The sequence below is a fragment of the Streptomyces sp. NPDC018029 genome (genome assembly GCF_044327655.1).
GTDB lineage: Bacteria > Actinomycetota > Actinomycetes > Streptomycetales > Streptomycetaceae > Streptomyces.
On record NZ_JBIRFV010000011.1, the window covers coordinates 57,672 to 114,869 of the forward strand.

The 57,198-nt window shown below is 72.3% G+C and carries 44 protein-coding genes and 1 pseudogene (2 of these 45 running past the window's edge); 18 read left to right on the forward strand and 27 right to left on the reverse strand.

The window, feature by feature from the left end; all coding sequences use genetic code 11:
• Positions 1-475, forward strand: partial view of a ferritin-like domain-containing protein gene (locus tag ACH4D5_RS30335; RefSeq protein WP_398308567.1) — the 3' portion only. 8 nt of this gene lie to the left of the window's left edge; only the last 475 of its 483 coding nucleotides appear in the window; its start codon lies beyond the left edge, outside the window; the stop codon is at positions 473-475.
• Between the two features lie 27 nt (positions 476-502).
• A complete protein-coding gene (locus ACH4D5_RS30340) occupies positions 503-1,411 on the forward strand; it encodes an aminoglycoside phosphotransferase family protein (RefSeq protein WP_398308569.1) in 909 nt (302 codons plus the stop codon).
• A gap of 57 nt (positions 1,412-1,468) precedes the next feature.
• On the opposite strand, the gene ACH4D5_RS30345 is transcribed toward ACH4D5_RS30340, so the two are convergent.
• The 6 genes from ACH4D5_RS30345 to dxr form a co-directional block, all read right to left on the reverse strand.
• Entirely contained in the window at positions 1,469-3,163 is a 1,695-nt protein-coding gene (locus ACH4D5_RS30345) for a proline--tRNA ligase (RefSeq protein ID WP_398308571.1), read from the reverse strand.
• A gap of 86 nt (positions 3,164-3,249) precedes the next feature.
• Positions 3,250-3,792 carry a GNAT family N-acetyltransferase gene (locus ACH4D5_RS30350; RefSeq protein ID WP_398308573.1) on the reverse strand — a complete coding sequence of 181 codons (543 nt, stop codon included), beginning with the start codon at positions 3,790-3,792 and terminating at the stop codon, positions 3,250-3,252.
• A 93-nt stretch (positions 3,793-3,885) separates the two neighbouring features.
• Positions 3,886-4,734 (reverse strand): GNAT family N-acetyltransferase, encoded by an 849-nt coding sequence (locus tag ACH4D5_RS30355; RefSeq protein ID WP_362994109.1) that lies wholly within the window; start codon positions 4,732-4,734, stop codon positions 3,886-3,888.
• Between the two features lie 1,055 nt (positions 4,735-5,789).
• Positions 5,790-6,947: a flavodoxin-dependent (E)-4-hydroxy-3-methylbut-2-enyl-diphosphate synthase gene (gene ispG / locus ACH4D5_RS30360; protein ID WP_362994111.1), complete on the reverse strand. Its 1,158-nt coding sequence runs from the start codon at positions 6,945-6,947 to the stop codon at positions 5,790-5,792.
• A 204-nt stretch (positions 6,948-7,151) separates the two neighbouring features.
• On the reverse strand, positions 7,152-8,453 hold the full coding sequence (locus tag ACH4D5_RS30365) for a M50 family metallopeptidase (RefSeq protein WP_398308575.1): 1,302 nt from the start codon (positions 8,451-8,453) through the stop codon (positions 7,152-7,154).
• Positions 8,450-9,727: a 1-deoxy-D-xylulose-5-phosphate reductoisomerase gene (dxr, locus tag ACH4D5_RS30370; RefSeq protein ID WP_398308577.1), complete on the reverse strand. Its 1,278-nt coding sequence runs from the start codon at positions 9,725-9,727 to the stop codon at positions 8,450-8,452. The genes ACH4D5_RS30365 and dxr overlap by 4 nt, the downstream gene beginning before the upstream one ends.
• 169 nt (positions 9,728-9,896) lie before the next feature.
• Here dxr and ACH4D5_RS30375 point away from each other — a divergent pair, with 169 nt between their 5' ends.
• A complete protein-coding gene (locus ACH4D5_RS30375; RefSeq protein WP_398308579.1) occupies positions 9,897-10,793 on the forward strand; it encodes an alpha/beta hydrolase in 897 nt (298 codons plus the stop codon).
• Positions 10,794-10,805: 12 nt separating this feature from the next.
• Here ACH4D5_RS30375 and ACH4D5_RS30380 read toward each other — a convergent pair whose 3' ends face one another.
• The 4 genes from ACH4D5_RS30380 to ACH4D5_RS30395 all read right to left on the reverse strand — a co-directional run bounded on the left by ACH4D5_RS30380 (position 10,806) and on the right by ACH4D5_RS30395 (position 19,163).
• Complete coding sequence (locus tag ACH4D5_RS30380; RefSeq protein WP_398308581.1) at positions 10,806-12,749, reverse strand: acyl-CoA dehydrogenase family protein; 1,944 nt, start codon at positions 12,747-12,749, stop codon at positions 10,806-10,808.
• 225 nt (positions 12,750-12,974) lie between these two features.
• Positions 12,975-14,420: an aldehyde dehydrogenase family protein gene (locus tag ACH4D5_RS30385; protein ID WP_398308583.1), complete on the reverse strand. Its 1,446-nt coding sequence runs from the start codon at positions 14,418-14,420 to the stop codon at positions 12,975-12,977.
• Positions 14,421-14,757: 337 nt separating this feature from the next.
• Positions 14,758-16,464 (reverse strand): PucR family transcriptional regulator, encoded by a 1,707-nt coding sequence (locus ACH4D5_RS30390; protein WP_398308585.1) that lies wholly within the window; start codon positions 16,462-16,464, stop codon positions 14,758-14,760.
• A gap of 212 nt (positions 16,465-16,676) precedes the next feature.
• A complete protein-coding gene (locus ACH4D5_RS30395) occupies positions 16,677-19,163 on the reverse strand; it encodes an ATP/GTP-binding protein (protein WP_398308587.1) in 2,487 nt (828 codons plus the stop codon).
• A 332-nt stretch (positions 19,164-19,495) separates the two neighbouring features.
• Between ACH4D5_RS30395 and gabT the strand changes: the two genes are divergently transcribed.
• On the forward strand, positions 19,496-20,830 hold the full coding sequence (gene gabT, locus ACH4D5_RS30400) for a 4-aminobutyrate--2-oxoglutarate transaminase (RefSeq protein WP_398308589.1): 1,335 nt from the start codon (positions 19,496-19,498) through the stop codon (positions 20,828-20,830).
• A gap of 430 nt (positions 20,831-21,260) precedes the next feature.
• On the opposite strand, the gene ACH4D5_RS30405 is transcribed toward gabT, so the two are convergent.
• Entirely contained in the window at positions 21,261-22,373 is a 1,113-nt protein-coding gene (locus ACH4D5_RS30405) for an Lrp/AsnC family transcriptional regulator (protein WP_398308591.1), read from the reverse strand.
• Between the two features lie 159 nt (positions 22,374-22,532).
• On the opposite strand from ACH4D5_RS30405, the gene ACH4D5_RS30410 reads away from it, so the two are divergent.
• On the forward strand, positions 22,533-25,706 hold the full coding sequence (locus ACH4D5_RS30410; protein WP_398308593.1) for an amidohydrolase family protein: 3,174 nt from the start codon (positions 22,533-22,535) through the stop codon (positions 25,704-25,706).
• A gap of 113 nt (positions 25,707-25,819) precedes the next feature.
• Positions 25,820-26,482: a phosphatase PAP2 family protein gene (locus ACH4D5_RS30415; protein ID WP_398308595.1), complete on the forward strand. Its 663-nt coding sequence runs from the start codon at positions 25,820-25,822 to the stop codon at positions 26,480-26,482.
• A 16-nt stretch (positions 26,483-26,498) separates the two neighbouring features.
• On the opposite strand, the gene ACH4D5_RS30420 is transcribed toward ACH4D5_RS30415, so the two are convergent.
• The 7 genes from ACH4D5_RS30420 to ACH4D5_RS30450 all read right to left on the reverse strand — a co-directional run bounded on the left by ACH4D5_RS30420 (position 26,499) and on the right by ACH4D5_RS30450 (position 34,488).
• Positions 26,499-26,978 carry a hypothetical protein gene (locus ACH4D5_RS30420; protein ID WP_398308597.1) on the reverse strand — a complete coding sequence of 160 codons (480 nt, stop codon included), beginning with the start codon at positions 26,976-26,978 and terminating at the stop codon, positions 26,499-26,501.
• A gap of 206 nt (positions 26,979-27,184) precedes the next feature.
• Complete coding sequence (locus ACH4D5_RS30425) at positions 27,185-28,603, reverse strand: NAD(P)/FAD-dependent oxidoreductase (protein ID WP_398308599.1); 1,419 nt, start codon at positions 28,601-28,603, stop codon at positions 27,185-27,187.
• Between the two features lie 49 nt (positions 28,604-28,652).
• Positions 28,653-29,456, reverse strand: coding sequence for an ABC transporter permease (locus ACH4D5_RS30430; RefSeq protein ID WP_398308601.1), 804 nt, complete (start codon positions 29,454-29,456; stop codon positions 28,653-28,655).
• Positions 29,456-30,391: an ABC transporter permease gene (locus ACH4D5_RS30435; RefSeq protein WP_398308603.1), complete on the reverse strand. Its 936-nt coding sequence runs from the start codon at positions 30,389-30,391 to the stop codon at positions 29,456-29,458. Before ACH4D5_RS30435 ends, ACH4D5_RS30430 begins: the two co-directional genes overlap by 1 nt.
• Positions 30,388-31,548, reverse strand: a complete 1,161-nt coding sequence (locus ACH4D5_RS30440) for an ABC transporter ATP-binding protein (RefSeq protein WP_398308605.1) — start codon at positions 31,546-31,548, stop codon at positions 30,388-30,390. Before ACH4D5_RS30440 ends, ACH4D5_RS30435 begins: the two co-directional genes overlap by 4 nt.
• Before the next feature lie 118 nt (positions 31,549-31,666).
• The gene (locus tag ACH4D5_RS30445; protein ID WP_398308606.1) at positions 31,667-32,917 is read right to left on the reverse strand and encodes a spermidine/putrescine ABC transporter substrate-binding protein; all 1,251 of its coding nucleotides are present in this window, start codon (positions 32,915-32,917) and stop codon (positions 31,667-31,669) included.
• Positions 32,918-32,985: 68 nt separating this feature from the next.
• The gene (locus ACH4D5_RS30450; protein ID WP_398308608.1) at positions 32,986-34,488 is read right to left on the reverse strand and encodes a gamma-aminobutyraldehyde dehydrogenase; all 1,503 of its coding nucleotides are present in this window, start codon (positions 34,486-34,488) and stop codon (positions 32,986-32,988) included.
• A 207-nt stretch (positions 34,489-34,695) separates the two neighbouring features.
• On the opposite strand from ACH4D5_RS30450, the gene ACH4D5_RS30455 reads away from it, so the two are divergent.
• Positions 34,696-35,253, forward strand: coding sequence for an NADAR family protein (locus ACH4D5_RS30455; protein WP_398308610.1), 558 nt, complete (start codon positions 34,696-34,698; stop codon positions 35,251-35,253).
• A gap of 13 nt (positions 35,254-35,266) precedes the next feature.
• Here ACH4D5_RS30455 and ACH4D5_RS30460 read toward each other — a convergent pair whose 3' ends face one another.
• The gene (locus tag ACH4D5_RS30460; protein ID WP_398308612.1) at positions 35,267-36,589 is read right to left on the reverse strand and encodes an MFS transporter; all 1,323 of its coding nucleotides are present in this window, start codon (positions 36,587-36,589) and stop codon (positions 35,267-35,269) included.
• Positions 36,590-36,666: 77 nt separating this feature from the next.
• Between ACH4D5_RS30460 and ACH4D5_RS30465 the strand changes: the two genes are divergently transcribed.
• The gene (locus tag ACH4D5_RS30465) at positions 36,667-37,986 is read left to right on the forward strand and encodes an aminotransferase class I/II-fold pyridoxal phosphate-dependent enzyme (protein WP_398308614.1); all 1,320 of its coding nucleotides are present in this window, start codon (positions 36,667-36,669) and stop codon (positions 37,984-37,986) included.
• 374 nt (positions 37,987-38,360) lie between these two features.
• Here ACH4D5_RS30465 and ACH4D5_RS30470 read toward each other — a convergent pair whose 3' ends face one another.
• Positions 38,361-39,062 carry a DUF4190 domain-containing protein gene (locus ACH4D5_RS30470; protein WP_398308616.1) on the reverse strand — a complete coding sequence of 234 codons (702 nt, stop codon included), beginning with the start codon at positions 39,060-39,062 and terminating at the stop codon, positions 38,361-38,363.
• A gap of 150 nt (positions 39,063-39,212) precedes the next feature.
• On the opposite strand from ACH4D5_RS30470, the gene ACH4D5_RS30475 reads away from it, so the two are divergent.
• Together ACH4D5_RS30475 and ACH4D5_RS30480 are read left to right on the forward strand one after the other, a co-directional pair.
• A complete protein-coding gene (locus ACH4D5_RS30475; RefSeq protein ID WP_398308618.1) occupies positions 39,213-40,289 on the forward strand; it encodes an adenosine deaminase in 1,077 nt (358 codons plus the stop codon).
• Between the two features lie 21 nt (positions 40,290-40,310).
• On the forward strand, positions 40,311-40,994 hold the full coding sequence (locus ACH4D5_RS30480; protein ID WP_398308619.1) for a glycerophosphodiester phosphodiesterase: 684 nt from the start codon (positions 40,311-40,313) through the stop codon (positions 40,992-40,994).
• Between the two features lie 38 nt (positions 40,995-41,032).
• Here ACH4D5_RS30480 and ACH4D5_RS30485 read toward each other — a convergent pair whose 3' ends face one another.
• On the reverse strand, positions 41,033-41,671 hold the full coding sequence (locus ACH4D5_RS30485; RefSeq protein WP_398308621.1) for an NADPH-dependent F420 reductase: 639 nt from the start codon (positions 41,669-41,671) through the stop codon (positions 41,033-41,035).
• Between the two features lie 78 nt (positions 41,672-41,749).
• Here ACH4D5_RS30485 and ACH4D5_RS30490 point away from each other — a divergent pair, with 78 nt between their 5' ends.
• Both ACH4D5_RS30490 and ACH4D5_RS30495 read left to right on the forward strand, forming a co-directional pair.
• Positions 41,750-42,121, forward strand: a complete 372-nt coding sequence (locus tag ACH4D5_RS30490; RefSeq protein WP_398308623.1) for a winged helix-turn-helix transcriptional regulator — start codon at positions 41,750-41,752, stop codon at positions 42,119-42,121.
• A 93-nt stretch (positions 42,122-42,214) separates the two neighbouring features.
• Positions 42,215-42,376 (forward strand): hypothetical protein, encoded by a 162-nt coding sequence (locus tag ACH4D5_RS30495; protein ID WP_398308625.1) that lies wholly within the window; start codon positions 42,215-42,217, stop codon positions 42,374-42,376.
• A 158-nt stretch (positions 42,377-42,534) separates the two neighbouring features.
• Here ACH4D5_RS30495 and ACH4D5_RS30500 read toward each other — a convergent pair whose 3' ends face one another.
• From ACH4D5_RS30500 to ACH4D5_RS30510, 3 genes are all read right to left on the reverse strand, one after another.
• Complete coding sequence (locus ACH4D5_RS30500) at positions 42,535-43,698, reverse strand: spermidine/putrescine ABC transporter substrate-binding protein (RefSeq protein WP_398308627.1); 1,164 nt, start codon at positions 43,696-43,698, stop codon at positions 42,535-42,537.
• A 144-nt stretch (positions 43,699-43,842) separates the two neighbouring features.
• Entirely contained in the window at positions 43,843-46,440 is a 2,598-nt protein-coding gene (locus ACH4D5_RS30505; protein WP_398308629.1) for an MXAN_6230/SCO0854 family RING domain-containing protein, read from the reverse strand.
• Positions 46,441-46,611: 171 nt separating this feature from the next.
• A complete protein-coding gene (locus tag ACH4D5_RS30510; protein WP_398308631.1) occupies positions 46,612-48,051 on the reverse strand; it encodes a gamma-aminobutyraldehyde dehydrogenase in 1,440 nt (479 codons plus the stop codon).
• Positions 48,052-48,216: 165 nt separating this feature from the next.
• On the opposite strand from ACH4D5_RS30510, the gene ACH4D5_RS30515 reads away from it, so the two are divergent.
• The 6 genes and pseudogenes from ACH4D5_RS30515 (at position 48,217) to ACH4D5_RS30540 (ending at position 54,312) form a co-directional block, all read left to right on the forward strand.
• A complete protein-coding gene (locus ACH4D5_RS30515) occupies positions 48,217-48,762 on the forward strand; it encodes an Lrp/AsnC family transcriptional regulator (protein WP_398308633.1) in 546 nt (181 codons plus the stop codon).
• The gene (locus tag ACH4D5_RS30520; RefSeq protein WP_398308635.1) at positions 48,747-50,126 is read left to right on the forward strand and encodes an aspartate aminotransferase family protein; all 1,380 of its coding nucleotides are present in this window, start codon (positions 48,747-48,749) and stop codon (positions 50,124-50,126) included. The genes ACH4D5_RS30515 and ACH4D5_RS30520 overlap by 16 nt, the downstream gene beginning before the upstream one ends.
• 198 nt (positions 50,127-50,324) lie before the next feature.
• Positions 50,325-51,062: pseudogene (locus tag ACH4D5_RS30525) on the forward strand (ABC transporter ATP-binding protein); the annotation flags it as partial.
• A gap of 272 nt (positions 51,063-51,334) precedes the next feature.
• Complete coding sequence (locus tag ACH4D5_RS30530; RefSeq protein ID WP_398308637.1) at positions 51,335-52,555, forward strand: hypothetical protein; 1,221 nt, start codon at positions 51,335-51,337, stop codon at positions 52,553-52,555.
• Positions 52,556-52,687: 132 nt separating this feature from the next.
• Positions 52,688-53,092, forward strand: coding sequence for a VOC family protein (locus ACH4D5_RS30535; RefSeq protein ID WP_398308639.1), 405 nt, complete (start codon positions 52,688-52,690; stop codon positions 53,090-53,092).
• Positions 53,093-53,130: 38 nt separating this feature from the next.
• Positions 53,131-54,312 (forward strand): LOG family protein, encoded by a 1,182-nt coding sequence (locus ACH4D5_RS30540; protein ID WP_398308641.1) that lies wholly within the window; start codon positions 53,131-53,133, stop codon positions 54,310-54,312.
• Between the two features lie 6 nt (positions 54,313-54,318).
• On the opposite strand, the gene ACH4D5_RS30545 is transcribed toward ACH4D5_RS30540, so the two are convergent.
• The 3 genes from ACH4D5_RS30545 to ACH4D5_RS30555 all read right to left on the reverse strand — a co-directional run.
• Positions 54,319-55,110 (reverse strand): maleylpyruvate isomerase family mycothiol-dependent enzyme, encoded by a 792-nt coding sequence (locus ACH4D5_RS30545; protein WP_398308643.1) that lies wholly within the window; start codon positions 55,108-55,110, stop codon positions 54,319-54,321.
• Positions 55,111-55,194: 84 nt separating this feature from the next.
• Positions 55,195-56,223, reverse strand: coding sequence for an ABC transporter ATP-binding protein (locus ACH4D5_RS30550; protein ID WP_398308645.1), 1,029 nt, complete (start codon positions 56,221-56,223; stop codon positions 55,195-55,197).
• Positions 56,223-57,198, reverse strand: the 3' portion of a protein-coding gene (locus ACH4D5_RS30555; RefSeq protein ID WP_398308647.1) for an ABC transporter permease. Its footprint extends 713 nt past the window's final position; the window shows 976 of its 1,689 coding nt (coding positions 714-1,689); the start codon falls outside the window, past its right edge; it ends in the stop codon at positions 56,223-56,225. The genes ACH4D5_RS30550 and ACH4D5_RS30555 overlap by 1 nt, the downstream gene beginning before the upstream one ends.

A 57,198-nucleotide genomic window follows, 5' to 3' on the forward strand; every position in this document is an offset into this window, starting at 1 on the left:
CGCGAAGGACCCCAAGGGGTCGAAGGACGAGGAGCTGAAGGCCCTGCAGGCCGCTCTCGGCGCCGAGCACGCGGCGGTGTACGGCTACGGGGTCGTCGGCGGCCGGATCGGCGACAAGCGCAGGCCCGAGGCGCGCACGGCGTACGACGCGCACCGCGCCCGGCGCGACGAGCTGCAGCGCGCGGTGCGCGACCTGGGCGGCGAGCCGCAGTCCGCGGACGCGGCGTACTCGCTGCCGTTCCCGGTGCCGGACGCCGCGGCGGCCGCCCGGCTCGCCACGGAGCTTGAGGACCGGGTCGCGGGCGTCTACTCCGATCTCGTACGCGCGTCGACGGGCACCCGGCGCGGCACCGCGGCCCGTGCGCTGCGGGAGGCGGCGGTCCGTGCGGCGCGGTGGCGGGCCGGGAGCGTAGCCTTCCCTGGGCTCGCCGAGCGGTCGACACCGTCGTCCGCACCGGCGACTCCCAAGGCGTAACGCGTTCAGGAAGGGAACAACTCGCGCATGGCTCTCGAACCGCCGCAGCGCCTCGTCACAGCTCTCGGCGAGACGGCGCAGGACGGCGACGACTGGCTGGAGAAGCTGCCCGAGGCAGTCGAACAGTCCGTCGCTCTACGCGAGTTGACCGTCGAGCGGACGCACCTTCCCGGTGGCCGCAGCAGCCTCGTGCTGCTGGTGCGGCGGGCCGACGGCACGCCCGCCGTGCTGAAGCTCGTGCCGCCGCGGTCGCGGCCGGAGAGCGAGCGGGCCGCGCTCGCCCACTGGGGCGGACTCGGCGCCGCGCGGCTGCTCGACCCGGAGTTCTCGGACGGTGCGCTGCTCCTGGAGCGGCTGCACCGTGACGTGTCCGTGCGGTCGCTGCCCGAGGCGAAGGCGCTCCTGGAGGCCGCGGGGACGCTGCGGCGGCTGTGGGTGGAACCGCCCGCCGGGCACCGCTTCGAGACGGTCGCCGAGCGGACGGGGCGGCAGGCCGACGCGATGCGCGCCTCGGCGGCCGCCGACGCGGACGTGGCGCCGCTGGTCGACGCGGCGCTCGCGGCCCGCGACGAGCTGCTCGCCGGGGAGTCCGGGGGCGTGGCGCCGCGGCTGCTGCACGGCACCTTCCGGCAGAGCAAGGTGCTCGCCGGGGACCGGCTGCCGTGGCTGGCGGTGGGTCCCGACCCGGTGGTCGGGGATCCGGCCTTCGATCTGGCGCGGCTCGTCCGTGACCGCGTGGAGGACCTGATCGCGTCGCCGTCGGGCGCCTCGATCACGCGGCGGCGCGTGAAGAAGCTCGCCGAGTCCCTGGAGGTCGACCAGGAGCGGCTGCGGGGCTGGACGCTGTTCCGGGCGGTGGAGTCCGGGGTGCGGGCGCTGCGGGTGGGGCGGCCGCAGGACGCGGAGCTGTTGCTGGAGTTCGCGGGCTGGCTGTAGCGGTAGCGGTACGCGAGAGGGCGCACCCCGGTCGGGGTGCGCCCTCTCCGTGTCCCGTCAGGCCGTCAGGCGGGCGATCGCCTCGTCGACCGTGAGCTCCTCGCGCTCGCCGGTGCGGCGGTCCTTGAGCTCGAGGACGCCGTCGGCGGAGCGGCGGCCCGCGACCAGGATCTTCGGCACGCCCATCAGCTCGGAGTCGGTGAACTTCACGCCCGGCGAGACGCCGGGCCGGTCGTCGACGAGGACCCGGACACCGGCCGCGGCCAGCTTGTCGGAGACCTCCAGGGCCAGCTCGGTCTGGAGCGCCTTGCCCGCGGCGACGACGTGGACGTCGGCCGGGGCGATCTCCTCCGGCCAGATCAGGCCCTTGTCGTCGGCGTGCTGCTCGGCGAGGGCGGCGACGGCGCGCGAGACGCCGATGCCGTACGAGCCCATGGTCACGCGGACCGGCTTGCCGTTCTGGCCGAGGACGTCGAGCTGGAAGGCGTCGGCGTACTTGCGGCCGAGCTGGAAGATGTGGCCGATCTCGATGGCGCGGTCCAGCTTGAGGCCGGTGCCGCAGTTCGGGCACGGGTCGCCCTCCTGGACGACCACGACGTCGACGTACGCGTCGACCTCGAAGTCGCGGCCGGCGACGACGTTCTTGGCGTGCACGCCGTCCTTGTTGGCGCCGGTGATCCAGGCGGTGCCGGGGGCCACGCGCGGGTCGGCGACGTACTGGACCTTCTCCAGGCCCTGCGGGCCGACGTAACCGCGTACGAGATCGTCGCGGTCCGCGAAGTCCTCGGCCGTCACCAGCTCCACCGCGGCGGGCGCGAAGTGCGCCTCGACCTTGTCCATGTCGACCTCGCGGTCGCCGGGGACACCGACGGCGACGATCTCGCCGTCGACCTTCACGAGGAGGTTCTTGAGGGTGGCCGACGCAGGGACGCCGAGGTGCGCGGCGAGCGTCTCGATGGTCGGGGTGTCGGGGGTGGGGATGTCCTCGGCGGCGGGCACGCCGGCCGCGTCGACCGGCTTCAGGGCGAAGGAGACGGCCTCGGTGTTGGCCGCGTAGTCGCAGTTCGGGCAGTCGGCGAAGGTGTCCTCGCCGGCCGCGGCCGGGGCGAGGAACTCCTCGGACTTCGAGCCGCCCATGGCGCCGGCGGTGGCGGCGCAGATGCGGTAGTCGAGGCCGAGGCGCTGGAAGATCTTCTGGTACGCGGCGCGGTGCAGCGCGTACGACTGGGCGAGGCCCTCGTCCTCCAGGTCGAAGGAGTAGGAGTCCTTCATGAGGAACTCGCGGCCGCGGAGGATGCCGGCGCGGGGGCGGGCCTCGTCGCGGTACTTGGTCTGGATCTGGTAGAGGATCACGGGCAGGTCCTTGTAGGACGTGCACTGGTCCTTGACCAGGAGGGTGAAGATCTCCTCGTGGGTGGGGCCGAGGAGGTAGTCGCCGCCCTTGCGGTCGTTGAGCCGGAACAGCTCCGCGCCGTACTCGGTCCAGCGGCCCGTCGCCTCGTACGGCTCCTTGGGCAGCAGGGCGGGCAGCGAGACCTCCTGGCCGCCCATGGCGTCCATCTCCTCGCGGACGACGCGCTCGACGTTGGCGAGGACCTTCTTGCCGAGCGGCAGCCAGGACCAGACGCCGGCGGCGGTGCGGCGCACGTAACCGGCGCGGACGAGGAGTTTGTGGCTCAGCACCTCGGCGTCCGCGGGGTCGTCGCGCAGGGTCTTCGCCATCAAACGGGACATGCGCTGGACCTGGGCCATGGAGAACTCCTGCTGCGTACCTGCTGCGTAAGGGTGGTCTCAGGAGGTTAGCCGGGGGCCGGGTGCGGGCGGAAATCGGTTACGGCTCAGACCCGTTTCGGCAGGGGCAGCGGGGCACCCATCACGGCGTACGGCTTGGGGGCGCTGGGGAACAGGACGCGGCGCGCCAGATCGGTGTAACCGAGGGAGCGGTACAGGCCCCGGGCGGGGCTCTCCACGTCGATCGCGGAGAGGATCGAGCGGGGCTCGGAAACGCCTTCGGTGATGGTGGTGATGAGCGCGCGCCCGATGCCGCGGTTCTGGTGGCCGGGGTGCACGTGCAGCTCGGTGATGACGAAGGAGTCGTCCAGCCAGCCGTCCAGGTTCTGGCTGCGCAGGTACGGCTCGACGACCGTCGACCACCAGTGGCCGCGGCTGTTGGGCATGCCGTAGACGAAGCCGACGAGCCGGTCGTCGGGGGTCGTCGCGCCGAACGCGCGGGCGCGGGGATACGTGAGGTGCCGCAGGACGATCTGGCGCCGCACGGCCACCTCGTCCTCGCTCAGTCCGAAGGCGTCGGCCTGGACGCGCAGGGCGTCGTCCACGCGCGCGGCGAGGTCGATCGGAGCGATCACGACATCGTCTGTCATGGGGCCGACCCTACTTTGCGAGGGTCGCGTTCAGAACAGGACGCTCGTGCCGGATCGCGGGGACGCTCGTGCCGGATCGCGCGGACACTGATGTCAGAACAGGACACTCATGAACGCCCCGACCTCCCGGAAGCCCACCCTTCGGTACGCCGACCTGGCGGCGGTGTTGAAGTCGTTCACGTAGAGGCTGGCGACGGGGGCGACGTCCGCGAGGGCGTAGCGCAGGACGGCCGCCATGCCGGGGGCGGCGAGGCCGCGGCCGCGGTACTCGGGGGCCACCCACACGCCCTGGATCTGGCAGGCCTTCGCCGTGGCGGCGCCGATCTCCGCCTTGAAGACGACCTTGCCGTCCCGGTCGAGGCGGGCGAACGAACGGCCCGAGCCGACCAGTTCGGCGACCCGGGCCTGATAGAGGAGCCCGCCGTCGCCCGCCATCGGCGAGACCCCGACCTCCTCGGTGAACATGGCGATGCACGCCGGCATGATCGTGTCCATCTCGTCCTTTCGGACGCGACGGACGTACGGATCGGGGACGACGTCGTCCGGGAGCCGGTCGGTGACCATCAGGGGCTGCTGGGCGCGGACCTCGCGGGCGGGGCCCCAGGACGGCTCCAGGAGCCGCCACAGCTGGGCCGTGGAGGCGGCGGGGCCGACGATGGACGAGCAGCGGCGGCCCGCCCTGCGGGCCCGGTCGGCGAAGCCTCGTACGGCTCGGGGGGTCGCGCAGATGGGGACGAGGTTGGCGCCCGCGTAGCAGAGGGACTCCAGCATGCCGTGCTCGTACCAGCCCCACATCTCGCCGCCGAGACGCCAGGGGTCGAGGCCGGCCACCTGGACGCGAGCGGTCACGAAGGCGTTCGCGACCGGCTCGCGGTCGAGCACGGCGAGCGCGGCGTCGAGGTCACTCGGTTCGAGGACCCGGGTAGTGGTCTGAGTCAACACGTGCGGGGGCCTCACCATACGGTCTGCTGATCTCCGCACTGTACCTGGCGGGGGCGCCTTGTGCGGGGGGTGCCTTTTGTCCCCCACGACTTCCTGCCCGCCGGGCGACTGCCCCTGGGCGGGGCGGGGGCGCTTTCGCCGCTGCGCGGCGGGGGGCCGGGGGGCGGCTCTTGGCTGCCCCGGGTGGGGTGGGGGCGGGCGTTTGCTGGCCGCTTCGCGGCGGGAGACGCACCTTGCCCCCCCCGGGGAGCAGGACGCCTTGCCGCCGCTTCACGACACGGTTCGGCCTATGGCTGCCCCCGAGCGGCGGGCGCCTTCCCGCCGCTTCACGGCGGGGTCGTCCCTCGGCTTCCCCCGGTGGGGCGAGCGCCTTCCCGCCGCTTCGCGGCCGAGGTCGTCCTTCGGCTTCCCCCCGGTGGGGGCGAGCGCCTTCCCGCCGCTTCGCGGCGGGGTCTGCCCACCCGCCCACCCGTTTGCCCCGCGCCGTTCCGTTGCTGTAGGGGCTGGGGAAGAGGGCGGGCGGGTGGGGAAACCGCCGCGCAGCGGCGGGCCGGGGCTGGGCGATGCCGGGGACTGGGCATACCGACGCGGAGCGGGGGCCCGAGGCTGGGCGGGGCCGGGCACCCCGCAAACCGGCGCACATGGCTGACAGGGCGGGTGGGTGGGGAAACCGCCGCGCAGCGGCGGGCCAGGGCTGGGCGATGCCGGGGACTGGGCATACCGACGCGCAGCGGCGGACCCGAGGCGGGCGGCGCCGAGCACCCCGCAAACCGGCGCGCAGCGGCGGGCCCGAGGCGGGCGGTGCCCGACGCCCCGCATACCGGCGGGCCCGAGGCCGGTGGGGCCGGACGCCCCGCATACCGGCGCACAGCGGCGGGGCCGGGCGCCCCCGCTATCGGTGGGCCCGAGGCGGGCGGGGCCAGGCCCCGCGTATCCGTGCAGGGTGGAGGCCGGTGGTGCCGGGGCCCGGCGGGGGTGGGGTGTGCGGGGGCGCACCTGGGGGCCCCGGCGCCGGGGAGTAGTGGGGCGCCGGGTAAGGGAAAGAGGTGCGGGCGTCAGCCTGCGACGGCCACTGTCGGCTCGCCGGAGGCCACCCCGTCCTTCTCCATCTGCTCCGCGATCTTCATCGCCTCGTCGATGAGGGTCTCCACGATCTTCGACTCGGGGACGGTCTTGATGACCTCGCCCTTGACGAAGATCTGGCCCTTGCCGTTGCCGGAGGCGACGCCGAGGTCGGCCTCGCGGGCCTCGCCCGGCCCGTTCACGACGCAGCCCATGACCGCGACGCGCAGCGGGACCTCCATGCCCTCCAGGCCCGCGGTGACCTCTTCGGCGAGCTTGTAGACGTCGACCTGGGCGCGCCCGCAGGACGGGCAGGAGACGATCTCCAGGCGGCGCTGGCGGAGGTTGAGCGATTCGAGGATCTGGATGCCGACCTTGATCTCCTCCGCCGGGGGCGCCGACAGGGAGACGCGGATCGTGTCGCCGATGCCCTCCGAAAGCAGCGCGCCGAAGGCGACCGCCGACTTGATGGTGCCCTGGAAGGCGGGGCCCGCCTCGGTCACACCGAGGTGGAGGGGGTAGTCGCACTGAGCGGCGAGCTGGCGGTAGGCGTTGACCATGACCACCGGGTCGTTGTGCTTCACCGAGATCTTGATGTCCCGGAAGTCGTGCTCCTCGAAGAGGGACGCCTCCCACAGCGCCGACTCGACAAGGGCCTCGGGGGTCGCCTTGCCGTACTTCTTCAGCAGCCGGGCGTCCAGCGAGCCCGCGTTCACGCCGATGCGGATCGGCGTGCCCGCGTCCTTGGCGGCCCGCGCGATCTCCTTGACCTTGTCGTCGAACTGCTTGATGTTGCCCGGGTTGACGCGGACCGCCGCGCAGCCGGCGTCGATCGCCGCGAAGACGTACTTCGGCTGGAAGTGGATGTCGGCGATCACCGGGATCTGCGACTTGCGCGCGATCGTGGCGAGCGCGTCAGCGTCGTCCTGCGTGGGGCAGGCGACGCGCACGATCTGGCAGCCGGAGGCGGTCAGCTCCGCGATCTGCTGCAGCGTGGCGCCGATGTCCGAGGTACGCGTCGTCGTCATGGACTGCACCGAGACCGGGGCGTCGCCGCCCACGGCCACCGTGCCGACCTGGATCTTCCGGCTGACCCTTCGGTCGGCGAGCTTGGTCGGAACGGACGGGATTCCGAGCGATACGGCAGTCATCTGGCGAGCATCCCCAAGAGTGTGGATCACAAGGCGTGGGTCACAAGGTGTGGATCACAAGGTGTGACCGGGTCCCGGCATCGACGGGCTCCGGGCTTCGAGATTACGGCACCCTGCCGGGCCCGGGCACATCCCGTCCGGAAGTCCACTCAATGGTGGGCGGCCCGTCACATAAGGTGCCGGGCCGCCGCAAACTTCTCGTAATCAGGAGATTCTCACCGGATTCACCACGTCCGCGATGAGGACCAGGATCGTGAAGCAGATGAAGATCCCCGCCACCACGTAGGCGACCGGCATCAGCTTCGCGACGTCGAACGGGCCCGGGTCGGGGCGGCGCAGGACCTTCGCCGCGTTGCGGCGCAGGGACTCCCACAGGGCGCCCGCGATGTGCCCGCCGTCGAGCGGGAGCAGCGGCAGCATGTTGAACAGGAACAGGGAGAGGTTGAAGCCCGCGATGAGGAACAGCATCATCGCGATCTGGTTCTCCGGCGGGATGTCCAGGGTGAACACGTCGCCGCCCACCCGGGCCGCGCCGACCACGCCCATCGGGGAGTCCTGCTTGCGCTCGCCGTCGCTGAACGCCGCGTTCCACAGGTCGGGGACCTTGGAGGGCAGGGCGATGATCGACTCGACGCCGTTCTCCATCATGTCGCCCATGCGGTCGACGGAGTCGCCGAAGGACTGCTGCACGATGCCGCTGGCGGGCGTGAAGCCGAGGAAGCCCGCGTAGACGTACTTGCCCTCCACGTAGGCGCCGTCGCCGTCGGTCTTGGTGACCTGGTTCTTGATGAGGTTCGCGTGCAGGTCGATCCGCTTGCCGTCGCGCTCGACCGTGATGGTGGCCGGGCCGATGGTCTCGCGGATCTTCGACTGGAGCGCGGACCACTCGTCGACGGGCTGGCCCTGGAACGCGACGATCTTGTCGCCCGGCTTCAGGCCCGCCGCCTTGGCGGGCGCGGCCTTGTCGCCCTTCTCGCACTTGGCGCGGTTCTCGCTCTGCTGGATGACGCAGTCGGAGACCTTGCCGACCTGGGTCGTCTGGCTGCTGATGCCGAACGTCATCATCACGCCGAGGAAGATCGCCACGGCGAGGATCAGGTTCATGAAGGGACCGGCGAACATCACGATCACGCGCTTCCACGGCTTGCGCGTGTAGAAGAGGCGGGTCTCGTCGCCGGGCTTGAGCTCCTCGAAGGCCGCCGAGCGGGCGTCCTCGATCATGCCGCGCCAGGGGGACGTCGACCGTGCCTCTATGCGGCCGTCGGCGCCCGGCGGGAACATGCCGATCATGCGGATGTAGCCGCCGAGGGGGATGGCCTTGATGCCGTACTCGGTGTCGCCCTTCTTGCGCGAGAAGAGGGTCGGGCCGAAGCCGACCATGTACTGCGGCACGCGGATGCCGAACATCTTGGCGGTCGACAGGTGCCCCAGCTCGTGCCAGGCGATCGAGAAGAGCAGCCCGATCACGAAGACGACTATCCCGAGGATCATCATCAAGGTCGTCATGCACGGGCCTCCGCGGTCGTCTTTGCTGCCAGTTCGCGTGCCCGAGCACGCGCCCAGGTCTCCGCCTCGAGGACGTCGGAGACGGTCAGGGAGGTTCCCGACGCACCGGTGACGGGGACGCCGTGTTCCTCCACGGTCCGGGTCACCGTCTCCATGATGCCGTTGAAGGGCAGCGCGCCCTTCAGGAACGCGTCCACGCACTCCTCGTTGGCGGCATTGAACACCGCCGGGGCCGTGCCCGCGAGCTCCCCGACGTGCCGGGCGAGGCCGACCGACGGGAAAGCGTCGTTGTCGAGGGGGAAGAACTCCCAGCTCGACGCCTTGGTCCAGTCGAAGGCGGGCGCCGCGTCCGGCACGCGTTCGGGCCAGCCGATGCCGATGGCGATCGGGCCCCGCATGTCGGGCGGGGTGGCCTGGGCGAGGGTCGAGCCGTCGGTGAACTCCACCATGGAGTGCACGTACGACTGCGGGTGGACCACGACCTCGATGCGGTCGAAGGGGATGTCGTAGAGGAGGTGCGCCTCGATGACCTCCAGGCCCTTGTTGACCAGCGTCGCGGAGTTGACCGTGATGACCGGGCCCATGGCCCAGGTGGGGTGCGCCAGCGCGTCCTCGGGGGTGACGTGCGCGAGGTCGGCCTTCGTACGCCCCCGGAAGGGGCCTCCGGAGGCGGTGACGACGAGTTTGCGTACGTCCGCGCGCGTGCCCGCGGCCAGCGCCTGGAAGAGGGCCGCGTGCTCGGAGTCGACCGGGATGATCTGGCCGGGCTTGGCGATCGCCTTCACCAGGGGGCCGCCGACGATGAGGGATTCCTTGTTGGCGAGCGCCAGGGTGCGGCCCGCTTCGAGGGCGGCGAGCGTCGGGGCGAGTCCGATGGAGCCGGTGATGCCGTTGAGGACCGTGTGGCAGTCGGAGGCGGCGAGCTGGGTGGCCGCGTCGGGTCCGGCCAGGATCTCGGGGAGCGGCTCCCCCCCTGCGTACTGCCCCCGGAGGGCTTCGCGCAGCGCCGGTACGGCGTCCTCGCGGGCGACCGCGACGGTTCGCACCCGCAGCTGCCGGGCCTGCTCGGCGAGGAGGCCGACACGGCCGCCCGCGGCGGAGAGCGCCGTGACGCGGAAGCGGTCGGGGTTGCGCAGGACGAGGTCGATGGCCTGGGTGCCGATCGAGCCCGTGGAGCCGAGGATCACGATGTCCCGCGGTCCGGCCCCGTCCGCGCTGGAGACGGGGTCGAAGACGAGATGCGGGTCGGCGAGGGGGGATGGGCTGTCGCTCATCCCCCTATTGTGTCCGCAACCCGCTCCCCGCCCGACAGGGCGTGCCCGGTCGGCGCGGATGTGGCGCGGCCGGTCGCCGCCCGGTGGGCGCCGATCGGTGCGCGTTCGGGGTGGGATGTGCGACGGATGGCGGGTGACCCGGCGCGCCGTGCCGATGAGGATGACCGGCATGGATCCCGAACTCGAAGCATTTCTGCCGCTGCTCCCGGAAGCGGACCTGAACGACCCGGTGGCCGCGCGCGCGAGCATCGCCGGATACGCCGCCGCGCGGCCCGTGCCCGACACCTCGGGCATGGTGGTCGAGGACCGCACGGTGCCCGCGGAGCCCGACGTGCCGGTGCGGCTCTACCGCCCGCACCGGGCGCAGGGTGCCGTCGTGTGGCTGCACGGCGGCGGGTTCGTCTTCGGCGGCCTCGACAGCGAGCACATGATGGCCGGGCTGCTCGCCGCCGGGTCGGGGGCCGTGGTGGTCTCGGTGGGCTACCGGCTCTCCCCCGAGCACCGCTTCCCTGCCGCCCTCGACGACGCGTACGCCGTGCTGGAGTGGACGGCCGCGCACGCGGCGGAGCTCGGCGTCGACCCGGCGCGGATCGCGGTCGGCGGTCACAGCGCCGGCGGGAACCTCGCCGCGGCCCTGACGCTGCGGGCCCGCGACGAGCAGGGCCCCGCGATCCGCTTCCAGCTGCTCAACCAGGCCGGGCTCGACGACCGGCAGGAGACGTGGTCGGCGCGGAACTTCACCGACACGCCGTGGATGGACCGCGGCAGGCTCGCCGCCTCGTGGCGGCACTACCTGGGCGGCCAGGCCGCCACGCCGTATGCCGCCCCGGCACGGGCCACCGATCTGTCCGGCCTGCCGCCCGCCCACATCGCCACCGCCGAGTTCGACCCGAACCGCGACGAGGACATCGCCTACGCGCTGCGCCTGCTGCAGGCGGGCGTCTCCGTGGAACTGCACCAGTGGCCCGGCACGTTCCACGGCTCGCAGGCGATCCTGTCCGCCGATGTGTCGCAGCGGCAGGTCGCCGAACTGGGCGCGGTCCTGCGCCGCGCCCTGTCCGGGTGAGCCCCGCCGCGGTCAGCCCTCCTTGATCACCCGCCGTACGTCCGGGCGTGGCGTCTCGGGGAGCTTCGTGTCCGCGATCCACGGCCCGTCGCCGGACGGGTCGACCACGCCGGATTCGAGCCAGGTGTACGTCCCCGAGAGGACGCCCTTGACCACCTTGCGGTCCAGCTCGTCGGTGTTGGTCCACAGCCGGTCGAAGAGTTCGTCGGCCCGGATGCGGGCCTGGCGGCAGAAGACGTCGGCCAGTTGGTACGCCTCGCGGCCGTGGTCCTCTGTGGTGCGCAGGAGCTCGGCGCGGACACAGGCCGCGCTCATCGCGAAGAGCTCGGCCCCGATGTCGACGACGCGGCCGAGGAAGCCCTGCTTGGTCTCCATCTTCCCCTGCCAGCGGGACATGGCGTAGAAGGTGGAGCGGGCCAGCTTGCGGGCGCCGCGCTCCACATAGCGCAGGTGGCCGGAGAGGTCGGCGTGGCCCGCCGGGTGGAACTCCGCGTACGAGCGCGGGAGTTGGCCAGGTCCCGCGACCAGCTTCGGCAGCCAGCGGGCGTAGAAGCCGCCCGCCCGCGCGCCCGCCTTCGCCTTGTCCGACAGGGTCTTGTCGGGGTCGATGAGGTCGCCCGCGACCTTCAGGTGGGCGTCGACGGCCTCGCGGGCGATCAGCAGGTGCATGATCTCGGTGGAGCCCTCGAAGATGCGGTTGATGCGCAGGTCACGCAGGACCTGCTCGGCGGGGACGGCGCGCTCGCCGCGGGCCGCCAGGGACTCGGCCGTCTCGAAGCCGCGGCCGCCGCGGATCTGGACGAGCTCGTCGGCCATCAGCCAGGCCATCTCGGAGCCGTACAGCTTGGCGAGGGCGGCCTCGATGCGGATGTCGTTGCGGTCCTCGTCGGCCATCTGCGAGGAGAGGTCCAGGACGGCTTCCAGCGCGAAGGTCGTCGCCGCGATGAAGGAGATCTTCGAGCCGACGGCCTCGTGGAACGCGACGGGCTTGCCCCACTGCTCCCGCGCGGCCGACCACTCGCGGGCGATCTTCAGGCACCACTTCCCCGCGCCGACGCACATCGCGGGCAGCGACAGCCGGCCGGTGTTGAGGGTGGTGAGGGCGATCTTCAGGCCCGCGCCCTCCTGGCCGATGCGGTTGGCGGCCGGGACGCGGACCCGGTGGAAGCGGGTCACGCCGTTCTCCAGGCCGCGCAGGCCCATGAACGCGTTGCGGTTCTCGACGGTGACGCCCTCGGACGCGGCCTCGACGACGAACGCCGTGATGCCGCCCTTGTGCCCCTCCGACTTCGGCACCCGCGCCATGACGACGAGCAGGTCGGCGACGACGCCGTTGGTCGTCCACAGCTTCACGCCGTCGAGGATGTAGTCGTCGCCGTCGGGCACCGCCAGGGTGGCGAGCCGCGCCGGGTCGGAGCCGACGTCCGGCTCGGTGAGCAGGAACGCGGTGATGTCGGTGCGGGCGCACCGCGGCAGGAAGGCGTCCTTCTGCTCCTGCGTGCCGAAGATCTTCAGGGGCTGCGGCACGCCGATCGACTGGTGCGCGGAGAGCAGCGCGCCGATCGCGGGGTTCGCGGAGCCGGCCAGGGCCAGGGCCTTGTTGTAGTAGACCTGCGTGAGGCCGAGCCCGCCGTACTTCGTGTCGATCTTCATGCCGAGCGCGCCGAGCTCCTTGAGGCCGTTGAGCACCTCGTCGGGGATCTTCGCCTCGCGCTCGATGCGGGCCGAGTCGATCTTCGTCTCGCAGAAGTCGCGCAGCTTGGCCAGGAACTCCTCGCCGCGCTGCGCGTCCTCGTCGGGCGGCATGGGGTGCGGGTGGATCAGGTCGAGCCGGAAGCGGCCGAGGAAGAGTTCCTTGGCGAAACTGGGCTTGCGCCAGTCCTGCTCACGGGCGGCCTCGGCGACCTGCCGGGCCTCGCGTTCACTCACTGACGGTTTGGGGGTTGGTGCGGACATGAGGAGCTCACCTCGCCGCGAAGCGGGGCGGCCGGGCCGCTCGGCCCGGACCTGCCCGGTCGGTTACTGACTGGTGCTACTGGATCGTCGGTACCCATCGTTGGTACCCGATTCATCCCGACCCCACCAGTCCTCGCGCGTCGTTCGGCGCATACCGTCGCGTACGAGAACGGCCGGAGCCCCCGCACAGTGGGCTCCGGCCGTTGTCCTTTGCGGGACGTGGTCCTACAGGGCGAGGCCCGTCAGGACCATGACGCGCTCGTAGGTGTAGTCGTCCATCGCGAAGCGGACGCCCTCGCGGCCCACGCCGGACTGCTTGACGCCGCCGTACGGCATCTGGTCGGCGCGGTAGGACGGGGCGTCGCCGATGACGACGCCGCCGACCTCGAGGGCGCGGTGGGCACGGAAGGCGGTCTGCAGGTCGTGCGTGAAGACGCCCGCCTGGAGGCCGTACTTGGAGTCGTTCACGGCGGCGAACGCCTCCTCCTCGCCGTTCACCTTGCGGAGCGTGAGGACCGGGCCGAAGACCTCCTCGCAGGCGATCGTGACGTCGGCCGGTACGTCGGCGAGCACGGTCGGGGCGTAGGTGGCGCCGTCGCGCTTGCCGCCGGTGAGCACCTTGGCGCCCGCCTTGGCCGCCTCGTCGACCCAGGACTCCACGCGCTTGGCGGCGTCCTCGTTGACCAGCGGGCCGACCTCGGTGGCCGGGTCGGACGGGTCGCCGGTGACCTGGGCCTCGACGGCCTTGACCACGCGCTGCACCAGGCGGTCGTACACGGACGCGTCCGCGATGACCCGCTGCACCGAGATGCAGGACTGGCCGCCCTGGTAGTTGGAGAACGTCGCGATGCGCGAGGCGGCCCAGTCGAGGTCCTCGTCGGAGGAGTAGTCGGCGAGGACGACGGCCGCGCCGTTGCCGCCGAGCTCCAGGGTGCAGTGCTTGCGCGGCACCGAGTCCATGATCGCGTAACCGACCTTGTCGGAGCCGGTGAAGGAGATCACCGGCATCCGCTCGTCCTGGACGAGGGCGGGCATCTTGTCGTTGGCGACCGGCAGGACCGACCAGGAGCCGGCGGGCAGCTCGGTCTCGGCGAGCAGCTCGCCGAGGATCAGGCCGGAGAGCGGCGTCGCGGGGGCCGGCTTCAGGATGATCGGCGCGCCGACGGCGATGGCCGGGGCGATCTTGTGCGCGCAGAGGTTCAGCGGGAAGTTGAACGGCGCGATGCCGAGGACGACGCCCTTGGGGAAGCGGCGGGTGAGCGCGAGGCGGCCCTGGCCGCCGGCGTCGGTGTCCAGGCGCTGGGCCTCGCCGCCGTTGAAGCGGCGGGCCTCCTCCGCGGCGAACCGGAAGACCGAGACCGCGCGGCCGACCTCGCCGCGGGCCCACTTGATGGGCTTGCCGTTCTCGCCGGAGATCAGCTGGGCGATCTCCTCGGTGCGCTCGACGAGCCTGCGGCTCACGTGGTCGAGGGCGGCGGCGCGGACGTGGGCCGGGGTCGCGGCGAACTCGTCGCGCACGGCGTAGGCGGCGGCGACGGCCTCCTCGACCTGGGCGTCGGTCGGGACGGCGGCCTTGCCGACGAGCCGTCCGTCCCAGGGCGAGGTGACGTCGAGGGTGGTCTCGCCGGTGGTCTGGCGACCGGCGAGCCAGAAGGCGTGGATGGAAGTCATGTCGATTCCCGGCCCTTCCGCGGTGGTGTGTCTGGGGGTACGTCCCTCACCGTAGGGGCAGGGGAACGCGCTGACGTTTGTCCGGCGCGGAGTACTGGCCGGGGGGCCTGCACCGGTTTGTACGGGGCGGGGTCTTCGGCCGTCCGTTCTCCCGCGCGGGCGCGTTGTGGCTGGTCGCGCAGTTCCCCGCGCCCCTAGGCCATCCGGCGGGCCCGGCGACGTTCTCGTGCCCCGCTCGGAGTCTCGGCTGTTACGTGCGGGTGCGTTGTGGCTGGGCGCGCAGTTCCCCGCGCCCCTGAGGCCATCCGGCGGGCTCGGCGACGTTCACGTAACCCGGTCAGTCCGAGCCCATTGATGTTGCCTTGAGGGAGAGCCACAGCTCCATGCGGACGTCCGGGTCGTCGAGGGAGCGGCCGAGGATTTCTTCGACTCTGCGCATGCGGTAGCGGAGGGTGTGGCGGTGGACGCCGAGGTCGGCGGCTGCCGCGTCCCACTGGCCGTGGCGGGAGAGCCAGGCCCGGAGCGAGGCGACGAGGTCGCCGCGGCCGGTCGCGTCGTGTTCGTGCAGCGCCCGCAGCAGGCCGTCCGCGAAGGCCCGCACCGCGTCGTCCGCGAGGAGGGGGAGGACGGATCCGGCGGCCAGTTCCTCGTGCTCGACGAGTGCGCGGCCGCGCCGCCGCGCGACGGAGAGTGCCTGCTCGGACTGCTTGTAGGCGGTGGCCGCGGCGATCGGCCCTGCCGGTGCGGACAGGCCCATCACCAGCTCGGCCTCCTCGCCGGAAGCGCCGGAAGCGGCGGCCTCGCGCCCCGCGGCGCCCCGGCCCGCCTCCAGCGCGGCCGCGTACTCCGCGCAGGCCCGCGCTCCCGCGCCGCCGTCCCGCACGAGCAGCACGAGCCGTTCCCCGTACGGGACGACGAGCAGCGCCTCGCCGGAGCGCGCGGCCGCGGCCTCGACGACGTCGACGAGTCCGGCGAGCGGGTCGCCGCCGCCCGAGGCGTCGGCCACCGCCGCGAGGACGGCGGCGGAGGCGGTGCCCGGCGCGACCTCCGTGCCGCCGCCGTCGGCGGCCTCCGCGGCGCCCGCCCGCACCCGGGCCGCCGACGCGGACGCCACCTCCGCGACGACGAGGCGGAACGGCGCGTCCAGGAGCCCGCCGTACAGGTCGCCCGCGACGGTCCGCGCGTGGTCGGGCTCCCCGGCGAGCAGCATGCGCAGCACGGCCGCGCCGATCCGCTGCTCGGCGGCGTGCAGGGAGCGGGACCGCTCCGTGGTGAGGGTGAGCAGCGCGATGGCGGAGTGCACCGCGTACCGCTCGGCGGTGCCGAGGGTCGACGCCGTGCCGACGGCGAGCGCGGCGCGCGGCCTGCGCCCCGTGCCGAGCGAGTGCAGCTCGATGCGGTCGTCGGCGCCCGCGACGACGGAGCTGGCGGGCGCCGGGCGCTCCCGGAGGCGTTCCACGTCGGCGGTGAGCCGGGCGGCCCGGCGCGCGGCCCACTCGGGTGCGGCGGCGACGACGGCGCCGGACGCGTCGTACAGCGCGGCCCAGCCGTCGACCTGCCCGGCGAGCGAGAGGAGCAGCCCTTCGGGGCCGTCGCTCAGCGCCTGCCTGGTCAGCTCGCGCTGGGCGGCGAAGCCCGCCGTCACGGCGCGGTACTGCTCGGCGGCGATGGCCGCGGAGACGGCCTTGCTGATGGCGATGAAGGGGGTGCGCCGCGGCACCTCGATGAGGGGGAGCCCGGCGTCGGTCGCGGCGTCGACGAGCGCCTTGGGGATGTCGGGGTAGTGCACGCCGACGGCGAAGCCGAGGCCGACGACGCCCGCGCCCGCGAGCCGCTTCACATAGCGCCGCATGGCCTCCGGGTCCTCGGCGTCCAGTTTCAGCGCGGTGATCAGGAGGAGCTCGCCGCCCTCCATGTAGGGCACCGGGTCGGCGAGTTCGCTGGCGTGCGCCCAGCGCACCGGGGCGTCCAGGCGTTCCTCGCCCGCGCGCACGGTCAGCTTGAGCGCGGAGTGGTGGACGAGCGAGGCGAGCGTGGGCGGCATGGGACCTTCAGGTCTGCGGCAGGGATGTGGATCTTTTGGCCGGTCCGTATGAACGACCTGTGTCGATTCTGCCTCACTGTACGGTGCGGTCGAGACCGAACACTCCGTACGCGCGGGTCCGCCTGGGGTCGCCGGGGCCGGGCTCTCCGGGTGCCCCGTCCAGGCCCTTTCAGGCCCGCCCCGCACGGGCTCCGGGCCCCCTGCCCGCCGCCTCAGGACCGCAGGTCCACCAGGAGCGGGGGCGCGTACTCACCGCGTACGTCGGTCAGGGAGAGCACCGCGTGTCCCGGTGGCACCCCGTGCGCCAGCTCGGACGCCGACCAGCGCTCGCGCTCGACCTGGCGGACGGTGACGGCGTCCCTCGTCACCGCCTTGCCGGTCACGAGTTTGCGCAGGGCGTGCAGCGCGCGGGTCATCGGCTGGTCCGCGAAGACCGCGTGCTCGGCGACCTCGCGCGTCTCGACCCACTGCTTGCCCCAGGCCTCCGCAAAGCGTCTGCCGTCCCAGGTCGATACGCCCGAGAACGCCATACGGCAACCGACGGTCGCGTACAGCGGCCCCTGCAGCGCCTCCGGTACGTCACTGACGGTGCGCAGCGCGAGCACCACCCCCGCGTTCGCCGACCGCAGGCGCTGGACGCCGCGGATCGTCTCGTTGGTCACGGTGCGCGTGGCGTCGTCGAGGACCAGACAGATGAAGTGCTCCCGGTCGTCGCGGGCGTGCGCCACGGCGTTGAACTGGGCGAGGACGAGGCGCGCGATCAGCCGCGACGCCTCCGCGTGGCCCCGCTCGGGCAGGTCGACGCGGACCCGCATGGGGTGGTGCACGACGGCGCGCAGCGAGAAGGGGCTTTCGGTGCCCGCGCCGAAGAAACCGGCGAACGCGGGCCGGTCGAGGAGGGCGAGCCGGTCGGCGAGGGCCGGGCCGGGGTCGGCGGGGCTGCCCTGCTGGCGGACGCGCGCGTCGAGTTCGCGCCGCATCACAGCGTGCTCGTCCGCGGCGAGGGCGGTGCGCAGCTCCGACACCGCCGAGGGCACGCCTTCGAGCAGCTCGCGCAGGACGGGCACGGCGGGGAAGCGGCCGTACGCGGTCCAGTAGGGGCCGAGCACCTGGGCCAGCGTCGTGGCGGCGCGCCGGCTGTCCACCGTTTCGAGGTCGCCGACGAGCCCTTCGGCCAGGAAGGACGCGGCTTCGTCGGGGTCCGTGGCGCCCGCGTAGAGGTCGAAGTCGTGCGTCGAGGAGGGGTCGCCGAGCTTGACGACGACGTCGTACCCGTCGTCGGCGCCGAGCGGCGCGCCCGCGGGGCACACCGCGACGACCGCGCAGCGGCCGGTGAGTGCCTGGAGGGCCAGGGACTCCACCACGGGGCGGACCAGCCGTTCGGTCTTGCCCGCCCCCGACGGGCCGACCGCCAGGAGCGAGGTGCCGAGCACCGCTGTCTCCAGGGCGATGCCCGCGCCGCGGGCCGCCCACGGGTTGCGGTCCTCGGGCACGCACCGGCCGATGCGCACCTGCCCGACGAGCAGGTCGTGCGGTGCGGTGCGGGACGGGAGGTCACGGGCCCCCGAAGGGTGCGTCCAGGCGGCCGCGCCCCGCCGCAGCACGGTCTCGGTGAACGAGGAGAGCAGCGCGGGATTCCGCTGCGCCTCGCGCCAGGCCCGGCGCACCCGGACGCAGTCGACGTCGTTCATCCGCCCGGCAAGGACCTCGGCGGAGAGCACGTCGGCCGCCTGGTCCTGCCCGGCCCCTCGCAGCTCGGGCCACTGGGAGCGGGGCGCCACCGGGGCGGGCCCCGCCGGACGCGGCGGCACGTGCGGGTTCCGCTTCGGCCGGGCCGACCAGTCGCGCACGAAGCCCCACCAGTCGCCGAGCCGCGCGAAGGGCCAGAGGACCGCCGCGGTGATCACCGCGTACAGGCCGTAGGTGACGATCTCGGCCTCGAAGATCTCGTAACCGCCCGTGCAGAGCGCGGTCAGGGACATCACGGGGGTGGCGACCGGCAGCGCGTCCCAGGAGACGCCGGGAAAGGCGTCGGGCCAGACGAACATCAGCGCGATCAGGGCGCCGAGCACCGAGCGGATCAGCCGGACGGGCTGTTCCCTGCGGGCGATGAGATGTCTGAACGCCTCGGTCCAGTTGCCGAGGCGGCCGATGCCGTACACGACGAGGCCGAAGAACACCCCGTCGACGACGGTCAGGTACTCGTCGCCCTGCCAGTGCTGCTCCTTGGGGTGGAGGGTCCCCGCGTAGAACCACTCGTCCGGGATGAACAGCTTGATGATCGTCGCCTGGTAGGGGAGGGCTCCCCGCCGCCACACGGACCAGACGAACAGGCCGAGCACGAGCGAGATCATCAGACCGGCCACCAGGGCCCGGTCCATCCGCCGGCCGTCCTGGCCTTCCGGCGGCGGCGGAACGTGCCGGAACCGCCAGATGCCGAGGTCGGCCTTGGGGCGCGGCGCGCTCAGCCAGTCAGCGATGTCGGAGAGATGCGAGGGCGGACGGCGCGGCACCGGGGGCTGGGCGGGGGCCGGTGGGCGGCCCGGGGCCGGCGCCTGGACCTGAGCGGGTGGCTGGACCGGAGCGGGTGGCGGCGGCGCGGCAGGCGGCCCCGCGGGCAGGCGCGGCGAGCTCTCCGCCGGGCGCGGCACGGGAGTGGCATGCGTGCCCCGCGCGTCCTGCGTGCCGTCGGAATCCATGATTCTTGCCCCCTGGCCTGCCGCTCTCCTGGTTCGCGGGCCAATCTAGTGCCCGTACAAGGGGAGTTCATCGGATACGCGCCCGGGATCGCCGGGAACGCGGCAGCTCAGGGCGGCCCGCGGGCGACGCGGGCCGAAACCGCCCGCTATGTCCACCACGGCCCGCCGGTATGTCCGCCACGGCCCGCCGCCTATGTCCACCGCGGACAACCGCCGCGCCGAACGACTCCCGTGTGGAGCATGCCCGCCCCCTTGCGCCGCCCCTAACCTGCGAAGAAAGCAGTAGAGCGTCCGTATCGTCGCCCCACCCCCGTCAGCAACAGGAGCCCCTCATGACCGCCCTTCCGCAGGAGCGCCGCGTCGTCACCGCCATCCCCGGTCCGAAGTCGCAGGAGCTGCAGGCCCGCCGTACCGCCGTGGTCGCCGGTGGCGTGGGCTCCGTGCTGCCCGTCTTCGCCGCGCGCGCGGGCGGCGGCATCATCGAGGACGTCGACGGCAACCGTCTGATCGACTTCGGTTCCGGCATCGCCGTGACGTCCGTGGGCGCCTCCGCCGAGGCCGTCGTGCGCCGGGCGTCCGCGCAGCTGGCGGACTTCACCCACACCTGTTTCATGGTCACGCCGTACGAGGGCTACGTCGCCGTCGCCGAGGCGCTCGCGGAGCTCACGCCGGGTGACCACGAGAAGAAGTCGGCGCTGTTCAACTCCGGCGCCGAGGCCGTCGAGAACGCCGTCAAGATCGCCCGTGCGCACACCAAGCGCCAGGCCGTCGTCGTCTTCGACCACGGTTACCACGGCCGCACCAACCTCACGATGGCGCTGACCGCCAAGAACATGCCGTACAAGCACGGCTTCGGTCCGTTCGCCCCCGAGGTCTACCGCGTCCCTGTCGCCTACGGCTACCGCTGGCCGACCGGTGCCGAGAACGCCGGTCCCGAGGCCGCCAAGCAGGCCATCGACATGATCAACAAGCAGGTCGGCGCCGACAACGTCGCCGCCATCATCATCGAGCCGGTGCTCGGCGAGGGCGGCTTCATCGAGCCCGCGAAGGGCTTCCTGCCGGAGATCGTGAAGTTCGCCAACGACAACGGCATCGTCTTCGTCGCGGACGAGATCCAGTCCGGCTTCTGCCGCACCGGCCAGTGGTTCGCCTGCGAGGACGAGGGCATCGTCCCCGACCTGATCACCACCGCCAAGGGCATCGCGGGCGGCCTGCCGCTCGCCGCCGTCACGGGCCGCGCCGAGATCATGGACGCCGCGCACGCGGGCGGCCTCGGCGGCACCTACGGCGGCAACCCGGTGGCCTGCGCCGGTGCGCTCGGCGCCATCGAGACGATGAAGGAGCTCGACCTCAACGCCAAGGCGAAGAACATCGAGTCGGTCATGAAGGGCCGGCTCTCCGCCATGGCCGAGAAGTTCGACATCATCGGCGACATCCGCGGCCGCGGCGCGATGATCGCCATCGAGCTCGTCAAGGACCGTACGACCAAGGAGCCGAACCCCGAGGCGACCGCCGCCCTGGCCAAGGCCTGCCACGCGGAGGGCCTCCTCGTGCTGACCTGCGGCACGTACGGCAACGTCCTGCGCTTCCTGCCGCCGCTGGTCATCGGCGACGACCTGCTGAACGAGGGTCTGGACATCATCGAGGGCGCGTTCGCCCGCGTCTGAGCGTCCCGGTACGCGGCGTGACCTTCGGGCCCCGACCGTCGGGGCGTGTGAAGAAGGTGTGCGGGCCCCATGACGGGTTGCCGAACCTCCTGTCGGCCCGCAACCGCCTGCCGTACGGTTTCTGCAGTTGAGAGAGACACCCGCCCACAGGGGACTGTGGGCGACACCACGGCGGAGCCTCCCCAGCCCCGCCCTGGTCGTGCCCAGCGCACACCCCGGAGCCATCGGCTCCGGAACTCCTCACCGATCGGACGGCCGCTCGCCCCACACCCCCCGGGGCGCGCGGACCACCGATCCGGTGGCCGTCTCGGAGACTCCCCCCGACGGGCCCGCGTGAGCAGGCCCCCTCGGACCGTCCGGGCCGGCCGACCGACCGAAGGGCCGGCGCACTCCCCCCCTTGCGCCGGCCCTTCGGCATGTCCTCGCTTCGTCAGCCGGGACCGCGGCCGGTTCTGCGCCCCTGCGCGTCGAGCAGGACCCCCGCACGCTTCACCGTCCGCAGCGTGACGCAGCGGTCCGCGATCCGCACGCCCTCCAGGCCGTCCTCGATCCGCGCCTCCAGCCGCGTGACGTCGGCCAGCTCCCGCGTCCAGACACACACCGCCAGGTTGTACGTGCCGACGACGGAGACCACCAGCCGCGCCTCCTCCAGGCGCGCCAGCCGCGCGGTGACGCCCGCGAGCCGCCGGGCCGGCACCCGCAGGAAGAACCAGGCCTGCACGGAGCGTCCCGACCGCCCGCGGGCCACATCGGTCCACAGCACCACCCGCTGCTCGAACAGGAGGCGCTGCACCGTCTCCCGCGCCCGGCGCACCGCGAGGCCCGTGCGGGCCGCGATCTCGGTGGCGGGCATGCGCCCGTCCTCGTGCAGGGCCGCGAGGACCGCGCGCTCCGGCTCGGAGAGGGCCGCGGGGACGGCCGGTTCACGGGAGACGTGACCGGTGAACCGTTCGCTCCGGTCCGGCGAGAGCTCCCCGAGCCGCCAGTCGCCGGACTCCCTGACGAACGAGGTGATGAGCTGGGTCCGCACGGCCCCGATCTGCGGTCTGCTGCCGAGCCGGGTCAGGAGGTAGTCGGCCAGCGCCACCTCGTCGGCCGCGCCCACGCCGATCAGCAGGTCGCGGCCGCCCGACGCGATGTCGAGCGTGCGGCACTCCGGGTCGTGGACGAGCGCTTCGGCGACCTCCAGGGGGTTGCCCGCGCACTCCACCTCGACGATCGCCATCCGGCCGGAACCGGGGCCGGGTTCGTACGCCGTGACCCAGGCCAGGCCCGCGGCCCGCAGCCGGTTCCACCGGCGGGAGACGGTGACGGCGTCCACGCCGAGCACCGCGCCGACCTTCGCCCACGAGGCCCGCGGCTCGATCTGGAGGGCGTTGACGATCTGTAAGTCCAAACGGTCCGGGCGGTCCAGACGGTCCGGGCGGTCCGCGGGGCCCGGGCTGTGGGGGCTGTCCGAGCTGTCCGAGCTGTCCGGGCTGTGCGGGCTCTGATCCGCGACGAGCGGCTCGGCTGTGCCGCCGGTCGGCGCATCGGTTCTCACCACCCCTGTATAACGCGCCTTCCTGCGCGAGGCAGGTCCTTTTCGCCGCGATCCTGCAAGGCACTCCTCGCGCCCCGGCGTCTCCATGAAGATCGCGAAGCGTAGCCCCTGTCCCCAGTCAGTCGCACCACACACCAACCGGCCTTCGTGGGAGAACAGTTGAGCACCCCCTCCATATCGCGCCGCCGCTTCCTGCAGACGACGACGGCCGCCGGTGCCGCGGCGACGGCAGGCGCGTTCACGGGCATCGGCACCGGCGCCGCCCACGCCGCTCCGGCCACCGGGACGGCGGCGGCCGAGGCCGCGCTGCGCTTCACCGCCGCCACCAACGGCGCCGCGTCCCTCGCGGGCGACCGGCTGATCGCCGAGGTGCAGGGCGTGCTGTGGTCCCTGCCGCGCACGGGCGGCGAGGCCGTGCCGCTCACCCCCGCGGAACTGGAACCGACGCGTCCGGTGCACTCCCCCGACGGGCGGCTGATCGCGGTCTGCGCCTACCGTTCGGGCTGCTTCCACATCTGGACGCTGAAGCCGGACGGCTCCGAGCTGACGCAGCGCACCGAAGGCCCGTGGGACGACCGCGGTCCGGCCTGGTCGCCCGACGGCAAGCGGATCGCCTTCGCATCCGAGCGCGGCGGCGACCCGGTGACGGGCGCCCCGTTCCGCATCTGGGTACTGGAGCCGGCCACCGGTGAGTTGACCCGTCTCACCGGGAGGCCGGACCAGTCAGGGCCGGTCCAGGACGGCGCGTGGGAGGACTTCGACCCCGTCTGGTCGCCGGACGGCAAGCGGGTGCTGTTCGTCCGCGCCGCGGTCAAGGGCGGCGCGCTCGACGCCCGCACGATCGCCTCCGTGGCCGCCGACGGCAGCGGGGCGGTGACCGTGGAGCACACCGACCCCGGCACCGCACAGCTCCTCGTGCCCGCCGTCTCCCCCAACGGCACGCTGGCGTACCTGCGGACGACCCCCGCGCCGAACGCCTCCTGCGCCCTCGTCGTGGCGGGCGAGCCGGTCTCGGTCGGCGGCGACATCGCGCCCGTGCCGCCCCGCTGGATCTCGGCGAAGGAGCTGCTCCTGACGGTCGACGGCCGCTTCACCGTCGTACGTCCCGACGCGCCGGGCACCCGCGAGGACATTCCCTTCACCGCGCCGCTCCCCGTCGACCGGCCGGAGTACCGCGTCAAGACGTTCGACCTGGACGGCACCGCGAGCCGCCCCGTGCGGGCCTTCGACCTGCCGGTGCTCTCCCCCGACGGCAAGCGGGTCGCCTTCACCGCGCTCAACTCCCTCTGGGTCGGCGAGGTCTCGGGCGGCCGGGCGCCGCGCCGGGTGACGCGGGCCGAGACCACCGGATACGTGTACGCGGCCGCGTGGACGCCCGACGGCAAGGCGCTGCTCTACTCCGACGACCGCGACGGGCTGCCCGGCATCCGCAGACGCGATCTCGACACCGGTGAGGAGACGGTCCTCGCGTCCGGCGGGCGGATCCAGCCCGCCCTCTCCCCCGACGGCCACCGCCTCGCCTGCTTCGACCTCGCGACGAACCTGATGCTGCGGGACCTGCGGACGGGCAAGGAGAAGGTCCTCGCCGCCAGTCCGCCGGGCGGCGAGGTGTCCGGCCGCCCCAGCTGGTCCCCCGACGGACGGTACGTCGCCGTCAGCTTCCGCAACCGCGTCAACCAGCGCTTCCGCGAGGGCTACAACCTCATCCGCGTGATCGACACGACCGACGGCTCCGCGAGAACCCACGCGGTGGCGCCGCACGTCTCCATCTCCGACCGCAGCAGCAACGGCCCGGTCTGGTCGCCCGACGGACGGCACATGGCCGTCGTCGTCGAGTCGGCGCTCTGGCTGCTGCCGGTGAGCCCCGACGGCACCCCGGACGGCAAGCCCCGCACCTTCCCCGCCGAGGCCGCCGACCACCCCACCTGGTCCGGTGACGGCAGCCGGGTCCTCTACCTCTCCGCGGGACGGCTCAGGCTCCTCGACGTCGCCGACGGCAGTGTCCGTACGGTCAGGATTCCGCTCGACCACCGGCGCCCCGCCACCGAGGACACCGTCATCCACGCCGGCCGCTTCTGGGACGGCTCCGGGGGCGACGACACCGTCCGCGAGAACGTCGACATCACCATCCGCGGGGGCCGCGTCACCGCCGTCGGCCCGCACCGGTCCGGCCGTGCGGCGGCCCGCCGCGTGGACGCCTCCGAGCAGACCGTGATCCCCGGCCTGTGGGACGCGCACATCCACCCGCAGCCGGGCGTCTACGGCGGCCGACAGGCCTCCCTGTTCCTCTCCTACGGCGTCACCAGCACCGTCTCCATGGGAGGCACCGCCTACGAAGCGGTCAGGCTGCGCGAAGCCACCGCCTCCGGAGAGCTGGCGGGGCCCCGGCTCGTGACCTCCAGCGAAGTCCTCGACGGCACCCGCGTCGCGTGGGACAACCGCGTCCACGCCACCCGCGAGGGCCTGCGCCGGACCCTGTCCCGGGGCAAGGCCCTGGACTGGGACTTCGTCAAGACCTACGTCCGGGCGCCGGGCTGGATCATGGCAGAGGCCGCCCGATACGCGCACGAGGAGCTGGGTGTGCGCTGCGGCAGCCACAACCTCTCCCCCGGCATCCAGCTCGGCCAGGACCTGACGACGCACCTCCAGGCCACCCAGCGCGCCGAGTTCGGCCACGCGACCACCGCGGGCGAGCGCGCGTACCAGGACGTGACGGAGATCTACACCGCCACCGGTGACTTCCACCTCATCGCCACCCCGTTCTCCGCGTCGGTGCTGATCGGCGCGGCACCGGGCCTCGCCGACGACCGGCGGGTGACCCGGCTGATGCCGCCGTGGGAGACCGCCCAGGTGCGCGGCCTGGCCGAGCGGCCGCCCACCGAGGCCGAACTGGCCACGCTGACACGGGAGATAGACATCTACCGCAGGATCACCGCCGCCGGCGGACTGCTCGCCGTCGGCACGGACTCCCCGGGCATCCCGACCGGCCTGGGCGTCCACATCGCCCTGCGCGCCCTGCGGCGCGGCGGCCTCTCGGTCTCCGAGACGCTGCGCACGGCGACGTCCGCGCCCGCCCGGATCTTCGGCCTCGACCGTGACCTCGGCACGCTGGAGGTCGGCAAGCTCGCCGACCTGGCCGTGATCGACGGCGATCCCTTCAGCGACTTCGACTCGCTGGTGCGGACGGTGTCGGTCATGCGGGGCGGGGTGCCGTACGAGGTGAGCGACCTCGTCTCGGCCGTCCCTGCGATGCCGGCGGTGGCGAAGGACCGGGCGCGCTGGGCCCGGACGGGCGAGCGGCTGCGGAACAAGTGCTGCGATCACGGGCAGTGAGCCCGTGCCTGAGCCTGAACCTGTGCCCGGGCATGGGCCCGGGCCCATGCCCGTGACTCTGCCTGGGCCTGTGCCTGTGACGCGCTGAGGCGCTTCCTGCCAGGCTGTGCCCCATGTCTGCATCACCGGTCCCGCGGCGGCCGGCCCTCTCGCTCTGCCTGTGCGCTCTGCTCTTCGCGCTCCTCACCTGGCCGGTGGCCGCCGGGGGGCCGCTGCGCCGCGCCGACGAGCGGGCCGGACGCGCGCTCGCCGACAGCCACTTCCCCGGCCGGGCGGCGGAGTTCCTCGCCGACCTCGGCAACGTCACGGTCGCCGTGCCGGTCCTCCTCGCCGTCCTCGCGTACACCGCCTGGCGCGGCCGGCGTGCCGGTACGTTCCGCTGGTGGCTGTCCGCCGCGGCCGCCGCCGTCACCATGGCCGCGGTGCCCGCGCTCGTCGCCCCGCTCAAGGCGGTGATCGACCGTCCGGGGCCGCCGGGCACGGACGGCCACGGCGGCTACTTCCCCTCGGGGCACACGGCGACGGCCGCGGTCGCCTATGGGGCGGCGGTCCTGCTTCTGCTGCCGCTGCTGCGGGGCGCGTACGGCCGTCGCGAGCTGGTCATCGGGTGCGTGCTGCTGAACGTGGGGGTCGGGTTCGGGCTGGTGCGGCGGGGTTATCACTGGCCGCTGGACGTGGTGGCGAGCTGGTGCCTGTCCGCGCTGCTGCTGCAGGTCATGGTGCTGGTGATCAGCCGGAGTACGCGGCGAAGTCCTGTGCGAGCCCCCAGCTCCTGAAGACGCGTTCGCGCGGTCACGCGTCCTCGTCCTGCGCGTCCCCCCGCGCCAGCCGCGCCGCCGCCTCGTGCATCGCGAGTTCGAGCACCGCCGGATCGTTCAGCGTGCCGGAGCCGTCCGGCGCGACCAGCCAGCGGACGCCGCCCGCGGCCCGCCCCGGGTAGGGCACGACGATCCAGGTGCCGCGGCCCGCGCCGCGCACCCCCGTGCCGAGCCAGCGGGTGGCCGTGCCCGCGGGCACGAAGAACCCCATGCGTTCGTCGCCGAAGTCGGCGAGGACGGGGCCGGGGCGGTCGACGCAGCGGGCCAGCACGTCGAGTGTGGGGTGGCCGAGGCCGCCGGGCAGGATCAACACGTCCCAGCGCCGCCCGGCGGGCAGGAGTGTGACGCCGAGGGGGTTGCGCTCCCAGTCGAAGCGGCAGGCCTCCGGGTTCGATGCCACCGACACCAGCCACTCGACCGCCGACTTCGCTCCTGAACCACCCGAGCTAGTCATACCGGACCTTCCTCTCCTGTGCGGACAACGGTGTGCGTCACAGGTGAGAGGGGTTCGGGGGCCGGGCATTACGCGGGTTCCCGGGACCGGTCGGTGGTGAAGGGGGCACAGGTGGACGGCGGGGCGTGCGCCGGTTGATCACGCCCCGCTCAGCCGGTCGGCGGAGGCTCAGCCGGTCGGCGCAGGCTCAGCCGGTCGGCGAAGGCTCAGCTGTCGAAGCCCAGGCCCAGTTTGTCCATCGTCTTGAGCCAGAGGTTCCGCTTGCCGCCATTGGCGTCGGACCTGGCGAGCGACCACTTGGTCAGCGCGACGCCGGTCCACGCGAACGGTTCCGGCGGGAACGGCAGCGGCTTCGTGCGGACCATCTCCAGTTCCGTACGCTCCGTCCGCTCTCCGGCGAGCAGGTCCAGCATGACGTCGGCGCCGAACCGGGTGGCCCCGACACCCAGACCCGTGTAGCCCGCCGCGTACGCGACGCGGCCCTTGTGGGCCGTGCCGAAGAACGCCGAGAAGCGCGAGCACGTGTCGATCGCGCCGCCCCACGCGTGCGTGAACCGCACCCCCTCCAGCTGCGGGAAGCAGGTGAAGAAGTGCCCAGCGAGCTTCGCGTAGGTCTCGGGGCGGTCGTCGTACTCGGCCCGCACCTTCCCGCCGAACGGGTAGATCGCGTCGTAGCCGCCCCACAGGATGCGGTTGTCGGCGGAGAGCCGGAAGTAGTGGAACTGGTTGGCGCTGTCGCCGAGGCCCTGGCGGTTGCGCCAGCCGATCGACGCCAGCTGGTCGTCGGTCAGCGGCTCGGTCATCAGCGCGTAGTCGTAGACCGGGACGGTGTACGGGCGCAGGCGCTTGACCAGGGAGGGGAAGATGTTCGTGGCGAGCACGACCTGGCGGGCGAAGACCCTGCCGTACGGCGTGCGGATCGCCATGCCGGCGCCGGCGGAGGCCAGGTCGAGGGCGGGCGTGTGCTCGTAGATCCGGACGCCCTTCTCCAGGCAGACCCGCTTGAGGCCCCACGCCAGTTTCGCCGGGTGCAGCATGGCGACTCCGTCGCGGTCCCAGAGGCCGCCGAGGAACGTGGGCGAGTCGACCTGTTCGCGCAGCGCGTCCGCGTCGAGCAGTTCGGCGCCGCCGGCGAGGCCGTGCTCGGCCATCTCGTCGTACATTTCGCGGAGTTCGGCCAGCTGGTGCGGCTCGGTGGCGACGTCGATCTCGCCGGTGCGCTCGAAGTCGCAGTCGATGGAGTAGCGCTTGACGGCCGCCTCGATCTCGTCGAGGTTGCGGGCGCCGAGCTCCTCCAGCTTCGCGATCTCGCCGGGCCAGCGGGACAGGCCGTTGCCGATGCCGTGCGTGAGGGAGGCGGCGCAGAAGCCGCCGTTGCGGCCGGAGGCGGCCCAGCCCGCCTCGCGGCCCTCGACGAGGACGACGTCGCGGCGCGGGTCGCGCTCCTTGGCGATGAGCGCGGTCCACAGGCCGCTGTAGCCGCCGCCGACGACGAGGAGGTCGCAGCGGTCGTCGCCGGTGAGGGCGGGCTCCGGGGCGGGCCTGCCGGGGTCGTCCAGCCAGAAGGACACCGGCCGGGCGTCGGAGAGGGACTTGGTGAAACGGGTCATGGCGCCAGGGGCCATGATTTCCACTCCTTCAGAAATTGCGGGAACTGCTCAGAAATCCCGGGGATCACCGGGACTGCTTGTTGCGGCGCTTGCCGACCAGCATTCCGGCGAGCACGAGGAGCACGGCGACGAGGAACATCGCCGTACCGATCACATTGATCTGAACGGGCGTGCCGCGCTGTGCGGATCCCCAGACGAACATGGGGAACGTCACAGTCGAGCCCGCGTTGAAATTCGTGATGATGAAGTCGTCGAAGGAGAGCGCGAAGGCGAGCAGCGCGCCCGCCGCGATGCCCGGTGCCGCGATGGGCAGCGTGACCCTTAGGAAGGTCTGCACGGGTCCGGCGTAAAGGTCCTGCGCGGCCTGTTCCAGGCGCGGGTCCATGGACATGACGCGCGCCTTGACGGCGGTCACCACGAAGCTGAGGCAGAACATGATGTGGGCGATGAGGACGGTCCAGAAGCCGAGCTGCGCGCCCATGTTGAGGAAGAGCGTGAGCAGCGAGGCGGCCATGACGACCTCGGGCATCGCCATCGGCAGGAAGATCAGCGAGTTGATGGCGCCGCGCGCGCGGAACCGGTAGCGCACGAGCGCGAAGGCGATCATCGTGCCGAGCACGGTCGCGCCGATCGTCGCCCAGGTGGCGATCTGCAGGCTCAGTGAGAGCGACCCGCACATGTCGGCGACGCCGCACGGGTCCTTCCACGCGTCGAGCGAGAATTCCTGCCAGGAGTAATTGAAGCGCCCCTTCGGCTTGTTGAAGGAGAACACCGTCACGACGATGTTCGGAAGGAGCAGGTACGCGAGCGTGAGCAGGCCCGCGATGACGACGACATTGCGCCGGAGCCAGCGGAAGAAGGCGGCCATCAGACGAGATCCTCCGTCCCCGACTTGCGGATGTAGAAGGTCACCATGAACAGGATGGCGGCCATGAGAATGAAGGAGAGAGCAGCGGCCGTCGGATAGTCCAGAATGCGCAGGAACTGCGTCTGGATGACGTTTCCGACCATGCGGGTGTCGGTGGAGCCGAGGAGGTCCGCGTTCACGTAGTCGCCCGCCGCGGGGATGAAGGTGAGCAGCGTCCCGGAGACGACGCCCGGCATGGAGAGCGGGAACGTCACCTTGCGGAAGGTGGTGGACGGCTTGGCGTAGAGGTCGCCCGCGGCCTCGTGCAGCCGGCCGTCGATGCGCTCCAGCGAGGTGTAGAGCGGCAGGATCATGAACGGCAGGAAGTTGTACGTGAGTCCGCAGATCACGGCGAGCGGCGTGGCAAGGACCCGGTCGCCGTCGGTGACGCCGAGCCAGCTGGTGACGTCGAGGACGTGCAGGGAGTTGAGGGCGCCGACGACGGGCCCGCCGTCCGCGAGGATCGTCTTCCACGCCAGCGTACGGATGAGGAAGCTGGTGAAGAACGGCGCGATGACCAGGACGAGGATGATGTTGCGCCAGCGGCCCGCGCGGAACGCGATGAGGTAGGCGAGCGGATAGCCGAGCAGCAGGCACAGGATCGTGGCGGCGCCGGCGTAGAGCACCGAGCGCAGGAACTGCGGCCAGTAGTCGGTGAGCGCGTCCCAGTAGGTGGCGAAGTGCCAGGTGACCTTGAAGCCCTCTTCGAGGGACCCGGTCTGTACGGAGGTCGACGCCTGGTAGACGAGCGGCAGCGCGAAGAAGACGACGAGCCAGAGGATGCCGGGGAGCAGCAGCCAGTAGGGGACGAGGCGGCCGCGCTTGCGCGGTGCGCGTGCGGGTGGCTCCTGTGGAGCGGGCGCCTTCGGCGGTGGTGCGTCGGTCACGGTCGTCATGCGGAGGCGTCCTCCTCGACCTTCTCGACGCCCGCTTCGGCGTCCTGGGCGGCGTCGAGGCCGAAGGTGTGCGCGGGGTTCCAGTGCAGGACGACCTCGGCGCCCGGGGTGAGGCGGCTGTCGCGCTCGATGTTCTGCGCGTACACCTCGAAGGACGGGCAGACCGGGCTCTGGACGACGTACTGCGTCGATACGCCGATGAAGCTGCTGTCGGCGATGCGTCCGGTGATGCGGTTGCGTCCGTCCGGGATCTGCCCCGCGTCGTCGGCGTGCGTGAGGGAGATCTTCTCGGGCCGTACGCCGACCAGGACCTTGCCGCCGGTGGCGGTGGGGCCGGTACATCGGGCGGCGGGCAGCGTCAGTTTGCAGTCGCCCGCCTTGACGACGAGGTCGTCGCCGCTCCTGGCGTCGACATCCGCCACGATGAAGTTCGAGGTGCCGAGGAAGTTGGCGACGAACGTGGTCCGCGGGTTCTCGTAGAGGTCGGCGGGGGCGCCGAGCTGTTCGACACGGCCGCCGTTCATCACGGCGACGGTGTCGGCCATGGTCATGGCCTCCTCCTGGTCGTGCGTGACGTGCACGAAGGTGATGCCGACCTCGGTCTGGATGCGCTTGAGCTCCAGCTGCATCTGGCGGCGCAGCTTGAGGTCGAGGGCGCCGAGGGGCTCGTCGAGGAGGAGCACCTTGGGGTGGTTGATGAGCGCGCGGGCGACGGCGACGCGCTGCTGCTGGCCGCCGGAGAGCTGGTGGGGCTTCTTGCGGGCCTGCTCGCCGAGCTGCACCAGGTCGAGCATCTCGCCGACCTGGTTCTTCACCGACTTGATGCCGCGTCGGCGCAGTCCGAAGGCGACGTTCTCGAAGATGTCGAGGTGCGGGAAGAGGGCGTACGACTGGAAGACGGTGTTCACGGGCCGCTTGTACGGCGGCAGGGCCGTGACGTCCTGGTCGCCGAGGCGGACCGTGCCGGAGCTCGGCTCCTCCAGGCCCGCGATCATGCGGAGCGTGGTGGTCTTGCCGCAGCCGGATGCGCCGAGCAGGGCGAAGAAGGAGCCCTGCGGCACGGTGAGGTCGAGCGGATGCACGGCGGTGAAGGAGCCGTAGGTCTTGCTGATCCCGGTCAGACGAACGTCGCCGCCGTGTTCTGTAGCAGTTGTCATGGTGGGTCCAGGGGAAGTCGAGGGGGGAACAGGGGAGGGCGCCCCTTCAAGGGGCGCGGGGAACTGCGCGAGCAACCACGACGGAGCCGCGGACGAATCCACGCCGCGGCGCAGCCGCCTACGCCCCCGTGAGCTTCGCGAACTTCTGTTCGTACGCGGTCTCTTCCTTCGGCGTGAGCGACCGGAAGGCCCGCGACTTCTCCTTCATCTCCTTGTCGGGGATGATCAGCGGATTCGACGCCGCGTCCTTGTCGATCTTCGCGAGCGCGTCCCGCACGCCGTCGACCGGGCAGACGTAGTTGATGTACGCCGCGAGGCGGGCCGCGGGCTCGGGCTCGTAGTAGTAGTCGATGAGCCGCTCGGCGTTCTTCTTGTGCCGTGCCTTGTTCGGGACGAGGAGATTGTCCGTGGACGTGATGTAGCCCTGGTCGGGGATGTGGAAGTCGACGTCCGGGTTGTCGGCCTGCAGCTGCACGATGTCGCCGGCCCAGCCGAGGCACGCGGCCATGTCGCCCTTGGCGAGGTCCGAGGTGTAGTCGTTGCCGGTGAAGCGGCGGATCTGCTTCTTGTCGACGGCCTTCTGGAGGCGGGCGATGGCCGCGTCGAAGTCGTCGTCGGTGAAGTCCCCGGGGTCCTTGCCCAGGTCGAGGAGTGTCATGCCGACGGTGTCGCGCATCTCGGAGAGGAACCCGACGCGCCCCTTCAGCTTGGGGTCGTCGAGCAGCTGCGACACCGAGGTGATCTTCTTCCCGCCGGTCGCCTTCTTGTTGTACGCGATGACCGTGGAGATGCCGGTCCAGGGGTACGAGTAGGCGCGTCCCGGGTCCCAGTCGGGGTTGCGGAACTGGGCGGACAGATTGGCGTACGCATGGGGCAGGTTGGCCGGGTCCAGTTTCTGGACCCACCCGAAGCGGATGAGCCTGGCGGCCAGCCAGTCGGTGACGCAGATGAGGTCGCGCCCGGTCTCCTGGCCCGCCGCGAGCTGAGGTTTGAGCTTCCCGAAGAACTCGACGTTGTCGTTGATGTCCTCGGTGTACTTGACCTCGATCCCGGTGCGTTTCGTGAACGCACTGAGGGTGGGCCGCCGGTTCTTGTCCTTCTCGTCGACGTCCATGTACTCGGTCCAGTTGGAGAAGGCGATCCTCTTCTCCTGTGCCGAGTGGTCCTCGGACGAGACGTCACCCTGGCCCTTGCCCGCCGCCGGGATCCCGCAGGCGCTCAGCGCCCCGAGTCCACCGACGGCGAGCGCGCCGCCCGTGGCGGCGCGCAGCACGCCACGGCGGGTCAGGGAGGCCCTGCCGTTCCTGAGGCTGCGCTGCATGGCGGCCAGCTGGGCCGGGGTGAAGGGGTCGGGCTCGTACTGCTCCATGCGCGTGGTTGCCCTTTCGGGAGGAAGGCGGCCGCTGGTCGTACGGCCTGTGACGAGTGGTGACGTGACTACCGGTCCCCGAAGATCGTGCGGTGCCAGTCCTTGCGGACCACCGCTGTGTTGTCGAACATGACGTGCTTGATTTGCGTGTATTCCTCGAACGAGTACGCGGACATGTCCTTTCCGTAGCCGGATGCCTTGTATCCGCCGTGCGGCATCTCGCTGAGAATCGGGATGTGGTCGTTGACCCACACGCAGCCGGCCTTGATCTCGCGGGTCGCACGGCCCGCGCGGTACACGTCGCGGCTCCAGGCGGAGGCGGCGAGGCCGTACGGGGTGTCGTTGGCGAGCCGGATGCCCTCGTCGTCGCTGTCGAAGGGGAGCACGACGAGCACGGGCCCGAAGATCTCCGACTGCACGATCTCGCTGTCCTGTGCGGCGTCGGCGATGAGCGTGGGCTTGTAGAACGCTCCGGGGTGCTGGAGCGCCTCCCCGCCGGTGACCACGCGCGCGTAGGACCGGGCACGGTCGACGAACCCGGCGACGCGGTCGCGGTGCACGTGCGAGATGAGCGGCCCCATGTCGGTGCTCGGGTCGAACGGATCGCCGAGCCGCACGCTCTCCATGAGGTCGGCGACGCCCTGCACGAAGGCTTCGTAGAGCGGCCGCTGCACGTACGCGCGCGTGGCGGCCGTGCAGTCCTGCCCGGAGTTGATGAGCGCGCCGGCGACCGCGCCGTGCACGGCGGCGTCGAGATCGGCGTCGTCGAACACCACGAAGGGTGCCTTTCCGCCGAGCTCAAGGTGCAGTCGCTTGACGGTGGCGGTGGCGATCTCGGCGACGCGCTTGCCGACGCCGGTGGACCCGGTGAAGGAGGTCATGGCGACGTCGGGGTGTCCGACGAGATGCTCGCCGGCGTCCTTCCCCGCGCCCGTGACGATGTTGACGACACCGTCGGGGATGCCGGCCTCCGTCGCCGCCTGCGCGAAGAGGAGCGAGGTGAAGGGGGTGAGCTCGGCGGGCTTGAGGACGATGGTGTTGCCCGCCGCGATCGCCGGGAGCACCTTCCAGGCGGCCATCTGGAGCGGGTAGTTCCAGGGCGCGATGGACCCGACGACACCGATCGGCTCACGGCGTACGTACGAGGTGTGGTCGCCGGTGTACTCGCCGGCCGACTGGCCTTGGAGGTGCCGGGCCGCGCCCGCGAAGAAGGAGGTGTTGTCGACGGTCCCGGGGACGTCGAACTCCCGGCTCAGCTTGATCGGCTTGCCGCACTGCAACGACTCGGCATGCGCGAATTCCTCGGCGCGGTCGGCCAGGACGCCCGCGAAGCGGTGCATGGTGTCCGAACGCTCGCCCGGAGTGGCACCCGCCCAGCCGGGGAACGCCTCGGCGGCCGCGGTGACGGCGGCGTCCACGTCGTCACTTCCGGCGAGCTCGTACGTGTAGACCTCGTCGGCGGTGGCGGGGTCCACGACCGCGTGCGTCCGGCCCGACGTGCCCTTGGTCAGCCGCCCGGCGATGTACTGCGCACCGTCCGCGAAGTGGTCCTGCGCCTGGAAGTTGTGCATGACGCTCTCCTCCGCCGCCCTCCCCGTCCCGCGGGGGTCGGCGTAGCTCCAGATCGATTTGAGTGCCGATCCTGACAGAGCAGTGATAGTCCAACAAGTGATTCCGTTGTTGCCTTTTGGTTACGCGACGGAATCTGTCGACCAGGTGTCGAGTCGGCCCGGAAAACCAAGGACGGAGTGTCAGTGGTGCGTGTCAGACTCGCGTGCATGACGAAGATCGACTCGGTCCGTTCGGCGGAAGCGCTGGCCGGCGCGGTGCGCACCGGCGAGAAGGTGAAGTACCTGCACTTCTGGGGCCACACCCCGCGCCGGGACGGCTCGCTGGGCCCGAGCTGCCTCAGCCAGTGGTGGCCCTCGCCCTTCACCGTGGACGGCGTGGAGTACGCGACGGCGGAGCACTGGATGATGGCGGCCAAGGCCCGCCTCTTCGACGACGCGGACGCGGAGCGTGCGGCGCTCGCGGCCCGGACACCCGCCGAGGCGAAGAAGGCGGGGCGGCTCGTGCGGGGCTTCGACGAGGCGATATGGGCGCGCGAGCGGTTCGGCATCGTGGTCGCGGGCAGCACGCACAAGTTCGCCTCGGACCCCGCGCTCCGGGAGTTCCTCGTCGGGACAGGTCAGCGTGTCCTGGTCGAGGCGAGCCCCCTGGACCGCGTCTGGGGCATCGGCCTGGCGGCCGACGACCCGCGCGCGGAGGACCCCACGAAGTGGCGGGGACCCAACCTGCTGGGTTTCGCGCTGATGGAGGCGCGGTCCCGGCTCTGAGCGGCGGGGCGTCTCAGGTGGTCCGGGGCGCCGGAGTGTCGCCCGCCACCGGATCGCCCGCTGCGGCTTGATCCGTTGCGGCTCGGTCCGTCGCGGGGCTCTGCCGGATCAGCCGCTTCCGTACGAGACGGCTCTGCGCCGCCACCGTCACGATGACCCCCGCGCCGAGGACCGGCCAGGCGAGCGGGCCCGCCGCGATCACGGCGGTGACCAGGAGCGGTCCGCCGCTGCGCTGGGCCGACGAGGAAAGGCCGTGCACCCCGAGGTAGGCGCCCTGGGCGTCGTCGGGGGCGAGCGCGATCGAGAGCTCCCACGAGGCGATGGCGTGCAGGATCTCCGCGAAGGTGAGGGCGACCGCCGCGAGGGTGAGGGCGGCGACGGCGAGCCACGTGCCGCCGAGCGTGGAGGCGGTCAGGGCGGCACACCCGACGACGAAGCAGGCCGCCAGCGGGACGAGCAGCGCGCGGGCCCGCTCCGGGGTGCTGCCGAACCGGGACAGGGGGACCTGGCAGCAGACGACCAGCACGCAGTTGAGCACCATGAGGAGCGGCGCGAGACCGTGCGGGGCGTCGGTGGCGTGGACGATCCACAGGGGGATGCCGACCTGGAGCACCGCGTCGTCGAGGAAGAGGGCCGCCTCGGTCACTGTGAAGAGCAGATAGGAGCGGTCGCGCCAGGGGTTGGACGGCGGGACGGCCGGCGCGGTCGCCGAGGAGTCGGCGACCAGGCGGGACGGCGAAGGCGGTTCGGCGCAGCGCAGCGTGAGGGCGGCGGCGACGAGGAAGCTGACCACGTTGCCGATGAGGAGCGCCTGATACGCGTGCGTGGTGCCGACGGCGAGAGCGAGCGCCCCGGCGAGGCCTCCGAGGGCCCAGCCCGCGTTGGAGACGGTGCGCTGCACGGCTTGGTACGTGGTGCGCTCCGGGCCCGCGATGCGGGCGGCGTACAGCTTGGTGAGCACGTTGGCACCGCGGTCGGCGAGGCTGTTGACGGCCGAGTAGAGCAGGAGCAGCGCGAAGTTGTCCGTCGTGAGCAGCGCCAACAGCGCCACGGCTTGCTGGAGTTGGGCTCCGATGATGATGCGGGTGACCGGGAAGCGGTCGGCGAGGTGGCCCGCGAGCGGCGCGCCCGCGATGCCGACGGCGCCCGAGACACCTAAGAGCAGGCCGACCTCGGCGACGGAAAGACCGGTGACCAGAGTGAAGTAGAGAGCGGCCGCACCCATCCAGAGGCCGGTGCCCGCCTTGTTGATCAGGGCGATCCAGAGCATGCGACGGCCGTCGGCACCCCCTGGTATGCGTGCGTACAGCGCGGACCGTCGACGGCTGAGGCTCACTCATCCCCCTTGGCTCGACCTTGACTTGATTCACTGCGGCTTGACTCGGCACTTTGTACCGGTACATAATTCCCTCTGTGGCAGCACAATATGTGATCAGTGGCTCGACCGCCAAGGGCATTACCGCGTCGGTCGAACAGGCCGTGGCCGACGGTGGGTTGGCGCCGGGCGCCGCGCTGCCTCCGGTGCGCAGGCTCGCCGACGAGCTGGGGGTCAGCGCCGGCACGGTGGCGACGGCCTACAAGGAACTGCGGCAGCGCGGCATCGTGGTGACACGCGGCCGGGGCGGCACCGTCGTGGCACAGGCCCCGGCGGTCGGGACCCGCAGGCCGCCCAGGGCGCCGCGAGGGGTGCGCGACCTGGCGGGCGGACATCCGGATTCGTCCCTGCTGCCGGTGCTGATGCCGCCTGCCCGGGTGGAGCCGGTCAGCGGTTCGCACCGCGCGTCGCCGCGCCTCGCGGGGCTCGAGGAAGTGGCCAGGGAGTGGTTCGCGCGGGACGGGGTGCCCGACGGCCGGGTGACCTTCGCGCACGGAGCGCTGGACTGCATGGCCCGGCTCCTCTCGGTGGAGCTGAAGCCGGGCGACACGGTGGCCGTGGAGGATCCCGGATTCCACCATCTCCTCGACCTCGTACCGGCGTTGGGGCTTCGCATGACACCCGTGGCCGTGGACGACGAGGGCATCAGGCCGGAAGCGCTGCGCGGCGCACTGCGGGCGGGCGCCCGGGCCCTGGTGTGCAGCCCGCGGGGGCAGAACCCGATGGGCGGCCGCTTCACGGCGGCGCGGCGCGAGGCACTGCTCGCCGTTCTCGACGGCTACCCGGACGTGCTCGTCGTCGAGGACGACCACAACGCCGAGGTGGCGGGGGCGGCCCCGCACTCCCTGGCGACCGGCGGACTCCCGCGCTGGGCGCAGGTGCGCACCGTCTCCAAGCACCTGAGCGTCGACCTGCGGTGGGCGGCCCTCGCGTGCGACGCCACCACGCTGGCCCGGCACGAGGGGCGGATGCTGCTCACCTCGGGGTGGGTCAGTCACGTACTGCAGGAGACGGTCGAGCGGACGATGACCGACCCCGCGGCGCGCGAGGTGGTGGGCCGGGCCGAGCGCGCCTACACGGAGCGGCGCGAAGCCCTGATCCGCGAGCTCGCGGGGCACGGCGTCGCGGCGCGGGGCGCGAGCGGGCTGAACGTATGGGTGCCGGTGCGGGACGAGTCCGCGGTCGTCAACGGGCTGCGCTCGCGGGGGTGGTGGGTGGCCGCAGGGGCACGCTTCCGCATCGCCGCGCCCACCGCCGTGCGCATCACCACGTCGGCACTGGAGGCACCGGACGCGGCCCGCCTCGCCGCAGACTTCGCCGCCGTACTCGACGAGTCGGAGGCGACGTATGGGGGATGAGTGACGGGGGTGAGGGCACCCAGGGGGCTGGGCGACCGGGCCGAGGTCACGCATGCGGGTGGGGGCCAGCGGTCTTCCCCAGGGGCGCGGGGAACTGCGCGAACAACCCCCACCGACCCGCACGAGCCACACGCCCCAAAGGCCACCGAGCCGAGGTCACACACCCGGGTGAGGGACAGCAGCCCTACCCAGGGGCGCGGGGAACTGCGCGAACAACCCCCACCGACCCGCACAATACGAACGACCCAAAGGCCACCGAGCCGAGGTCACACACCCGGGTAAGGGACAGCAGTCCTACCTAGGGGCGCGGGGAACTGCGCGAGCAACCCCCACCGACCCGCACGAGCCACACGCCCCAGCCCGAGCGACCCGGCCTACACCACGAGCAGGATCACCAGCAGCGCCACACCCAAGGCGCTGCCCACCGCCCCGCAGATGATTCCCGCGAGGGCCTGGCCCCCGTTCGTCGCCTCGCCGCGCCGCGCCTTCCCGCGCCCCAGCGCGCCGAAGATCACCGCGAGGATGCCGAGGACGATCGCCAGCGGCCACAGGCAGAAGCCGGCAGCCGCGGTGATCCCGAGGACGAGCGCCGCCACACCCATGCCGTTCGCGGGCGCCATCGGCATGGCGGGCCAGCCGTATCCGGGGTATCCAGGCCCACCCTGACCACCCGGCCGGCCCGGGTAGCCGGGATAGCCCGGGTAACCCGGGTAGCCGGGGTGGCCAGGCTGACCCGGGTAGCCGGGATGGCCAGGGTGCCCGGGCTGACCCGGGTACCCCACGTATCCCGGATAGCCCTGCTGCTGCCCCGGCCCGTCCGGCGAGATCGGAGGCGGCGGCACCGGCTCCCCGGGCGCCGCGAAGGGGCCAGGGCCTCCGGCCCGCGGAGGCGAAAACGGCGGCGGACCCGCTCCCGGCGCCGAGGCGTCCGCCCACTGACCGTGAACCGGCGACGGCGGCCCCGGCCGCTCCGGCGGCACCGCGTCCTCCGGCGGCGGCGCCCACAGATCACGCTCCCCCGGCGCCTCCGGCGCCCCCGCGCCGGGCACGGCGTCGTCCTCGGACTTCGCGGACATGACGGGTCACCTCTTTCGTACGTTCCGTCATGCTACGGCCCTCGCTTTGCCCAGGCCGACCACCGGCCCCGACCCCCCTCACCGACCGCCGCCTACGATGAGCCCCGACCCACCGATCAGCCGATCAAACCCGTTCCTGGGGAGGAAACCGTGACCGAGCAGCAGACCGCAGCCCCAACGACAGCCGGCGACCCGCGGGCGTTCCCGCACGCTTTCATCGCCGGACTGCCCAAGGCGGAACTGCACGTGCACCATGTCGGCTCGGCCTCCCCCCGCATCGTCTCCGAGCTGGCCGCCCGGCACCCCGACTCCGCGGTGCCGACCGACCCCGAGGCGCTCGCCGACTACTTCACGTTCACGGACTTCGCGCACTTCATCCAGGTCTATCTGTCCGTCGTGGACCTGATCCGCACCGCGGACGACGTGCGCCTCCTCACCTACGAGGTGGCCCGCGACATGGCGCGGCAGAACGTGCGGTACGCCGAGCTGACCATCACCCCGTACTCCTCCGTCCGCCGCGGCATCGACGACCGCGCCTTCATGGACGCCATCGAGGACGCCCGCAAGGCCGCCGAGAGAGAGTTCGGCACCGTGCTGCGCTGGTGCTTCGACATTCCCGGCGAGGCCGGGCTCGCCTCGGCCGAGGAGACGCTCCGGCTGGCCGTCACCGACAAGCTGCGCCCCGAGGGCCTGGTCTCCTTCGGGCTCGGCGGGCCCGAGATCGGCGTGCCGCGCCCGCAGTTCAAGCCGTACTTCGACCGGGCGATCGAGGCGGGCCTGCACTCGGTGCCGCACGCCGGGGAGACCACGGGCCCCGAGACCGTCTGGGACGCCCTCACCCACCTGCGGGCCGAGCGCATCGGCCACGGCACCACCGCCGCGCAGGACCCGAAGCTGCTCGCCCACCTCGCCGAGCACCGCATCCCGCTGGAGGTCTGCCCGACCTCGAACATCGCGACCCGCGCGGTCCGCACCCTCGACGAGCACCCGATCAAGCAGTTCATGGACGCCGGAGTGATCGTCACGGTCAATTCCGACGACCCGCCCATGTTCGGCACCGACCTGAACGCCGAGTACGCCGTCGCCGCGCGCCTCCTCGACCTCGACGAGCGCGGCATCGCGGCCCTCGCGAAGAACGCCGTCGAGGCGTCCTTCCTGGACCCGGCGGGCAAGGCGAGGATCGCCGCCGAGATCGACACGTACACGGAGACGTGGCTCGCGCCGTGATCCCGTGACCACAATGGGCCCATGCGCACCGTGACTGCAGTGGCCCACCGAGGCGATCCCTACCGCGTCCGCGAGAACACGATCCCGTCCCTGCGCTCCGCGATCGAACGGGGCGCGGACGCGGTGGAGATCGACGTCCGCCTGAGCCGCGACGGCGTGCCCGTGCTCCTGCACGACGACACGCTCAAGCGGCTCTGGGGGTACGAGCGCCCGCTCGCCGCCCTCTCCGCCGCCGAGGTCCACGGCCTCACCGAAGGCGGCGTGCCGACGCTCGAAGCCGCCCTCGCGGCGACGGAGGGGCACCGGCTCATGATCGACCTGCCGGGTGCGACGTACGACGACGTGCGCGCGGTCGTCGGAGTCGTCGCGGACCACGGGGCGGCCGAGCGCGTGTACTACTGCGCGGGCGGGCAGACGATGCTGGCCGTGCGCGAGGCCGATCCCGCCGCGGAGATCGCGCTGACCTGGACGACCCTGGCCCCGCCCCGCCCGGTCCTGCTGGACGCGGTCAAGCCGCGCTGGCTCAACTACCGCTTCCCGCTGGTCGACCGCGACCTGGTGTTCCAGGTGCACCGCCAGGGTCTCCTCGTCTCGGCCTGGACGCCGGACACGCGCCGCTCGATGCGCCGCCTGCTCGACGCGGGCGTCGACGCGATCACCACCAACCGCATCGACGTCCTGCGCTCCCTGCGCGGCCCCGCCTGAGCCACACCGCCCAGGCCCTGCTCCGGCTCCGGTTCGGCTCAGACGGACCGGAGGGGCGGCAACATCGCCTGCGCGTCCGCCCCCTCCCCCACCCAGAGACCGATCACCAGCGCCGCCGTCGCCTCCAGCAGCCCCGCCCGCTCGAGGCCGCCGGCGGCGAGCGGCCGGCAGCCGAGGTCCCGCACCAACGCGTGTACGACCGCCTGCGCGCCCTCGTCGTCACCGCAGACCGGAACCGCCAGCGGGCGCCCGTCGAACACGGGCGGGTCCATCCGCCACACGTCCACGTGGCAGAGGTTGAACGCCTTGACCACGTGCGCGCCCGGCGCCGCGTCGGCGAGGCGGCGGGCCGCCGAGGGACCGCCGTCCGCCTCCGTGAGAAGGGCGAAGCCGGGACCCACCGAATTGGAACAGTCGATCAGCACCCGCCCCCGAAGGGCGGCTGCCAGCCCTGCCGCCACCGGGACCCCGGCCGCGTACGGCAGCGCGAACAGCACCGCCTCACCGAACTCCGCCGCCGCCCGTATCGCGCCGTGCCGCACGGCACCGATCCGGGCGGCGAGCGCGGCCGCCGCGCCCTCGTCGCGCCCGCCGACCATGACCTCGTGGCCCGCCCGCACCCACCGCGTGCCGAGCGCGCCCGCCATGCCACCCGTGCCGATGATGCCGATCCGCATGCCGCTTCCCCTCGTCGTCCGGCTCGGTCGCCGGAATCAAGGACGACAGTAGGAAGCCGCTCGGGCACCATTCGGTAAGTGACCACCGAACACGACCTCCTCGCCGACTGCCGCGCCCGCCTCGCGTTCGACCTGCTCGCCAACACCTGGAACGCCGTGGTGCTGTGGTCCCTGCGGCACGGCCCGCGCCGCCCGCGCGAGCTGCGCGAGCTCATCGGCGGCATCAGCCCCAAGATCCTCACGGAGACACTGCGCCGCCTTGAGTACAACGGCCTCGTGACCCGGGAGTCGTACGCCGAGTCACCACCTCGCGTCGAGTACGAACTGACCGCACTGGGACGGACATTGCTCGCACCCATCGAGGCCTTCGGGGCATGGGCGTACGAGCACGGGGACGCGGTCATGGCGGCACAGGAGCGGGCTGACGGTGACCACGACCGATCCCCCTAGGGGTAACCCCGGCCGACGCCCCTGACGTCACGGCCTGCCGCCCCCGAACCCACCTTCGGAGCAGGGCTGCAACGCACGGAGGTCGGCGACAAGGTGCTGTGGTTCAAGACCGGCTCTCGCTACGGCTACACGAACATCATCGCTTCCACGGAGAACGGCTCACGTACCCTCGTCTACTCGGTCAACGCCACCGACGCGAAGGGCAAGGACGTTCACCCGGTGGCCCAGCGCATCGTCGCGGCCGCACTCCGCTGAGCCCGCGTGCCGGGCGACGAACGAACAGGGGCCCGAGGGCATCATCAAGGCGATGCGGCTGGCGGACCCCGGCCCGCGCTTCAGGTGCGCGGCACCGACGGCGCCTGGTGGTACAGCGACCTCGTGAAGCACGAGGCGCCGCTCGCCGGTCCCGGCGCTCACAACCCCGCCAGCGCGTTCCACCGCTTCGCGAACTCCGTGCGCTCCTTCGACGTGATGTCGCGTGCGATGGCGAGCCGTTCGCGCATCGCGTCGTCCGGGAAGATCAGCGGGTCCTCGGCGAGGGCGGCGAGTTCCTTGTCCTTGGAAGAGGCGAGGATGTCGCGGGCCGCGGGGACGGGGCAGACGTAGTTGACCCAGGCGGCGAGCTCCGCGGCGACCTCGGGCTCGTAGTAGTGGTCGATGAGCCGCTCGGCGTTCCGCTTGTGGCGGGCCAGGTTGGGGATCATCAGGGACTCGGCCCACAGCTCCGCGCCCTCCTCGGGGACGACGAACTCGATGTCCGGGTCGTCCGCCTGGAGCTGGATGACGTCGCCGCTGTAGGCCTGGCAGGCCAGGACGTCGCCGCTGGAGAGGTCCTTGATGTAGTCGTTGCCGGTGAAGCGGCGGATGTGGTGGCTGTCCACCATCTTCTCGACCTTGTCGCACATCCGGTGGAAGTCGTCGGCCGTCCACTTCCTGATGTCGACGCCGTCGCCCTGGAGCAGCAGCGCGAATGCCTCGTCGAGGCCGGAGAGGAGGGTGACCCGGCCCTTGAGGTCGTCCGCCCACAGGTCGGAGACCTGTTTGATCTCCCGGCCGACCTTCCGCTTGTTGTACGCGATGCCGGTGATGCCCGACTGCCAGGGGACGGTGTACTTCCGGCCCGGGTCGAAGTGCGGGGAACGGAGGAGAGGGTCCAGGTACTTCGTGACGTTGGGCTGCGCGGCCCGGTCCATCTCCTGCACCCAGCCGAGCCGTACGAAGCGTGCGCACATCCAGTCGCTGATGACGATGAGGTCGCGGCCGGTCTCCTGGTGGTTCATCAGGGACGGGCTGATCTTGCCGAAGAACTCGTCGTTGTCGTTGATCTCCTCCGTGTAGCGGACGTCTATCCCCGTCCGCTTCTCGAAGGCGTCCAGCGAGGGGCGCTTCGTCTTGTCCTTGTCGTCGGTGTCTATGTAGAGCGGCCAGTTGGCGAAGGCCAGCTTCTTGTCCTGGCGAGAGCGGTCGTGCGCGGCCCGCTCCCCCGGCTCGATGTACGCGGCGGGCACCCCGCACCCCGCGAGCACGCCGGCGGCCGCACCGCCGCCCAGGGCGCGCAGCAGGGAACGGCGGTGCATCGGACGGGACGCCGGACGGGCTGAGGAGGCTCTGGGGTTCGCTCGCACCCCGGCAGCATGCGCCTTCGCGCGCGGGCGCGGCAATGGACGCAGCGTCGAGCCCCACGGCGTGGAGCCGACACCTTGTCGATCAGCCGGGGCACGTCACGCGGGGCCCAGCCAGGCCGCCAGGTCGCCCGCGGTGACCCGCTCCAGGGGCGCGGCGTCGACCGGCCCCGGGTACAGGCGGTACGCCGTGCCGGAGGCGGCGTCCGCCGCGCCGGGCAGGTCGCCGTGCAGCAGCGCGAGCAGGGCGGCGCGGCCCGTCAACTCCGGCTCGGCGCACAGGGAGTCCGGCTCCCAGCCGTCCCGTACGCGCAGCGCGAAGTCGGCGCGCGGCTCGTCCGCGGCGCGGCGGTAGCCCCACAGGACGTGGCCGCGGCCGCGCACGTACACGTCGCCGTCGGTGCGGGCCGCCGCCGTCCAGCAGGCGAGGTCCCACAGGGTGGCACGGCCGCAGGGCTGGAAGGTGTCGAGCAGGTCGTTGCCCATGCGGCCGATCTGCTTGCGGTAGCGCCACACGTCGTGGCCGGCGCCCGTGGTGGCGAGGGTGACATCCGCCCACCAGGCGCGCCGCGTCCGGAGGTCGACGATCATCGGCACGCGCAGCTTCGCGTCGCCCCCGAGGTCGAAGCGCTGCCGCACGGTCCGCGGGTCGTACACGGCCCGTTCCTTGCCCTCCACCGCCATGAACCCCGCGAAGGCGTCGGGCAGTTCGTCGAAGGGCACGTCGTTGTACGAGAGGACCGCGGGCACGACGAACCGCACCCCGGTGCTCGCGAGCCGCGGCAGGTCGAGGTCCAGGTACTCGGTGGCGCCGTGCGGTGCGGGCGCGGAGGTCAGGTCGCCGGAGTGCCGGGCGGCGCCGCCCGCGTGCTCCAGCTGCGTGTAGTCGCAGAGGCCGACGAAGCGCCACTGGTCGTCGTAGAGCGCGACGGACAGGTCGAGGTCGACGCGCGTGCCCTTGGGCTGGGTCCAGTGCAGGAAGAGCCGCACGGTCTCGCTGTCCGCGGGCATGGGCAGGGAGCTGCCGCGCGGCACGGCGACGAGCGAGGCGGCGGACGCGCGCTCGGCGAACGGCACGGGCAGGTCGGCGAGCGCGGCGTCCAGGACGGCCACGTCGTACCGCTCCCCCTCGCGCGCGGCGAGGCGCCGGACGGCCTCCGCCTCGATGAGCTCGCCGGCGCGGCCCGCGACGCGCGAGGGCAGCGGCGGCCGGTGGTCCTCGACGGCGTACGCCTTGGTGACGCGTCCGCGCGGGAAGAAGACGCGGCGGTGTCCCGGCACGGTACGGATCTTCATGCGGCCGTACGCGCCGAGCAGCGGTCCGGGGCCGGAGCGCGGCAGGGCGTCGGCGAGCGCGTCGCCCACCGTGTCGGGGAGGGTCGTGGAGCCCGAACGGGCGAGCAGCAGGTCGAGCCGGCGCAGGAGCTCACCGGGGCGCTCGCGCAGGAGGCGCACCGCCGCTTCGACGTCCCAGTGGGCGAGGGCCTCTTCGACGCGCCCCTGCCAGGTGACGACGCGCAGCCGGTCGCCGGTGAGGCGCACGGCGTCGTGCCGGGCGGCCTCGGCGAGCAGCACCTCGCCGAGCGCGCCGTCGCGCACGCGGGTCCCGCGCAGGGCGGCGAAGGCGAGCGCCACGCGCGCGTGCCGGTGGGCCTGCTCGAAGGGGTGCAGTATTTCGCCGACCCGCTGCCACGCGCGCGGGTGGCGGGCCATGTCCTCGGCGAGGCGCCGGAAGTCGAACCCGTCGAGCAGGGCGAGGAGTTCCCGGCGCACGGGACGCGGCAGGGAGCGCAGGCGCGGGAGTTCGAGCAGGTCGGGGTCGCCCCCGGAACGTACGACGAGCAGGCGCAGCACGTCGGTGGCCGTGTCGGCGTACCGCGCGACCAGGGGGCGCGCGTCGGGGATGTCGAGCAGCGGCGCGAGGGCGAGGGCCTTGCTCTCGCGCAGCGGGATGGCGGCCGGGAGCCAGTCCGCGGCGGCGGCCGGGTCCAGGCGGCCCAGGAGCAGGACGAGGTCGTCGTGGTCCTGCGGGTCAAGGGGTGTGCGGCGGGCGAGCAGCGCGGTGAGCTCGGCGGCGGCGTCGCCGGGGGCGCCGAGGCGCAGGGCTCGCAGGACAGGGCCGCCGTCACCGCCGAGACCGGCACCGGTGTCGAGCCAGGGGTCGGTGGGGCCCTCGGTCTCGTAGCGCTTCTCGCAGATCGGGCAGGTGTACCACTCGCAGCACTGGTCGCAGCAGTACCAGATGTCCCTCTTGTCGCCGAGGCAGGTGTCGCACAGCAGGTGGGCGCAGGGGTCGAGCGCGCGCACGCGTGCCTTGGTGCCCGCGCAGTTCATACAGGGCTGGTGCGGCTGGGCCGCGAGGTACCGGGCGACGACGGTGGTGTAGCGGTCGTACACGGGCTGGTAGGCGGTCTCGGCGGGGAACCGCGCGAACAGCGGCGCGTGGCGCCGGTCGGAGCCCATCAGCGCGTCGACGTCGGCGAGCAGCGCGCGCCCGGTCGCGGCGAGGTCGTCCACGGAGAGCGCGGTCAGGGCGCGGCGCAGCGGGGCGGTCAGCAGGTGCCCGCGGTCGGCGAGTTCGGCTTCGAGGACGACGACCGCGGCGTCGGTCACCGCGGAGCGTCCGGCGCCCTCGGGGACGTACACACTCTGCCGGCGGCGCAGCAGCAGCCCGGCGAGGTCATCGGTCGTCGTCATCAGGTCCCACCCCCGTGGTGCAGAGAAAAGCGGGGGCGGGGAGTGGGTGCGCTACGAATCTTTTTGCATAAGAAGAAAGAAGGAAGCACACCGCGGAGCCGCCCCCGCGTACCCAACGGTACGCGGGGGCGGTGGGGCCCGGCATCTCAATTAGCCCAGGCCAAAGAGGTACTAGCCCTCGATCGAGGTCATCACGTGCTTGATGCGCGTGTAGTCGTCGAAGCCGTACGCCGAGAGGTCCTTGCCGTAGCCCGACTTCTTGAAGCCGCCGTGCGGCATCTCGGCGACGAGCGGAATGTGCGTGTTGATCCAGACGCAGCCGAAGTCGAGGACCTTGGACATGCGCATCGCGCGCGCGTGGTCCTTCGTCCAGACGGAGGAGGCGAGCGCGTACTCGACGCCGTTCGCGTACTCGACGGCCTGCGCCTCGTCCGTGAAGGACTGGACGGTGATGACCGGGCCGAAGACCTCGTTCTGGATGATCTCGTCGTCCTGCTTGAGGCCGGAGACGACGGTCGGCGCGAAGAAGTAGCCCTTCTCGCCGACCCGCTGGCCACCGGCCTCCACGCGCGCGTGCGCGGGCAGCCGCTCGATGAAGCCGGAGACCTGCTTCAGCTGGTTGGCGTTGTTGAGCGGGCCGTAGAGCACGTCCTCGTCGTCCGGCTGGCCGGTCTTCGTGTCGGCGGCGGCCTTGGCGAGCGCCGTCACGAACTCGTCGTGGATGGACTCGTGGACGAGCACGCGCGTGGCGGCCGTGCAGTCCTGGCCCGCGTTGAAGAAGCCCGCCATCGAGATGTCCTCGACGGCCTTGGCGATGTCGGTGTCCTCGAAGACCACGACGGGCGCCTTGCCGCCGAGCTCCAGGTGGACCCGCTTGAGGTCCTTGGACGCGGACTCGGCGACCTGCATGCCGGCGCGCACGGAGCCGGTGATGGAGGCCATCGCCGGGGTCTTGTGCTCGACCATCAGGCGGCCGGTGTCGCGGTCGCCCGTCACGACGTTGAAGACGCCGGGCGGCACGATGGAGCCGATGATCTCGGCCATCAGGACGGTCGACGCGGGGGTGGTGTCGGACGGCTTCAGGACGACCGTGTTGCCGGCCGCGAGCGCCGGGGCGAACTTCCACACGCCCATCATCATCGGGTAGTTCCACGGCGCGACCTGCGCGCAGACACCGATCGGCTCGCGGCGGATGATGGAGGTCAGACCCTCCATGTACTCGCCCGCGGCGCGCCCCTCCAGCATCCGGGCCGCGCCCGCGAAGAAGCGGATCTGGTCGACCATGGGCGGGATCTCCTCGGACCGGGTGAGTCCGATCGGCTTGCCCGTGTTCTCGACCTCGGCCGCGATGAGTTCCTCGGCCCGCTCCTCGAACGCGTCCGCGATCTTGAGCAGGGCCTTCTGCCGCTCGGCGGGCGTCAGGTCCCGCCAGGCGGGGAACGCGTCGGCGGCGGCCTTCATGGCGGCGTCGACGTCGGCCTGGCCCGAGAGCGGCGCGGTGGCGTACGCCTCGCCGGTCGCCGGATTGATGACCTCGGTGGTCCGTCCGTCGGCCGCGTCCCGGAATTCTCCGTTGATGTAGTTGCGCAGACGGCGCAGCTCGGTGGTCACTTCCGCGGCCCTCCAAGTCAGATGTCCAGTGGATGAGACACCCACCCTAGTCGCTGTACCGACGCTTTCAACATACCCAGCGGCCCAGAACTGCGGAATCCGTGAGGATCGGAGTCGCAGACAACGAATTTCATCGATCTGGCCTTGCGGAAGTGACGAGACGTCGTGCACAGTGAGGTCGTGGCAAGTCGCAGCGCAGACCCCAGCAGCCCTCGCGGCTCACGCACCGGGAATCCGGGCGGGAGCGGCAGTGGGAACGGCACCCCGCCCGTGGACGCCGTCTCTCTGGCGATCATCGAACAGCTCCAGGAGGACGGACGCCGTCCGTACGCCGCCATCGGCAAGGCCGTGGGCCTCTCCGAGGCGGCCGTGCGCCAGCGCGTCCAGAAGCTGCTCGACCAGGGCGTGATGCAGATCGTCGCCGTCACGGACCCGCTCACCGTGGGATTCCGCAGGCAGGCGATGGTCGGCATCGATGTCGAGGGCGATGTGGACCCGGTCGCGGACGCCGTGGCCGCCATGCCGGAGGCGGAGTACGTGGTGATGACCGCGGGCTCGCACGACCTCCTCGTGGAGATCGTCTGCGAAGACGACGACCACCTGCTCGAAGTCATCAACAAGCGCATCCGCGCCCTCCCCGGCGTGCGCTCCACCGAGAGCTTCGTCTACCTCAAGCTCAAGAAGCAGACCTATATGTGGGGAACCCGATAGCCGTGAGCAAGGACCTCAGCCAGACCGCCTACGACCACCTGTGGATGCACTTCACCCGCATGTCGTCGTACGAGAACGCGCCCGTTCCCACCATCGTGCGTGGCGAGGGCACCTACATCTACGACGACAAGGGCAAGAAGTACCTGGACGGCCTCTCCGGCCTCTTCGTCGTCAACGCGGGCCACGGCCGTCACGAGCTCGCCGAGACCGCCTACAAGCAGGCCCAGGAGCTGGCCTTCTTCCCCGTGTGGAGCTACGCCCACCCGAAGGCCGTCGAGCTCGCCGAGCGCCTCGCGAACTACGCGCCGGGCGACCTCAACAAGGTCTTCTTCACCACCGGTGGCGGCGAGGCCGTCGAGACCGCGTGGAAGCTGGCGAAGCAGTACCACAAGCTCACCGGCAACCACACGAAGTACAAGGTCATCTCGCGCGCGGTCGCCTACCACGGCACCCCGCAGGGCGCCCTGTCCATCACCGGCCTGCCGGCCCTGAAGGCCCCCTTCGAGCCGCTCGTACCTGGCGCGCACAAGGTGCCGAACACCAACATCTACCGCGCCCCGATCCACGGCGACGACCCCGAGGCCTTCGGCCGCTGGGCCGCCGACCAGATCGAGCAGGAGATCCTCTTCGAGGGCCCGGAGACGGTCGCCGCCGTCTTCCTGGAGCCGGTGCAGAACGCGGGCGGCTGCTTCCCGCCCCCGCCCGGCTACTTCCAGCGCGTGCGCGAGATCTGCGACAAGTACGACGTGCTGCTCGTCTCCGACGAGGTCATCTGCGCCTTCGGCCGTCTCGGCACGATGTTCGCCTGCGACAAGTTCGGTTACGTACCGGACATGATCACCTGCGCCAAGGGCATGACCTCGGGCTACTCCCCGATCGGCGCCTGCATCATCTCCGACAAGCTCGCCGAGCCGTTCTACAAGGGCGACAACACCTTCCTGCACGGCTACACCTTCGGCGGCCACCCCGTGTCGGCCGCGGTCGGCATCGCCAACCTCGACATCTTCGAGAAGGAGGGTCTGAACCAACACGTCCTCGACAACGAGGACGCGTTCCACCAGACCCTGAGCAAGCTGCTCGACCTGCCGATCGTCGGCGACGTCCGCGGCAACGGCTTCTTCTACGGCATCGAGCTGGTGAAGGACAAGGCCACCAAGGAGACGTTCAACGACGAGGAGACCGAGCGCGTCCTGTACGGCTTCCTCTCCAAGGCGCTGTACGACAACGGCCTGTACTGCCGTGCCGACGACCGCGGCGACCCGGTCGTCCAGCTCGCCCCGCCGCTGATCTCCACGCAGGAGACCTTCGACGAGATCGAGGGCATCCTGCGCCAGGTCCTCACGGAGGCGTGGACGAAGCTCTGACCGGCCGTCAGGCCCGTCGTATGATCGAGTGATCAACACCGGCCCCGGGGGCACCCGTTCGAGTGAGAACGGGCGCCCCCGGGCCGCGTCCTTTCCGGGCAAGTCCACCGGAATCCCTAGCGTGCCCAGTGACCGATCGGCCCCGCCTTCGTTCCCCCGTACGGGGGAGGCAAACTGATCTGAACCGAGGTGTACGCCATGGTGGCCCCGCCGGACAACGACGTGCTGTGGGCACGCGCACTGCACGTCACACACAACGGCTCCCCCGCCCTCACCGGCGTCTCGCTCGGTGTCCGCGAGGGCGAGATCCTCGCCGTCAACGGCCCGCGCGGCTGCGGTAAAACGACACTTCTGCGGTGTCTGTCCGGGCAGCTGCTTCCCCAGCAGGGCGAAGTGTGGTTCAACAGCACCCCCGTCCACACGATGCGCCCCCTCGTGCGGGAACGGCTGCGCCGCGACCGCTTCGGCTGGATCGACCCCGCGCCGCGCCTCGTCCCCGAACTCACCGCCTGGGAGAACGTCGCCCTGCCGATGATGCTGCGCGGCACCTCCCGGCGGGTCGCCAAGTCCACCGCCCACGAGTGGCTGGACCGCCTCGACATCGGCGCGTGCGCCCGTAAGCGCCCGCACGCCCTGCTGCAGGCCGAGCGGCAGCGCGTCGCCATCGCCCGCGCCCTGGTCACCACGCCGTCCGTGCTCTTCGCCGACGAGCCGACCGCTCCCCTGCACCGCGCCGACCGCGCGCACGCGCTGCGCACCCTGACGACGGCGGCCCGCTCGCACGGCATCACCGTCGTCCTCGCCACGCACGACGCGGAGGTCGCCGCCCTCGCGGACCGGACCGTCACGCTGCTCGACGGCCGACGTGTGCACACGGTGCATCTGCCGGCTGCGGAGGGGGTGGCGGCCGAGGGGGCGGGGGCGGGTTCCGGATCGGGTCCGGGTTCGGGTTCCGGATCGGGTTCGGGTTCGGGTTCGTCCGCAGCTCCGGTCGAGGTGAGCACGTCGCACACGGTGGATGCGCCCAGCACACCGAGCACACCGAGCACACCGAGCACTCCGAGCACGGAGGCGCCGGTCGGCTCGTCCCCTACCGTCAGCACCGCAAGCACCGCCAGTACCGCGCGCACCACGAGCATCACGAGCGCCCCCGGGGCCACCGGCGCGGTCAGCGCCTCCTCCGTCGTCAACGCGGAAGGCCGGGCCGCGTGCTCGCTCTCCGTCTAGCCCGCGGCGCGCACCCGCTCGTCCAGCTGCGCCGCCTCCTCGTCGCCGCCGCGTCCGCAGGCACCGGCTTCCTGCTGCTGTGCACGCTGGCGTACGCGCTGGAGCACCCCGGCGCCGGAGCCGTGCTGCGTCTCGCGTGGTGCCTCGCCCCCATCACCGCCACCGCGTACTTCGCCGTCGCCGTGGCCCGTACCGACCCCGGCACCCGGCCGCGCAGCGGACTCTCCGCGGTGGGCCTCGGCCCCATCCGCCTCATGGTGCTCGCCACGATCTCCACGGCCGTGGCCTGCGTGCTCGGCTCCATGGTGGCGCTGCTCTTCTTCCTGCACCTGCGCGGCGACGTCTCGGGGCTGCCCTTCGACGGGGCCGCCGCCGAACTGCTCGCCGCCGAACGGCCCCTGCCGCTCGCCGGGACGCTCACCCTGCTCGCCGTGGTCCCGATCACCGCGTCGGCCGCCAGCGCCCTCGCACTGCGGCCGCGCCCCGTGAAGACCACGGGGAAGGCCGGCGGGAAGGCCACGGGGGAGGCCACCGGCAAGGAACCCGGCTCCGAGCCCGTGGGGGACACCGACCCGGACGCCCCGGCCCCACCGCCGAGCGGCCTCCCCTGGGGTGTGGCGCTCCTCGCGGCGGGCCTCGCCGTGGAGACGTACGCGAGCGGCTCCGGCGGCGGTCCCGGCTCCGGCGTCCCCATGCCGGGCGTCGGCGCCGACGGCAACCCGGTGGGCGTGCTCGCGGGATGGGCGCTGACCGCGCTCGGCCTCATGCTCGCCGGCCCGGGCCTCACCCACCTCTGCGGACGGCTCCTCCAGGCGGTGCGGCCCGGCGCGATGCGCCTGCTCGCCGGGCGCGTCCTCCAGGCGGAGGCGCGGCTCATCGGGCGGCCGCTCGGTGTGCTGTGCGCGGTGGCCTCGGCCGCGTACGCCTCGATCGTGCTCTACGCGGGACCGCGCCCCGAGGCGGGCCCGCTCACCGCGCTCGGCGGGCTGCTCGTCGCGGGGTGCGCCGTCCTGACGCTGGCCACGGCCGCCGTCGAGGCCAGGCAGGCCCGCTCGGAGACGACGGCCGCGCTGCTGCGGCTAGGGGCGCCCGCGACGGTGCTGCGCGGTTCGGCGGTGCTCCGCGCGGGCGCGCTTTTCGCGGTGTTCGGGCCGCTGACCTGGCTCGTCGCCGAGCTGGCCGCGCTGCCGCTGGCGCGCTGAGGGCCCCTTTCGCGGGGCTCGAAGGCTCACTCGAAAACTCGTGGGAAAAAAGTTCGCGGCGGACGATGAGTTCCGCGTCGAACGGATGTCTAACCCCCCGTAAGGCACACGCACTCACTGGGAGAGACACTCATGTACCAGCAGATGATCTTCGTGAACCTGGCCGTGTCCGACGTCGCCGCGTCGAAGAAGTTCTTCACCGAGCTCGGCTACACGATCAACCCGCAGTTCTCGACCGACGACTGCGCGTCCGTGGTCATCAGCGACACCATCGTCGCGATGATGCTGAGCAAGGAGCACTACGCGAACTTCACGCAGAAGGAGATCGCGGACTCCACGAAGACCAGCGAGACGCTGATCTGTCTGAGCGCCGAGAGCCGCGAGAAGGTCGACGAGCTCGTCGACAAGGCGATCGCCGCAGGCGGCACGCCCGGCAAGGTCCAGGACTACGGCACGATGTACGGCCGCGGCTTCGACGACCTGGACGGCCACACCTGGGAGATCATGTGGATGGACCCCTCCGAGGTCCAGGGCTGACCGAGCCCCCCGGTGGGTGCCCTGCTTAGCATGGGCGGATGCAGCCGACTCCCGAACGCGCGTCCGCCCCGCAACTCCCCGGCGAGGAGCGTGAGATCGACCGAGGGCTCGACCGCGAGATCGAGACCCTCGCCGAGTTCGACGAGGTCCTCGGCCGCGGGGCCCTCGCGGGCTGCCGCGTCCAGGCCATAGACCTGACGGAGCGCACCTCCGCGCTCCTCGCGGCCGACGTGGCGGGCGCCGTCTTCCTCGGCTGCCCGATGCGGGAGGACGCGGCGGCGAAGGTGCGGGCCGGTGGCGCGCTGGTCTTCCCGCCGGTCCCCGGTCTGCCGTTCAATCCGTACCGCGGGCTGCTGTACTCCCCCGACGACCTGTTCGCGGGCCTCGCCGACGGTGGGTACGAGGCGACGCCGGACGCCCACGCGTACCACTGGTTCCAGCGGACCAAGGCCGACGGTGACGTCCTCTCGTCGATGCTGCGCGCGATCCACGACGACTCCATCTCCGACGCCCTGGACGAACTCCTCGCCGGCGCCCGCGTGGTGGGCGTCATGGGCGGCCACGCGATGGCCCGCGGCACGGAGTCCTACGCGGGAGCGGCGCGGCTCGGCCGCGCGCTGGCCCGCGCGGGCTTCACGGTCGCGACGGGCGGCGGCCCCGGCGCGATGGAGGCGGCGAACCTCGGCGCCTACACGGCCCCCCTCGACGACGCGGCGCTGGACGAGGCCCTCGAACTCCTCGCCAAGGCCCCCTCGTTCACGCCGTCGGTCACCGAGTGGGCGCGGGCGGCCTTCGCGGTCCGCGAGCGCTGGCCCGACGGCGGCGCCTCGGTGGGCATCCCGACCTGGTTCTACGGCCACGAGCCGCCGAACGCGTTCGCCTCCCACCTGGCCAAGTACTTCGCCAACGCCACCCGCGAGGACGGCCTGCTCGCCCGCTCGAACGCGGGCGTCGTCTTCCTCCCGGGCGCCGCCGGCACGGTCCAGGAGGTCTTCGACAACGCCACCCCCAACTACTACGAGTCGCGCGGCGAACCCACCCCCATGGTCCTCGTCGACCGCGCCCACTGGACGGAACACCTGCCGGTATGGCCCCTGCTCCAGTCGCTTGCGCAGGGCAGGCCGATGGAGTCACGCATCGCCCTGGTGGACCGGGTGGACGAGGCCCCGGCCGCACTGCGGCGCCTGGGGGCGGCGATCACGCCTGCCGCCCGGCCCTGATCGCCGTCACACGAACGACGCCCGCTCCAGCCAGAAGTCGAGCAGCGCCCGCTCGCCCAGGACCTCCACATGTCCGCCGTCCAGCGGCCGCCGGCGGTAGAAGGCGAGCAGCACCTCCGTGAGCGGGCCGCGTAGCGCGACCGTCGCCTTCGCGTGGCCGCGCCGCCAGGTGAAGCCCTCGTCGCCGAACTCGATGAGCCACTCGGCGTCGAGACCCTCGGGGGCGTCGGTCGCGTGCAGGTGGATGCTGCGTCCCGCGCCCTTGAGCTCCGCCGCGTCGTCCTCCGGATCGGTGCGCTGCGCGAGCGCGACGAGGTCCAGCCATTCGTCGATCGCGTCGGCGGCGACGTCCGGCTCGACCTCGTACGCGACACCGGCGGCGATGGCCGCGTCCGCGCGGTGGATCACCAGCTCGTGCGTCATGCGCCGGGCCCAGAACCCGGCGCGGTGGTCACCGGACCACGACCACACGGGGGCCTCGGCGCCCGCGGCTCGGAAGGTGCTCGCGCCGAGCTCGGCGGTACGGGCCAGCCAGGCGTCGAGGGCGACCGGGTCGTCGGTCTCCGGACCGCCGAGCTCCGGGATGTCCTCCTCCGGAATGTCCTTCTCGGCCCGGGTCGCGACCAGGCGCTCGCTCCAGCGCACCGCGCCGCCCGTGTGCCGCACGAGCTGGGCCAGTGTCCAGTCGGGGCAGGTCGGCACGGTGACCGAGAGGTCCGCGCCGGTCAGCGTGGTCCTCAAGAGGTCGATCTGCCGGGCGACTTCGTCGCAGTACCGCTCGTGGCTGAGTGTCGTCATGGCCGAACAGTAGATCGACACCGCAGGGGCGGCACCTGCATTTCCTCTGGGGCCCCGGGCTCCCCGCTCCTGACTCCCGGCCTCTCAGCCGAGCACCACCACGTCCTCCGCGTCGAACGCGACTCCCACGGTCTCCCCCACCTCCGGCGCCCGGCGCAGCGCGCACGCCGCCTCCAGGCGTGACCCTTCCTTCGGCTGGAGATGCACGGCAACGTGGGTGCCGCGGAAGGTGCGCGCCGTCACCGCGCACGGCAGCCCCTCGGCGGCGGGGACGAGCCGCACTCCTGCGGGCCGCACCAGGACCTTCCGCTGCCCGGCCGGGGCGCCCTCGGGGACCGGGATCTTGCCCCACACCGTGTCGGCGGCCCCGCCCGCCACCACGCCCCGGACGATGTTGTCGAAACCGAGGAAACGCGCCACGAACTCGTCCGCCGGGTGCCGCCACACCTCAAGGGGCGTGCCGGACTGGGCGATCCGCCCGTCCCGCATGACGACGACGCGGTCGGCGAGCGCGAAGGCCTCGCCCTGGTCGTGCGTGACGGCGAGCACGGTCGTGCCCAACTCGTCGAAGAGCTCCCGGAGTTCGACGACGAGGCGCTCCCGCAGCGAGCGGTCGAGCTGCCCGAGCGGCTCGTCGAGCATGAGCAGGCTCGGGCGGGGCGCGAGCGCACGCGCCAGCGCGACCCGCTGCTGCTCGCCGCCGGACAGCGAGGCCACCGCGCGCCGCTGCGCCTTCGGCAGGCCGACGAGGTCCAGCAACTCGGCGACGCGGTCGGCCTGTTCACCGCGCGAGGCGCCGTGCATCCGCAGCCCGAAGGCCACGTTGCCCGCCACGTCGCGCTGCGGGAAGAGCTGGTGGTCCTGGAACATCAGGCCGACGCCCCGCTTGTGCGCGGGCACCCCGCGCTGGTCGCGTCCGCCGAGCAGCACCTGCCCCGCGTCGAGCCCCTGCAGCCCGGCCACCGCCCGCAGCAGCGTCGACTTGCCGCTGCCGCTCGGCCCGAGCACGCAGACGATCTCGTGCTCACCGACGTCGAGGTCGACGGCGTCGAGCACCGCACGCGCCCCGAAACGGACCGTCGCACCCCGCAAGCTCAGCAAGGCGTTCGTCATCAGAAGTCCCCCGTGGTCCGCTCGGTCCGAACGCGTTCCAGGAGCAGCAGAGACACCGCGCACACCACCATGAGGATCGTCGAGAGGGCCATCGCCTGCCCGTAGTTGAGGTCACCGGCCCGGCCGAGCAGCCGCGCCACGGCGACCGGCAGCGTCGGGTTGTCGGGCCGCGCGATGAAGACGGTCGCCCCGAACTCGCCGAGCGACACGGCGAAGGCGAACCCCGCGGCGATCAGCAGCGCCCGCCGCACCATCGGCAGGTCCACCTCCCGCCAGGCCCGCAGCGGCGAAGCCCCGAGCACGGCCGCCGCCTCGCGGAGCCGTCCGTCCACCGCCCGCAGGACGGGCAGCATGGTGCGTACGACGAAGGGCACGCCGACCAGCGCCTGGGCGAGCGGCACCAGGATCCAGGACGACCGCAGGTCCAGCGGCGGCTCGTCGAGGGTGATCAGGAAGCCGAAGCCGACGGTCACCGCCGACACCCCGAGCGGCAGCATCAGCAGCGCGTCGAAGCCGCGGACGAGACGGCCCGCACGGCGGGTGAGCGCGGCGGCGGCGAGTCCGCCGATGACGACGGCGATGGCCGTGGCCACGACCGCGTACCGCAGCGAGTTCCAGACCGCCTCGATCGGCGGCACGAGGAAGGCGCCGCCGTCCGCCGAGGTCAGCTCCTTGTAGTAGGTGATCCCGAAGCCGTCGGGACCGTCGAACGAGCGCTGGACCAGGACCACGAGCGGCAGCAGTATCAGCAGGGCGACCGTCGCCATGACGAGGCCGAGCAGCGTCCACTGCCCGGCGCCGCGCGGCCTGCGCGCCACCGCCGATGCGTCGACGAGCCGCAGCGCGCTCTCGCGCCGCCGCGCCGTCCACGCGTGGACGGCGAGGATCAGCCCGACCGCGGCGAACTGCACGAGGGTCAGGACCGCGGCCGTGGGCAGGTCGAGCAGTTGCGCGGTCTGCCGGTAGACCTCCACT

What these genes read in the sequence shown, in the direction of transcription:
- ACH4D5_RS30395 (WP_398308587.1), bottom strand. Translation starts at nt 19,163, where the DNA reads ATGGATTCCGACGGCACGCAGGACGCGCGGGGCACGCATGCCACTCCC.
- ACH4D5_RS30455 (WP_398308610.1), top strand. Translation starts at nt 34,696, where the DNA reads ATGACGAAGATCGACTCGGTCCGTTCGGCGGAAGCGCTGGCCGGCGCG.
- ACH4D5_RS30445 (WP_398308606.1), bottom strand. Translation starts at nt 32,917, where the DNA reads ATGGAGCAGTACGAGCCCGACCCCTTCACCCCGGCCCAGCTGGCCGCC.
- ACH4D5_RS30550 (WP_398308645.1), bottom strand. Translation starts at nt 56,223, where the DNA reads ATGACGAACGCCTTGCTGAGCTTGCGGGGTGCGACGGTCCGTTTCGGG.
- ACH4D5_RS30480 (WP_398308619.1), top strand. Translation starts at nt 40,311, where the DNA reads ATGCGCACCGTGACTGCAGTGGCCCACCGAGGCGATCCCTACCGCGTC.
- ACH4D5_RS30365 (WP_398308575.1), bottom strand. Translation starts at nt 8,453, where the DNA reads ATGACGACCTTGATGATGATCCTCGGGATAGTCGTCTTCGTGATCGGG.
- ACH4D5_RS30545 (WP_398308643.1), bottom strand. Translation starts at nt 55,110, where the DNA reads ATGACGACACTCAGCCACGAGCGGTACTGCGACGAAGTCGCCCGGCAG.
- ACH4D5_RS30485 (WP_398308621.1), bottom strand. Translation starts at nt 41,671, where the DNA reads ATGCGGATCGGCATCATCGGCACGGGTGGCATGGCGGGCGCGCTCGGC.
- ispG (WP_362994111.1), bottom strand. Translation starts at nt 6,947, where the DNA reads ATGACTGCCGTATCGCTCGGAATCCCGTCCGTTCCGACCAAGCTCGCC.
- dxr (WP_398308577.1), bottom strand. Translation starts at nt 9,727, where the DNA reads ATGAGCGACAGCCCATCCCCCCTCGCCGACCCGCATCTCGTCTTCGAC.
- ACH4D5_RS30440 (WP_398308605.1), bottom strand. Translation starts at nt 31,548, where the DNA reads ATGACAACTGCTACAGAACACGGCGGCGACGTTCGTCTGACCGGGATC.
- ACH4D5_RS30505 (WP_398308629.1), bottom strand. Translation starts at nt 46,440, where the DNA reads ATGACGACGACCGATGACCTCGCCGGGCTGCTGCTGCGCCGCCGGCAG.
- ACH4D5_RS30345 (WP_398308571.1), bottom strand. Translation starts at nt 3,163, where the DNA reads ATGGCCCAGGTCCAGCGCATGTCCCGTTTGATGGCGAAGACCCTGCGC.
- ACH4D5_RS30380 (WP_398308581.1), bottom strand. Translation starts at nt 12,749, where the DNA reads ATGTCCGCACCAACCCCCAAACCGTCAGTGAGTGAACGCGAGGCCCGG.
- ACH4D5_RS30425 (WP_398308599.1), bottom strand. Translation starts at nt 28,603, where the DNA reads ATGGCCCCTGGCGCCATGACCCGTTTCACCAAGTCCCTCTCCGACGCC.
- ACH4D5_RS30390 (WP_398308585.1), bottom strand. Translation starts at nt 16,464, where the DNA reads ATGCCGCCCACGCTCGCCTCGCTCGTCCACCACTCCGCGCTCAAGCTG.
- ACH4D5_RS30535 (WP_398308639.1), top strand. Translation starts at nt 52,688, where the DNA reads ATGTACCAGCAGATGATCTTCGTGAACCTGGCCGTGTCCGACGTCGCC.
- ACH4D5_RS30375 (WP_398308579.1), top strand. Translation starts at nt 9,897, where the DNA reads ATGGATCCCGAACTCGAAGCATTTCTGCCGCTGCTCCCGGAAGCGGAC.
- gabT (WP_398308589.1), top strand. Translation starts at nt 19,496, where the DNA reads ATGACCGCCCTTCCGCAGGAGCGCCGCGTCGTCACCGCCATCCCCGGT.
- ACH4D5_RS30430 (WP_398308601.1), bottom strand. Translation starts at nt 29,456, where the DNA reads ATGGCCGCCTTCTTCCGCTGGCTCCGGCGCAATGTCGTCGTCATCGCG.
- ACH4D5_RS30470 (WP_398308616.1), bottom strand. Translation starts at nt 39,062, where the DNA reads ATGTCCGCGAAGTCCGAGGACGACGCCGTGCCCGGCGCGGGGGCGCCG.
- ACH4D5_RS30420 (WP_398308597.1), bottom strand. Translation starts at nt 26,978, where the DNA reads ATGACTAGCTCGGGTGGTTCAGGAGCGAAGTCGGCGGTCGAGTGGCTG.
- ACH4D5_RS30385 (WP_398308583.1), bottom strand. Translation starts at nt 14,420, where the DNA reads ATGACTTCCATCCACGCCTTCTGGCTCGCCGGTCGCCAGACCACCGGC.
- ACH4D5_RS30350 (WP_398308573.1), bottom strand. Translation starts at nt 3,792, where the DNA reads ATGACAGACGATGTCGTGATCGCTCCGATCGACCTCGCCGCGCGCGTG.
- ACH4D5_RS30415 (WP_398308595.1), top strand. Translation starts at nt 25,820, where the DNA reads ATGTCTGCATCACCGGTCCCGCGGCGGCCGGCCCTCTCGCTCTGCCTG.
- ACH4D5_RS30540 (WP_398308641.1), top strand. Translation starts at nt 53,131, where the DNA reads ATGCAGCCGACTCCCGAACGCGCGTCCGCCCCGCAACTCCCCGGCGAG.
- ACH4D5_RS30500 (WP_398308627.1), bottom strand. Translation starts at nt 43,698, where the DNA reads ATGCACCGCCGTTCCCTGCTGCGCGCCCTGGGCGGCGGTGCGGCCGCC.
- ACH4D5_RS30435 (WP_398308603.1), bottom strand. Translation starts at nt 30,391, where the DNA reads ATGACGACCGTGACCGACGCACCACCGCCGAAGGCGCCCGCTCCACAG.
- ACH4D5_RS30340 (WP_398308569.1), top strand. Translation starts at nt 503, where the DNA reads ATGGCTCTCGAACCGCCGCAGCGCCTCGTCACAGCTCTCGGCGAGACG.
- ACH4D5_RS30450 (WP_398308608.1), bottom strand. Translation starts at nt 34,488, where the DNA reads ATGCACAACTTCCAGGCGCAGGACCACTTCGCGGACGGTGCGCAGTAC.